A 56,179-nucleotide genomic window follows, 5' to 3' on the forward strand; every position below is an offset into this window, starting at 1 on the left:
CGTCAGGAACAGAAGCCTGAGCCGAAACCGGAACCGCGTCAGGAACAGAAGCCTGAGCCGAAACCGGAACCGCGTCAGGGGCAGGCCTCGGCCGAACTTTCCAATGCGCGTGCTTCACGGCTTGAGGAAACCCGCCAGCATTACGAGCGGACCATGGGGGGGCAGAAAGACGATGCCAACACCCCATCCGGGAAGGAAAGCGAAAAGCGCGAACGGGCTGACACAAGGTCCGGGGACGAGCGAAACGAGTCCTGATTCATCGAAGCGATCAGTGAAAGCCGGGCTCTCGCAACGAGGGCCCGGTTTACTGAACACGGCTGGATGCGTAACCCATGGATGCAGAATCCAGGGGCCAGGGAAGCCCAGGCGCGATGACGGCCAATCCAGTGATGGCTGCTTCCGGCTACTGACCTTCCCGAGACTGCGAAAGGGACCGTATCAGCCCCTCACAGGCAGCCTCCACGAGATCAAGCACCTGCTCGAACCCCTTGTCCCCACCGTAATAAGGATCGGGTACTTCGCGGATATCGCCTTCTGCATAGTCCAGAAGCAGGCGGAGTCGGGCGCGGCTGGCCCGGGGACGAAGGCGTTCAAGATCGGCCAGATTGGATTCATCGGCTGCCAGAATCAGATCAAAACGCTCGAAATCCTCGATCTCAACCTGTCTGGCCCGAATTCCCGCCAGGGAAATACCGCGTCGGGCTGCAGCCGCCACAGCGCGTTCATCAGCTGGCCGACCGATGTGGTAACCGTGCGTTCCCGCCGAATCGAATTCCACCACAGGCCCGGCCGATTTCTGCTCAATCAGGTAACGAAACACGCCTTCTGCCGTTGGCGAGCGGCAGATATTGCCCATGCAGACGAACAGAATTCGAGTCGTCATCAGAACCTCATGTCTTGGCCACTGGCGAGTCCATTACCTTAAACCATCCCCCATGGAGTGCAAGCAAGGCGTCTTGCGCTGACAACCGGGACAGGAGACACTGACTAGAGGATCACCTTCAGGAGTGAAGTGATGGCAAGCACGTCTCTGCCGACGGTTGCCGAACTGGAGCAGTTCATTGGTCGCCGCGTACGCTACCTGGGCCATCGCTGGCAGATCATCGAGGTACTGGATGAGGAGCTGTCACTCGTGCTTCAGGCCGATGACGACAGTGAGCGCATCATGAGCAATTCACATGGCGAGCCTGTCCGCTCTCTGCCGGAAATCATGACCCTCAAAGTGAAGGATCCCGAGGGCGAGGGCCTCAACCCGGAACTCGGCCAGCTGGACGTATTGAGCGCCCCGTCTGAACCTGACTGATCTTCCGGATCATCCGGACGACAGAAGGGATTCAACCTTCTCGAGATCCTCCGGCGTGTCCACACCGGGGCCGGGCATTTCCCCGGCCTGACGAACCTGGATGCGCAAGCCGATCCACAGGGCACGCAACTGCTCCAGGCACTCGATTTCTTCCAGTTCGCAGGGTGGTTCCTTGGCCAGGCGCCCCAGTACGCCGGCACGATAGGCATACAGACCAATATGCCGATACACGGCCCTGGGTGTGTGGCCGGAAGCAGAATCGCGACTGCCGGCATTGTCCCGGTCCCAGGGAATCGGCGCCCGGCTGAAGTAGAGCGCCGAACCACTGCGGGCAATCACCACCTTGACCACGTTGGGATCCATCAATTCCGCGGTCGTTTCCACCGGCCAGCAAAGGGTTCCAATGTCGGCGGACGCTTCATTGATGAGCTGATCGGCGACATCACGAATCGCCGAGACCGGCATCAGGGGTTCGTCCCCCTGCAGGTTCACCACCACATCCTCATCCGCCCATCCGAGTTGTGCCACCGCTTCCGCCACCCTGTCAGTGCCGGATCGGGCATCCGGCGAGGTCATGCAGACGCGGGCGCCGAACTGTTCGCAATGGGTCCGGATACTGTGGTCATCGGTCGCAATGATGACGGCTTCCGCACCGGCATCACAGGCCCGTTGCCAGACATGCCGGATCATGGGCTCTCCCGCGATCCGGGCAAGTGGCTTGCCCGGAAATCGAGTGGAGTCATACCGGGCGGGGATCACAACCTTGAAGCTCATGAGAGGCGATCCTTTTCCTCCAGGGAAATCCGGCGGGCCTCCTCCTCCAGCATGACGGGAATACCGTCACGCACGGGAAAGGCGAGACGATCCGCCTTGCAGATCAACTCCCCGGCATTGCGATCATGGATCAACTCACCCTTGCAGATCGGGCAGACGAGAAGACCCAGTGTGTTTCGATCAATACTCATTGAAGGGTTTCCCCTGCGAATTGACTGTTACCCATTCCGAACCACGGGCCTCACCCCGCGGTCATGGCCAGGGCCCTCAACTGATCCAGCAGCTCATCGGCATGACTGACCTGGGCCTGAACCGGAACACGCCACCATGGACGCCCCTCGCACACCGGCAACTTCACGGCATCCTTGTCCGTCATCAGAACGGGTATTCCCTCGTCCCGAGCGGACGGTTGCCAGGGCTGATGATCCCCCGGTTCAATCGGGATCACCTCGATTCCACGGGCCCTCAGCGTATCAAAAAAACGCTGCGGCGAACCGATACCGGCCACCGCCTGGACGGGGCCGGGCGCAAACAGCTCCAGGGGGCGTCTCTCGCCGCTAGCCAGAGCGACCGCCTCCTCCACCAGCAATTGCATCCCGATGCCCGACTCTTCCGGGGGCGTACCACCATTCCATACCCGGAAAGTCACGTCCTCAAGCCGTGACAGGGGCTCACGAAGCGGCCCTGCGGGGAACAGCCAGCCGTTGCCGAACCGCCGACCGCCATCAATGACCGCAACCTCCACATCACGCCCCAGCCGGTAGTGCTGGAGCCCATCATCACAGAGAATGATATCCGGCCTGTGCCGATCGATGAGCATCCGGCTGGCGGCCACCCGATCCCGTCCCACCACAACCGGGCAAGCGGTCATCCGGTGTATCAGCAAGGGTTCGTCCCCCACCTCACGCCAATCACTGCCCTCTTCCACCGGCCGGACATCATGGCGTCGCCGACCATAACCCCGGCTGACGATACCGACCCGCAGCCCCATCTCCCGGAGGCGGGTCGCGAGCCAGATCACGAAGGGAGTCTTGCCCGTGCCACCCAGAGTCAGGTTGCCGATCACCACCACGGGAACCGGGGCGTGCCAGGCGCCTTGGCGGCGGCGCTGATTGAGGCGAACCAGGCCGGCCTGTACCCGGGAAAGCTGGCGGAGCAGCCAGGGGGGGCGGTTCCGCCCATACCAGCGGGATTGCAGCCAGGCCTCCAGGTGCGCCCGCATCAGTCGTCCTGCTCGGAGAACTGCATTCGGTAGAGCATGGCGTAATGGCCATCCTGAGCCAGCAGATCCGCATGGGTACCTGACTCGATGATACGCCCCTTGTCCAGCACCAGGATACGGTCGGCCTTTTCCACCGTTGACAGGCGGTGGGCAATCACGAAGGTGGTGCGATTCTCCATCAGGCGGGCAAGCGCCCGCTGGATATGGCGTTCAGACTCGGTATCCAGAGCCGATGTAGCCTCATCAAGGATCAATATGGGCGCATCCTTGAGCAGTGCACGGGCGATGGCGATACGCTGACGCTGGCCACCGGAAAGCAATACCCCCCGGTCCCCGACCATGGTATCCAGCCCCTCGCCGAGATGCTCGATGAAATCCCAGGCGTAAGCCTGTCGTGCCGCCTCGATCACCGCTTCGCGATCGGTATCCACCATGCTGCCGTAGGCAATGTTGTGCTCGATGGTGTCATTGAAGAGCACCACATCCTGGCTGACCATGGCTATCTGTCGACGAAGATCTTCCCGCCGATAGGCATCCAGCGGTTCACCATCCAGCAGGATTCGGCCGGAAACGGGATCATGGAAACGGGGCAGCAGACTGACGAGGGTACTCTTGCCACTGCCGGAACGCCCCACCAGGGCGATGACTTCGCCCGGCCGCACTTTCAGATCAATATCACGGAGCACCGGCTCACCACGGCCATAGCGAAAACTGACCTTGTCGAAATGAATCTCGCCCCGCGCCCGCTTCAATCGCTGGCTGCCGCCCGGATCCTCGGATGGGGTGTCCAGCAGTTCGAACACACTCTGGGCGGCAACAATACCCTTCTGCAGGACGGCATTGATGTTGGCAAGGTTGCGAAGAGGTGCCATCAGGAGCATGACAGCCCCCAGAAAGGAAACGAAGGCTCCCACGGTGATGCGATCCATGACACCGGGCAAAGTGACGAAATAGATGATCCCCGCGATCCCCACACCGGCGATCAGCTGCACTAACGGCACACTGCCCGCTTCTGTTGCCACCAGGCGCATATGCATGCGGCGATTGCGCTCATTGACCTCTTCGAACCGCCCGGCTTCGTAATGCTGTCCGCCGAACACCTTCACGACACGCTGTCCGCCGATCACTTCCTCCGCGACCCGGGTGACATCGCCCATGGAGTGCTGGATACGAGCGCTGTATTTGCGAAAACGCTTGCTGACATATCGCACAAGGCCCATCAACAGAGGCACGGTTACCAGCAGAAAGGCAGTGAGCGGCAGACTGATCCAGAGCATCCAGGCAAACAGAGCAAGAACCGAGAGACTGTCCCGCACAAGGACAGTGATGGCCTTGGTTACGGACTCGGCAATCTGCTCGATATTGTACGTCAGCTTGGACACGAGCATGCCGGAAGATGACTGGTCGAAGTAACTCACCGGCAAGGACAGCAACTGCCGGAACGTCTCGGTTCGCAACTGCTTGATCACGCGACGCCCCACCCAGCTCATGGAAAAGGTGGACAAAAAACCGGTGATGCCTCGAATGATGAAAAGACCCAGCAGCAAGATCGGCATGATGCGCATGGATTCGGGATCGCGGGCAACCAGGGTATCGTCCATGAGTGGTTTGAGCAGCGCCGGAAAGCCAGCCTGTGAGACCGCAAAGATCCCCATGGTGACCACAGCCAGCAGAAAGATTCGCCAATGGGGCACGACATAGCCGAGCAGACGTCGGTAGACCTGCAAGGGCTCGGCATCCTGGTAATGGCTGGGCATGGGATTTGCTGACTGAGCCTTGTTCATTGCTGTCGCTTCATTCCTGGTCGCCTTCTTCCCGCAGTTCCGCGGTGACGATCTGAATCCTTGAAAAACCGAGGCGGCCGGCCACATCCATGACCGTCACCACCGACTGATGGGAGGCATTGGCGTCCGCACGAATGGTGACCGGCAGTCTGCGCTCATCCCCCACGAGGCGACGTATGGCACTATCCAGGGTGGACGGACGACTGTTCACCAGTTCGCGCCCATTGACATAGTAATGCCCGTCGGCCGAGACGATGATCTCGAGCTGACGCTCGTCCTGCTCGGGCGCCCCCTCCAGCGAGGCCTGTGGAAGAATGATTTCCAGATCGGCTTCACGCACGAAAGTGGTAGAGACCATAAAGAACACGAGCAGCAGAAACACCACGTCAATCAATGGCGTGAGATTGACCTCCGGCTCCTCGGAACGACGGGGCCTCAGATTCATGCCCTTCTCCCGGGCTGCCCGCTGAGCGCATCCACGAGCTTCATGGCTTCCTGTTCCATGTCCACCACCAGTTCATCCACCTTGCCACGCAGATAGCGGTAGGCAATCAGCGAGGGAATGGCCACGGTGAGCCCGGCGGCCGTAGTGAGGAGCGCTTCCGAGATCCCGCCCGCCAAGGCACCCGGATCACCGACACCATGGGCCGTAATGGCGGTGAATACCCGCACCATGCCGATCACCGTGCCCAGCAGACCGAGCAGCGGGGTGATGGCGGCAATCGTGCCCAGGGTATTCAGATAACGTTCCAGTTCGTGCACCACATGACGGCCGACGTCTTCCACCGTGTCCTTGATGAGATTGCGGTCGCCGTGGCGGTTGGCCAGACCGGCGGCCAGAATCCGGCCCAGGGGGGAATTGTTGCGCAGTGCCTTGACGTGGTCGTCGCTCAGCTCGCCCTTCTGCAGCCAGCGCCAGGCCTCGGCGGCCAGATGCGGTGGTGTCACGCGATTGCGGCGTAACGTCCAGAGGCGTTCAGCGATGATCCCCACGGCAATCACGGAACAGAGAATGATGGGCAGCATCAACCAGCCGCCGGCCTGGATCAGTTCAAGCATGAGTGTCTCTTGTGCTCCCGGTTACTGGCCAGGCAGGAATCGCCTTGAGGCCTGCGGATCATTCCTTTACGGCGGCCCGAATACGGGCAACACCTTCGATGCCGCTGCATGATACTGTATTTGCCTCGTGCCCCGAAATCGCCGCTCCCGACCAGCGCCACCAGTAGCGACGCGCCGACCTGGCCTTGAGACGCCCTTCCCGTCCCACTTCCATCCGCAGCCGCATCGGCCAGTCCAGGATGGCCTGACAGTCAATTCCATTGCCCGGCGACCAATACAGCCCCGTGCTGTCCAGCCACCACCGCTGACCCTGCTGCTCCCAGGACACCCGGCATCGGGATGCCGTGGCATGGCGATCCCTGTGCAGCCGAAATGGACCCACCTCGCCGGCGCTGCAAAAACGGGCATTGCCGGGGCTGACCCGACCGGCATCCGCGAGAAACACTCGCCCTTCACCCCAGGCCTCCATCAGGCCGTCCAGCCGGCCGGGCCCAAGCCCTTCCCCCGCTTCCAGTACCAGAATACTGTCGCCTGCACCCCCCTGCTGCCAGAGCCAGCGCCGTACGGAGTAATCGATGCTGCGAGCATCACCGCTAACGTGGATGAGTGTTCCCTGTGGCAGGGTGACGCGCCGAATCGCCCCCGGGTGCTGGTTCGCCGATGTCAGTGACCAATGTTCGATGGTGGTTCGCGGTGGGCCCTGAACACCGACCAGGACCGGCAGTAGCGCCAGAGTGAGCGCCAGACGGGACCAGAGCGGACCGGGCAGAACCAGGCCCAGGGCTGCCAACAGCCCCAGCGACAGGATACCGGGGTGTGTCTGATTCGCTGCCAGCGTGGGCCCTTCCGCCAGAACCTCAAGCAGGGGCCACAGCCAGTCCAGAACGGCCTCTGCCGCCGCCAGCGGCCATTGCGCCAGGTCCGCCCAGCCGACACTGAGCATCAAAGCCGCAATCAGCGATACCGGAACCACCAGGAAGCTGAATACCGGTACGGCCAGTGCATTGGCCAGGGGGCTCGAGAGAGGGCCCTGGGCGAAGAAGATCAGCAACAGGGGCAGAACGGCCAGACCGGTTACCCACTGGACCCGGACGAAAGTATTCACGGGGGCGGGCCGGTCTCCCGCCGATACCACCATCAAAACCAGACCCACCAGCGCGAAGGACAGATAGAAGCCGGCATCCATGACAGCCAGCGGATCCAGCAGCAGCACAAGGGCCCCGGCCGTGGCCAGTCCGGCGGTCACCGATGTCCGTCGCCTCAGCGCAAGCAGAAAGACCAGACAGGCGAACATGATCAGGGCACGGCGCGTGGGCAGGGCAAACCCGGCGAGTGCGGCATACAGGGCCGCCCCGGCCAGCGCTGCTCCGCCCGCCAGCAGCACCGCCGGCCAGTGACCCGGAAGATAACGTGCCGGGGTGCGCAACAATGCGAAGATGAGGCCGCCCACCAGCCCGATATGCAGCCCTGAGATGGCGACCAGGTGCGTCGTCCCGGTGGCGTTGAGGACGGCCCACTGTCCGGGCGAAAACCCGCTACGATCGCCCACGGTCACGCCACGTATCAGGGCGGCCGCTTCGCTGCCATCGAGTGACTCATCCAGGGCGAGGGACAAGCGTTCCCTGAACCGATGTAGCCCTCCCCCGCTCCCTTCCAGGCGAATGGCCGTTGCACGCGGATCGACACGAGCGGTGTTGGCAATGCCGTGGCGAAAACGCCATCGGGCGTGATCGAACTCGCCGTCAAGACGCGGCCGCTGCGTCTGTTCAAAGCGCAAAGGCAGCATCCATCGTTCACCACTGGACGGTGGCATCGGCGGATGGGACCAGCGAACCCGAATGCTTCGGGGCGGCGTATCATCACCCTCCAGGAGAAAATCGAAACGCACCCCGCCCCGATCATGCGCGACCAGACCCTCGATACTTCCGACCGCAAGACTCTCTTCCGGAAAGTCGCCTCCCTGCAAGGGCAGAAAGTAGGCGATATGCAGCACGGTGACGACGCTTCCGAGAAACAGGCCACCAAGAAACAATCCACGCTGACGAACGTCTGACAGGAGTAGCAACAGGAGGAGCAGGACGAAGAGGCTCGCCAGCCACCACATTGCACTGAGTCCGGATATCCAGACCAGTGCCAGGCAGGCAAGAAACAGCCCGAGACTGAAAGCCGGCATGACGAGTCCCCAATGCGTCCATGCGCCCATCAGGGCCGATCACAGCGCCTTCACGTTTTCCCCGACATGAAGTGCTGAGTTCCGGCCCGCTTTCGTTACAATAGCCACGGCGGCAGTCCGTCGCGGCCCTTTCCGGCCTTCTGGCCAACTCGCTCAAGGATGCGGTATGCCCAGGTCCTTTTTCAAGCGCCATATGCCCACCAGGGAAATCCTGGCGGAGTATCGCCTGTTCAGACCGTTTGCCGCCCTCCTCAGTGACCCGGGTCTGTGGGCCCTGAGCCGCCGCAGTACGGCAAAGGCCTTCGGCGTGGGCCTGTTTACGGCCTGGCTGCCGATCCCCTTTCAGACCATCGTCATCATCGCCCTGGTCGCCTTTCTGCGGGTCAACCTGCCGGTCGCCATCCTGGCCAGCTTCATCTCCAACCCCATCAGCATGGGCCCGATGATGGTGCTGGCCTATGGGCTTGGCAACCTCATGCTGCAACAGCCGACACGCACCGAAGATCTGGATTTTGGCCTGGCCATGATCTGGGAAGAGGTCGGTCGGGTCGGGCTGCCACTGATTACCGGCTGCCTGACGCTGGGGGTGATCACCGGGGTACTGGCCGCGGTGACGATCAATGTCCTGTGGCGGATTTCCCTGGTTCGGCGATTCCGTACCCGGCGGGCCCGGCGACGGCTAATGGGCATCCGTTTCCGAAGACGGAAACGGAGAAAACCGGACGGTGATTCAGCCTGACTGACCGGAAATTCTTCCGGCCCGGCTGCTCAGGCCTTGAGCCAGCCATCCTCCAGCTCGTGAATAGTGGACATTCGGGCAGCCAGCGCCCGATCATGGGTTACCATAACCAGTGCCGTACCCAACTCTGCGTTCAGTGACAGCATGAGATCCGCCACCTGCTCGCCGGTCCGCGAATCCAGGTTGCCCGTGGGCTCATCCGCCAGCAGCACGGCGGGACGTGTCACCAGGGCGCGGGCAATGGCTGCCCGCTGACGTTCCCCACCCGACAGCTCCCCCGGCTTGTGCCCGAGGCGATGCCCGAGACCGACGGCTTCCAGTAATTCTCCAGCCGCCCCACGGGCCAGCGCCGTGCCTTCCCGCCGAACCAGCAAGGGCATGGCCACATTTTCAAGGGCCGTGAACTCGGGGAGCAGATGATGGAACTGGTAGACGAAGCCGATGGAACGATTTCGCAAGCGTCCGCGCTCCGCATCACTGAGTTCATGCATGGGCTGGCCGTTGACCCAGACCTCACCTTCCGTTGGCTGATCGAGACCGCCGAGCAGGTGCAGCAGCGTACTCTTGCCGGATCCGGAGGCCCCGAGAATGGCAGCCGTTTCACCCGGTTGTATGGCAAGGGTTACCGCGTGCAGAACCTCGACCCGGTCACCGGCATCGCTGAAGGCCCGGCTGAGATTGTGGCAGCCGATGGCCGCCCTGCTCAGGGCACTGTCCACGGTCTTCGCATCCCGCGCCTTGTCTGGCTCATTCATAACGCAAAGCCTCCGCCGGCTGGGTGCGTGAAGCGCGCCACGCCGGATACAGCGTCGACAGCACGGAAAGCGTGAAGGCGATGCCGGCGATGCGCCCCACATCGGGCCAACGCAGCTCCGAGGGCAGATCACTGATGTAGTAGACATCCGCCGGCAGGAATTCGGTCTGGAACAGCTCTTCCAGCCAGGGCACGATCTGATCCACGTTCAGGGCCAATGTGACGCCGAAGGCCAGCCCCAGTAGTGTACCCACGAAACCGATGACCGTCCCCTGCACGATGAATACGGCCATGATGGAACGGGGTGTACTGCCGATGGTTCGCAGAACGGCAATGTCCGAGCGCTTGTCATTGACCACCATGACCAGCGTGGAAATGATGTTGAACGCCGCGACGGCAACGATCAGGAAGAGGATGATGAACATGACCGTCTTCTCGATCTGCAGGGCCGCAAAGAAATTGGCATGCTGCCGTGTCCAATCCCGCACGAAATGCCCGCGGCCAAGACTGGCGGCAATGTCCCGCGCCACCGCCGGTGCCCGGAACATATCGTCCAGCTTCAGGCGAAGCCCGCTGATCTCGTCACCAAAACGGTAGAGATTGCGTGCGTCATCCAGATGGATGAAGGCATGGCTGCGGTCGTATTCATACATGCCGACTTCGAACAGGCCCACCACCTCGAAGCGTCGCATGCGTGGGCGAAATCCGGCCACGGTGATATTGCCCTCGGGCACCAGAAGAAAAACCCGGTCACCCAGCCCCACCCGCAGGGCACGTGCCAGCTCGCTGCCGAGAATGACACGATACTCGCCGGCGACAAGCTGACTCATGTCACCCTGAATCATCTTCTCGCCCACATCGGAAACGGAGGGCTCATGCTCGGGCAGAATACCGCGCACCATGCCGCCGCTAAGCTGACCGTCACGGGCGAGCATGCCTTCCTTTTCAATGAAGGGGGCCGCACCCAGTACCCGCTGATCCACGATGATGCGGTCCCGGATGTTTTCCCATTCCTCGATCCGTCCACCATAACTGGTGATGCTTGCATGGGAGACCATGCCGAGAATGCGTTCACGCAGTTCCTTCTCAAAACCGTTCATTACCGACATCACGGTAATCAGCGCCATCACGCCAACAGTGATCCCGAGCACGGAAGTGAGCGAGATGAAGGAGATGAAGTGATTGCGGCGCTTGGCGCGAAGATAGCGAAGGCCGACAAAAATTTCGTAGGGTCTGAACATGGGGCGGGATTAAACCATAGCTGGGTGATTGTGGATAGCGTGGACCTGGTCACGGGTCCGCGCCGTGAGCCGCCGGTCCAGGCGAATGCCGCGTGGTGACAGGCTCGCGCCGTAAGCCAGCACTTCCACACCGGCATCGGCGGCGGCAGCCAGGGCATCGGCATACGCCGGATCAATGGCCCGCGCCGGTTCGACCACGGCCACGTCCTCACGTTGCACACAGAAGAGCAGAACGGCCCGCTCACCAGCCGCCGCCGAAGCACGAAGGTGTGCCAGATGCCGCACGGCACGGGTACTCACGGCGTCCGGAAACAATGCCCGCCCGGCTCCGGCCCCGGCGGTCACATTCTTCACCTCGACCCAACAACGCCTGCCCGGCTTCTCCAGCACAATATCAGTGCGCCCGCCGGACGGATGCCGGACTTCACGCCGCAGCTGCTGATAATCGGCCAGCTCCGGAATGCGCCCGCTCTTGATGGCCTCCACCACCAGGGCATTGCTGCGCCCGGTGTGGATGCCGGCGAGCGCCCCCGTACCGGTCTCCACCAGCTCCCAGGTCCACCGCAGCTTGCGTCCGGGGCGATCGGCCGGGCTGAGCCAGACTCGCAGCCCCGGCGCCCGGCAACCGAGCATGGAGCCGGTATTCGGGCAGTGCGCCGTGACACGGCGACCATCATCCAGAACGACGTCGGCCAGAAAACGCTTGTATCGGCGGATGAGTCGCCCGGACTGCAGTGGGGGATCGAATTCCATGTATCTCCGGCCATGGCGGGCAGGGCAATTCCGGCGACCCACTATATCAGAGGGTGGACGCCCTTTCCCTGCCCGGCAGCGACTGCTATATTTCCCGTAACGTCAGTGACTTTCGGGGACTTCCTCATCATGACTTCCAGACTTGCCCTGCTCATGGTTGCGTCCATCGCGGCCATCACCGTGACCACGCTCGCCGTGGCCGAACCCCGCCCGGGTGGTGACCGCCTCCGGGTGGAAGACCCGGAGCAGCGCTCGGTCGCTGTGCCGACCCGAGGCATGACCATGGACAATGTCCGGGACGTCTACGGTGAGCCCCGTGATGTTCGCGGCCCGGTGGGTGATCCGCCCATTACCCGCTGGGACTATCGCGACTTCAGCGTCTACTTCGAACACCATCTTGTGCTTCACAGCGTCATCCGTGACGACGACCGCTGACCATGAATCATGCCTACAGGCTCCCGGCCGAATGGGAGCCTCAAAGTGCCGTACAGCTCACCTGGCCACACGACCAGGGTGACTGGGAACAGAACCTGGGTCCTGCCCGTGACTGTTTCACACGCATTGCCACCGTGCTTTCCCTGCATCAGACCGTCTTGATCATCGCCCGTGACGACGAGGAACGTAAGCGGATCAGTGCCGAGCTCGCCCGGGCCGGGGCCGATTCACGCCACTGCCGCTTTGCTCTGGCGGCGAGCGATGATAGCTGGGCGAGGGACCACTCCCCCATCACAGTCATGGAGAACGGCCGCCCCCATCTGCTCAAGTTCGAGTTCAATGGCTGGGGCGGACGCTATCGTGCGGAAATGGACAATGCCCTCGCCTGGCTGCTGCATGAACAGGGCCTGTTTGGCCATTGCCCCATGACGGCAACCGGAATCGTACTGGAAGGTGGCGCCATCGAGACCGATGGTCACGGTCACTTTCTGCTTCGCTCAAGCTGCATCGTGGATGACAAGCGCAACCCGGGCCTCGATCAGGCTGGCATGAGCGATGCATTCGAGGAATGGCTGGGAGCCCGGCACATTCACTGGCTGGATGTGGGCGATCTGGACGGTGATGATACGGATGGTCATATTGATACCCTGGCGCGCTTCGCCCCCGATGGGGCCATCCTGCACCAGTATTGCGATGACCCGCAGGACAGCCATTTTGCCTGCCTCAGCGCCATGGCGGACAGCCTGCGCGGCCTGCGGGATCATCAGGGCCGGGAACGGGAGCTGATTCCACTGCCTCTGCCGCGGCCGATCCGGGACAGCAGCGGTCGCCGGATGCCCGGAGGCTACGCCAATTTCCTGGTCGCCAATGAGCAGGTGCTGGTGCCCACCTACAATGATCCCGCCGACGAGGTGGCCATCAACCGCATTGCCCGTGCCTATCCGGATCATCAGGTTCGCGGCATTGATTGCCGGGCGCTGGTTCGCCAGGGCGGCAGCCTGCACTGCGTGACAATGCAATACCCGGCCGGTGTGGTTGACGCGGAGGCGGGCCTGCCGGTCATGGAGGTAAGACCCGAATGAGACATTTGCCGGTGGCATTGATTCAGGAACGCAATCAGGGTGGCCGAGACGGCAACCTGCGTCGCATTGAAGAGCGTCTTCGGGAGGCAGCCGCCAATGGTGCCCGACTGGCATTGCTTCAGGAACTGCACAATGGTCCCTACTTCTGCCAGACCCAGGACACGGCCCGCTTTGATCTGGCGGAAGCCATTCCCGGCCATAGCACTGAACTCCTGGGCCGCCTTGCCGCGGAGCTGGAGCTGGTCATCGTCGCTTCCCTGTTCGAGAAGCGCGCCGCGGGGCTCTACCACAATACGGCCGTGGCTCTGGACAGTGACGGGCGCATTGCCGGCCGGTACCGAAAAATGCATATCCCGGATGACCCGGGTTTCAATGAGAAGTTCTATTTTACGCCCGGCGACAGCGGATTTGAGCCCATCGACACGTCGGTGGGTCGGCTCGGCGTTCTGGTGTGCTGGGATCAGTGGTACCCCGAGGCGGCCCGCCTGATGGCCCTGGCGGGTGCGGAAATGCTGATCTACCCCACCGCCATCGGCTGGTCCGCCGAGGACGATGCGGCCGAACAGGGCCGACAACTGGATGCCTGGCGTACCGTGCAACGCGGCCACGCCGTGGCCAATGCCCTGCCCGTGCTGGTCACTAACCGGGTGGGGCATGAACCCCACCCGGAACGCCCCGGGGAAGGCATCGATTTCTGGGGCCACAGTTTCGTGGCGGGTCCCCAGGGGGAGATTCTGGCCGAAGCCGGTACTGAGCCGGAACTGCTCCAACTCACCCTGGATCTTGGCCGCTGCGAACAGGTACGGCGCATCTGGCCCTTCCTTCGCGACCGTCGAATCGATGCCTACGGTGACCTGCTCAGGCGCTACCGCTCCTGAACGCCGACGGACGGCCGCCATCATGGGACCCGAGCGTCCGGTCCAGGGCTTCCGATATGCGATAATGGCGGTTTCCTTCGGCTGAGCATGCAATTGTTTCCATGACAGGCAACTCCGGAACCTCCCCCGATTCCCGACCCGCGGTGCAGCTGCCGGACGGGCCACACGATCGACGCCGCTGGGGCCGTCTTTACGGGGCGGCACGCAGCCTGCTGCTGGCACGGGCAGCCGCCTCCGCTCGCGGGCCCGTCCTGCTGGTCTGCGAAAGTGTCCAGGAAGCCGAAGCGGTCAGCGCCGAACTGCGCTTCTTCGCCGGCGAAGACGCGCTACCGGTGATCTTCTTCCCGGACTGGGAGACCCTGCCCTACGACGTCTTCTCCCCCCACCAGGACATCATCTCCGATCGCCTCGCTACCCTGGCACGGTTGCCGGGCCTGGAGCGCGGCGTGGTGGTGACAGCGGCACAGACACTGATGCAGCGTCTGCCGCCCCAGGCCTATGTCAGCGGGGGATCCCTGCTGCTGAGCATGGGTGAACGCCTGGACATCGACGGCCTTCGTGGGCAGCTCGAAAGGGCCGGCTACCGGGCCGTTTCCCAGGTCATGGAACATGGAGAGTTCGCAGTACGCGGCTCACTGGTGGATGTCTTTCCCATGGGCAGCCAACAGCCGTTCCGCATTGACCTGTTCGACGACGAGATCGAATCCCTGCGCGCCTTCGATCCCGAGACCCAGCTGACCACGGAGAAACTGGAACGTATCCGCATGCTACCGGCGCGGGAGTTCCCCATGAGCGAGGACGCCATCCGCGACTTCCGGCAGCGGTATCGACAGCAGTTCGAGGGCGACCCGCAGCAGAGCGAGATCTATCGGGCCATCAGCGGCGGCAACCAGCCCGGTGGCATCGAGTATTACCTTCCCCTCTTTTTTGAACAGACCGCCAGCCTGTTCGACTATCTGCCTGATGTGGCCACCGTGGCGCTGACCGAGGGTGCCGGTGGTGCCGTGGACAGCCACTGGCAGGAGATCCACGACCGCTTCGAGCAGCGTGGCCATGATCACACACGGCCTCTGCTGTCGCCGGCAACCATTGCCCTGACCCCTGAGGAACTGACGTCTGCCCTGGAACGACACGGCCAGGTGGTGCTCGAACGTCGCGAGGGCGCCGATGATCCCCAGGCCCTGCCGGTAGACAACTTCGACACCCTCGCACCACCCCGGCTGCCGCTGGATCACCGCGCCGATGACCCGGCCCGGGCATTGATTGAATTCATCGACAACTTCGAGGGGATCGTGCTGCTGGCCGCGGAGTCACCCGGTCGCCGGGAAGCCCTCGTGGACATCCTGGCCGAACGTGATCACAAGCCGGTTTCTGTCCACGGCTGGGATGCCTTCATGCAGCGCCAGCCAGCCCTGGGGGTCTGCGTCGCCGATCTGACCGAGGGCCTGATCCTGCCGAACGAAGGTCTGGCGGTGATTGCCGAACCACAACTGTTCGGCGAGCGGGCCAGCCAGCAGCGTCGCCGCCGGCGGGCGGCAAAAGACCCGGAAGCGGTCATCCGCGACCTGACCGATCTTTCCGAGGGCGCGCCCGTCATCCATGAGGAACATGGCGTTGGACGCTACATCGGGTTGCAGACCCTGACCGTGGGCAAGGATCCAACCGAATTCCTGACCCTGGAGTATGCAGGGGGCGACAAACTGTATGTCCCGGTGGCGTCGCTCAACCTCATCAGCCGTTATACCGGCACCAGCCCTGAGAATGCCCCACTCCACCGTCTTGGCTCCGACCAGTGGGACAAGGCCCGCAAGCGTGCAGCCCGGAAGGCCCGGGACGTGGCGGCGGAACTGCTGGATCTGTATGCGCGCCGCCAGGCGCGCCAGGGCACGGCTTTCCGGGTGGACGAACGTGAACGGCGAGCGTTCGAGGAGGCCTTTCCTTTCGAGGAGACACCGGACCAGGCCACCGCGATTGATGCCGTGGTGGGGGACTTGCGCTCCACGCAGCCCATGGATCGCGTCGTCTGCGGTGACGTGGGCTTCGGCAAGACGGAAGTGGCCTTGCGGGCCGCTTTCGTAGCGGTGCAGGCGGGCAAGCAGGTGGCCGTCCTGGTGCCCACAACCCTGCTCGGGCGCCAGCATTACGACACCTTTGCGGATCGCTTTGCCGACTGGCCCGTCAGGATTCGCTCCCTTTCGCGCATGGGCAGCGGCAAGGACAGGAGCACCACCCTCAAAGGACTGGAGGACGGCACTGTCGACATCGTCATCGGCACCCACAAACTGCTGTCCAGGGATGTGCGATTCAGGGATCTGGGTCTGGTCATCATCGACGAAGAACACCGCTTCGGTGTCCGTCACAAGGAACGGCTGAAACAGCTGCGTGCCGAAGTGGATGTGCTGACGCTCACAGCGACGCCCATCCCCCGCACCCTGAACATGTCACTGGCCGGAATTCGCGATCTGTCCATCATCGCCACTCCGCCGGCGGAACGCCTGTCGGTCAAGACCTTCGTCAATGAATGGTCGGACGGGCTGATCCAGGAAGCCTGTCTGCGCGAAATTCGGCGAGGTGGCCAGGTCTATTTCCTGCACAACGAAGTGCGCAGCATCGAACGCACCGCCAATCGCCTGCGTGAACTCATGCCTGAAGCCACGATCGAAGTGGCACACGGCCAGATGCGGGAAAGCGAGATGGAGCGGGTGATGCTGGACTTCTATCACCGTCGGGTGCATATCCTGGTCTGCTCCACCATCGTTGAGAGTGGCATCGACGTGCCGACGGCCAATACCATCATCATCAATCGGGCCGACAAGTTCGGCCTTGCACAGCTTCACCAGTTGCGTGGCCGGGTGGGCCGCTCCCATCACCGTGCCTATGCCTATCTGCTGACGCCGCCCCGTAATGCCATGACCAAGGACGCCCTCAAGCGCCTGGAGGCCATCGAGTCACTGGAGGACCTTGGCGCGGGCTTCACGCTGGCCACTCACGATCTGGAGATTCGCGGCGCCGGCGAATTGCTGGGCGACGAGCAGAGCGGGCAGATTCACGAAGTGGGCTTCAGCCTCTATACCGAATTGCTGGAGCGGGCGGTTAAGGCGCTCAAATCCGGGGAAGAACCGGATCTCGAGAAACCCCTGAATCACGGCCCGGAAGTGGAACTGGGAGTACCTGCTCTGCTGCCGGAAGACTATGTGCCCGACGTGCACACCCGCCTGACCCTCTACAAGCGGATTGCCAGTGCCGAGGGTGAGGAGAGCCTGAAGGAGCTTCAGGTGGAGATGATCGACCGTTTCGGATTGCTGCCCGATTACGCGAAGAACCTCTTTCTCACGGCACAGATCCGCCAGTTGGCCCGTCCACTTGGCATCCGGATGGTGGAAGCGGGGCCGGACGGCGGTCGACTCGAATTCGACGAAAATCCGGCCATTGATGCCATTGCATTGATCGAGATGGTTCAGAAGCAGCCGCGTCAGTTCCGCCTGGACGGTCAGACCCGGCTGCGCTTCACCCTGCCCCTGCCCGACCGGGATGAGCGAATTCAGTTCCTCCGCGGTATCATTGGGCAACTGAAACCCGCCGAATCACAGAGAAAGGCTGGCTGATCATGCATTCATGCGCTCGCAACGCCCCCGACACCGTTTCCGGCAACCGCCCCGGATGGTTTCTGCTCGCCCTGCTGATCTGCAGTGGCATGACCACGCCACTCGCCCTGGCCGCCGATGATGCGGCCGACGAGCAGAACGGTCCGCGCCTGTCCGTGGAGTTCATTGTCTTCGAACGAAGCAATAACGCCGGACACGAGGAGGAGCGCTGGCCTGCCCGACCGGGCCTGCCGGCCATCCACGAAGCGGTGGAACTGGACAGCGATCCGGCCCGTGAGCTGCGCCTGGAACGTCGCAGCAGCGACCTGCAGCTCAATCGGGCAGCCGAGCGGCTGGGAGATTCCCGTGATTACCGAGTGCTGCGGCATGAGCGCTGGGTGTTTCCGGAACGGGAACGCCAGGAAAGCCCCTTGATTCGTCTGCAACTGGATGAACGCCCTGCCGGTGAGGCGACCACGGCCGATGACGGTGAACCGAGGCGACGGGTCTTTGCGGACGAGCACCTGCTGGATCAGCCGGACCAGGACAGGGACGAAGCGGCTGAGCGGATCCGCGTCAGTCAGCCGCTGGACGGCACCCTGCGCGTCTTTCGCAACCGTTATTTCCATGTGTCAGCGGATCTGATCTTCAATCCGGTTGAAGATGCCACCCCCAGCCCGGCAGAACAGGCCCGGCAGCGTCTGCATCGCCTTGAAGCCCTGCTCGCCGGACAGATCAGCTTCGAGGAATATCAGCAGGAAGAAGAAAGCGAACCGTTTCCCGGTTATCGACTGAACGAGAGCCGGCGAGTTCGCCTGGGGCAGCTTCATTATCTCGATCACCCGCGCTTCGGGGTGCTGCTGCGCATCGACCGGGAACAGGACTGACCGACATGGCTTCGGGGCCGTCAGGCCCCGTTCTTCAACAGCTCTGCCATCAATGCCCGAGCCCGCTCCAGCGCGGCGCTGAGATGGGCTTCAATATCCGCATGAATGTCCTGGTCACCGCGACCGGCCGCAAAGTTGGCGATTACGGCACAACAGGCATAGGACAGCCCCAGCTCACGGGCCAGTGCCGCTTCGGGCATGCCGGTCATCCCCACCATGTCACAGCCCTCCCGCTCCAGGCGGTTGATCTCTGCCGCCGTCTCAAGCCGTGGCCCCTGGGTGGCGGCATAGACACCTCCCCGGGCCACCTCAACCCCGGCGGCATCCGCCGCAGCCAGGAGGCGGGCTCTAAGCGTCGGGCAATAGGGCTCGGTGAAATCGATATGGGTCACCGCATCCAGCTCACCCTCGAAGAAGGTATGCTCCCGGCCCCAGGTGTAATCGACAATCTGGTCGGGAATGGCCACTCCACCGGGCTGCATGTCGGCTCGAATGCCCCCGACCGCCGCCACGGCAAGCACCTGCTCCACACCCACCTTGCGCAGGGCCCACAGATTGGCCCGATAGTTCACTTCATGGGGCGGAATGGTATGGCCGTGACCGTGTCGTGCCATGAAAATCACATCAGTACCGAACAGGCGGCCGTGAATGACCGGCCCCGAGGGCTCACCATAGGGGCTGGACACCACTTCGCGGTGAGTGATCTCCAGACCATCCAGTTCGGTGAGGCCGGTACCACCGATGATTGCCAATCGCGTCATAGGGAATCCCGTTTATCTGCTTCGCATTGTTCGAGCCAAAAGTGCCCCGCGGAAAGCCAGCCCCCTGCCATCAGATGGCATAGATGGCCGGCAATTGCCGATGGTATTCATACAGGTCCATGCCACAACCGAATACATAGCGATCAGGAACTTCCAGCCCATAATAATCCGCCTCGATGGCCGGCGCCTTGTCCCGCTTCTTTCGAACCAGCACGGCGGTACCGACCCGAGCAGCCCCTTCCTCATGACAATATTTTACCAGGGCCTTGAGAGTCAGCCCCTCATCGAGAATGTCGTCGATCAGCAGCACGCTGCGCCCCTTCAGACTGGAACGGGGCCGGGCCACCCAGTTGAGCTCGCCACCCCGGGTGCCACCGCCATAGCGGGTGGCATGAATGCTTTCCAGTTGCAGGGAAAAAAGCAGTCTGGGCAACAACTGGCCGGCCGGAACCAGTCCACCCAGCATGACTGGCAGAACCAGCGGTTCGGTACCCGCCCAATCCCGGTTGATGGCCGCGGCCATTTCGTCATAGGCCGTGGCCACGGCATGCTGGTCATGAATCAGTTCGGCCGTTTCCGGAAGATCCATCCAGTCTTCACTGGGACCATGACTGGTTTCCGAGGTCATTGCCGCGCTCCTTCTTGCCGGGACTGTGGTGAATCTTCACCGGCCGGATCCATCACAATCTGTTCAGGGACATGCAGGGTTCGCGTGGGGAAGGCAATCTCGGCACCATGCTTCTCGATGATTTGTCCCACCCTGATGAGTACATCTTCCTTCACTGCATGGAACTCCGTCCAGACTCTGGTCTCGGTGAAGCAATAGATAAAGAAATCCAGCGAAGAGTCACCGTAAGTATTGAAGTTGACCATCAACGTTCGTTCCTTGGTGATCTCGTCATGCTCGTCCAGCATCTGTCGGATATCCTTCAGAATGCCTTCGATGCGAGAGAAATCGTCGTACCGCACCCCAATGGTCTCGAAAATGCGACGGTGGAACATGCGGGAAGGGTTCTCCAGGGAGATCTGGTTGAACACTGCGTTGGGAACGTACAGGGGCCTCAGGTCAAAAGTACGAATGACCGTTCTCCGCCAGCCAATCTCCTCTACCGTGCCCTCGATCTCCCGATCCGGCGAACGCACCCAGTCGCCGACCGAGAAGGGACGCTCCAGATAGATGGTCAGACCACCGAAGAAATTCGACAGCAGATCCTGGGCCGCAAAGCCGATGGCCAGGCCGCCGATGCCCCCGAAGGCCAGCAGGCCGGTCAGACTGACGCCCAGTGTCTGTAGCGCGATGAGGCCGGCAGACACCAGAATGGTGATGCGCAGCAGCTTGCTGACCGCGTCCACCGTGGTCTGATCCACGCTCTCGCCTTCCGCATACCAGCGTGACACCAGCTTGGCCTCGATGCGCCGAACGATTCGTATCAACGTCCAGGCCACAATACCGATCAGAATGACATTGCGGATGTCCGGCACCGGATCGAGGATGCCGGCGCGAATGTCCTCACCGATCAGGCCAACGGCAAAGCTGATGCCAACCACCCAGATGGCGATGCGCGCCGGCCGCCGGGCCATGGAAGCAAAGGCGTCGTCCCAGACGCGATCGCTTTCATTCGCCTTTCGCTCAAGGCGAAGGAAAGCACTTCGCACCACCAGATCGAGCACCGCCGTGACGAAGATGACCACCCCGATCTGGATAATGGTGCTCCAGTCCAGGGGAATGACCTCGCCAATGGTTTCAACCAGATCCGTCACTTCATTCATTATCGGTATTTCCTTGCAGCTGCATTGTCGGCACAGACGCGCGTTTCCCAAAAGAGGGAGTGGAAAGCGTCATGCATACCCGTTCGACAGCTCGGCAACCCGTTTGCAGGCCTCCTGCCACCCCAGGGAAAGCCCGGGGCTGGACGGCTGTCCGTCATGTCCGAGGAGGCGGGTCAACCGCAGGCGTGTCGCCGGTAGATCAGGCTCCCCCACGGCGTCGATGACGGCTATGGCAGCCGCCCGGTCATTGCATACCGGCAGCAGATCGCAACCTGCCTCCAGCGCCGCTCGGGCACGATCAGGGGCACTACCGATGACCGCGGCACCGGCCATGCACAGATCATCGGCGATCACCGCCCCGCCGAAATTCAACTCATGGCGAAGAATGTCCTGAATCCAGCGTCCGGAAAAACTGGCGGGCAGGCCATCCACATCCGGGTAGACCACATGGGCCATCATGACGGAGGGCAGATCCATTTTCGCAAGGCGGAAGAAGGGAATCATGTCCCATTGGCGCAGATCACTCAGGCTCCGTTCTTCCACCGGCGAATCCACATGGGAATCAGCGACGACACCGCCATGGCCGGGAAAGTGCTTGGCGGTGGCCGCCATGCCACCGGCATGCATGCCCGCCATGAGGGCCCGGGCAAGGCGGAAGACCACATCCGGATCGTCATGAAAGGCCCGGTCACCGATGACGGCGCTGGCACCAAAATCCAGATCGACCACGGGGGCGAAACTGAGATCCACACCATGCCCGCGCAACTCACGCGCCATGACCCAGCCGCAGGCTTCCGCCATCTGCAGCCCCTGAGCGGACTGTTCTTCATACAGGGCACCGAGAGCCGCCATGGGCGGCAGACGCGTGAATCCCTCACGGAAACGCTGCACCCGCCCGCCTTCCTGATCCACGGCGATCAGCAATGGCGTCTCACGCGCGGCCCGGATGGAGGCGATCAGCCCCGAGAGCTGGCCGGGGGACTCGAAATTTCGCGTGAAGAGAATGACTGCCCCGACAGCGGGATGACGCAGCAACTCTGTCTCTTCAGACGTCAGTTCGCTGCCCTTCAGGTCAATCATGACCGGCCCTGCGACCATGCCCTACCCCCTGATGGTGACCAGAGTGCCCGGTGACACCCGATCAAAGAGTTCTACCACGGCTTCATTGCGCATGCGAATGCAGCCCTTGGAAAGCGGCACGCCCATGGGAAAGGCATCGGGTGTGCCATGGATGTAGATGAAGCGCCGCATGCTGTCTACAGTCCCGAAGCGGTTGCGACCCGGCTCCAGACCCGACAGCCAGAGTATACGGGTGAGAATCCAATCGCGCTCCGGCTGACGGGCAAAGCATGCCTCGTCACAGATCTCACCGGTGGGACGCCGGCCCACGAAAACGGCCCCGATGGGTTGTCCCGCCCCGATCATGGCACGAATGACGTGCCGGCCGCGGGGGGTACAACCGCTGTCCCGCTGCTCCCCCGGGCCATTCCTGGCAGTGGAAACCGGCCATTCCCTGAGGCAGCGTTCGCCTTCCAGCAGCCACAGGCGCTGCTCCGGAATGCTGATGCGGATGTGCCGCTCACCCGGCATCCACGGCCTCCCTTTCGGCGACTGTCCACTGACGGTAGGGGTGGGTAATCAGCGCCACGTTGTAATAGCGCTCCAGATGGGTAACCTCAGGACCCAGCCAGTGCGGGCGATTGACGGTCTGATCTTCCCGCTCCAGTTCCACTTCGGCCACCACCAGCCCGCTGTTGTCCCCGAGAAACTCGTCGACCTCCCAGATATGGCCCGAGTCATGCACCCAGTGCCGAAACTTCTCGACCTGTGGTCCAGGGCAGAGGTGGTCCAGCATCTCGCGCGCCTCTGTTGCCGGAATGGGATACTCGTATTCCTGACGGCTGACACCCAGCTCCAGGCTCTTGATGTTCAGCTCCGCCTGCTCACCTCGCAGCCGCAGTCGTACCGAGGCCTTGCCATGACGATGATCGGTCAGATACCCCTGGCGGAAATGCTGTCGATCCTGGACAACGGCCCGCCAGTCATCATTTCGTACCAGAAACTTGCGTTCGATCTCACGGGCCATGTCAGCGCTCGAATACGGCCATGGCCTCGGCATGGCCGGTATGGGGAAACATGTCCATGATGCCGGCGGCGATCAGGCGGTACCCCTGATCGTTCACCAGCTGGCCGGCATCACGGGCCAGGGTCGCCGGATGGCAGGAAACATAGACAATTCGTTCCACACCCATCTTCGGCAGCTGCGGGATGATTTCGCGGGCACCACTGCGAGGCGGGTCCAGCACGGCAAGGCGGTATTCCCGCCGGGCCCAGCTTTCCCGGGTGACATCCTCGAACAGATTGGCTACATGGAAATCCACCCGATCCCCCAGGCCATTGCGTTCGGCGTTTTCCCGGCCGCGCCCCACCAGGCCGGCTTCTCCTTCGACGGCGGTGACGGTCGAGCCGGCCCTGGCAATGGGCAGGGAAAAGTTCCCCAGCCCGGAAAACAGATCCAGCACGGTGTCATCCTTGCCGGCGCCCAGCCACTCCAGGGCTTGATCAATCATCTTGCGATTGATCTCGCGATTGATCTGGATGAAATCGGTGGGCAGAAAGCGAATCTCCACCTGATGGCTGTCCAGGCGATAACTCAGGGGAGGCGCGGCATCACTCAGGGCCGTCACAGTGTCCGGCCCCTTCGGCTGAAGGTAGATCCAGAAGCCGCTTTCATGCTCGAACTCCGCGAGAAGGCACAGATCCTCATCACTCAATGGGTCCAGATGGCGCAAAACCAGAGCAATGTCGTCATCTCCCGCCGCCACTTCGATCTGCGGAAGCCGGGCCCGGACAGAAAGACGCCCCACCAGATCCGAAAGGGCCTCGAGACGACCACCCACCTCCGGTATGAGCACTTCGCACCGATTCATGTCGGTCACGTAGGGAGTCCGCCGCTCACGGAAGCCCACCAGCACCCGTCCCTTCCGCGGTACGTCCTTCACGCCCAGACGGGCGCGTCGCCGGTATCCCCATTCCGGGCCAGTCAGGGTCGGCAGCACGGTTTCCGGGGCCACTCCCCCCAGGCGGCGCATCTGGGCCAGCAGCGCCTGTTGCTTGCTAGTGCGCTGGGATTCGATGGACAGGTGTTGCAGTGCACAACCTCCGCACTGGCCGAAATATTGGCAGCGGGGTTCAATGCGATCCGCCGAGGGCGTGAGCACTTCCAGCGTGACACCCTCGTCCCGGTCGCGACGTTTCTTCTCCCGTCGTACGCGCACACGCTCACCGGGCAATGCGCCGTGGGCAAAGAAGGTCTTGCCGTTCTCGCCGCTGCCCACACCACGTCCGTCGTGAGCCAGATCGCGGATGTCGATTTCAAGTTCCAGCTCGGTCTTTCTGCGTCCCACGCCTACTGCCCCTGCCAGACCGGCTGGCTGTGCCACTGCTTGAGAAACTGACGAAAATGCTCGCCCTCACTGTCCTTCAGGAACTGGCGAACCCGTTCCTGTTCTTCCTCATACGCTCCGGCACCCAGGCGACCACGCATGAACTCGAAACGGAGGAACACCAGATAGGTGTTCAGGGCATCCGTCTCGCAGTAGTCACGCACCGCCCCGATGTCACCTTCCAGGATTCGATCCCAGACCAGACTCCCGTGCATGCCCAGCTTGCCCGGGAGCCCCAGCATCACGGCCACTTCGTCCAGTTTGGCGGTGGCACGTGCCTGATAGCCCGCCAGCACGTCCATCAGGTCCAGGTGTCGCCAGTGAAAGCGGTTCAGGTAGTTATTGAATCGAAACGGCTGGGCATTGTCGCCAGTCTCCCAGTAGGTGGGCGCGGCAATGCCGTGATACAGGGCCCGGTAATGCAGCACGGGAAGGTCAAAGCCGGAACCATTCCAGGAGACCAGGTCCGGCTGAAATCGCTCCAGGCCTTCAAAGAAGCGCGCCACGATCTCTCCCTCACTGGCATCCGCTTCACCCAGTGTCCAGACCTTGAAGCGGTCTTTCTGGCGCAAAGCCACGGAAATGGCCACGATCCGGTGCAGATGCAGTGGCAGGAAATCACGCCCGCCGGTTTCCTGACGGCGCCGATGCAACATGGCCCGGCCTGTGTCGGCATCGTCCAGGTCACCCAGATCCAGAATCCGGCGCCCGGATTCTGTGTCCGGCACCGTCTCGATATCAAATGCGAGTATGTTCAAGGCGTCCTCCCGATGATCAGGCGGCAGTGTAGCAAATGACCACCGCCGGTGGATGATTCGCATGCTGACGACCGATCGCCGGGAGACCCGCGCCTGCCGTTGAATTCCCGCCGCTGCCCGGGCCCACAGGCCCACACCCGGGCAGCGCCCGGAATAGACCCGTCACGATGCAAGCGGTATCTTAGGCAGAGAACAATCCGGCCACTGCGTTTCCCTCGCCTGCATGGCTCGACTGAACCATGAAATGGGCAGGCACCCGCGTGGACGTGGCGGAATCTGATTATCCGGGGACCAGAAGGCCTCATTTCACAGGGGATTCAGACCAATGTCATTTTCGCGCCGCCATTTCCGGCCAGGCCAATGCCTTGTCGCTCTGACAGTCACCCTGGCGGGGATGGCCGCCACACCGGGCCTGCAGGCCGACATCCAGCTCCTCACGGAGGATGCCTATCTGGAGGACATGCCACGCATTCTCACCGGCTCCCGACTGAGACAGGCCACGGGGGACTCCCCGGTCTCGGTCACCGTCATCGACCGGGAGATGATCGAACACTCCGGAGCGCGGGAAATCCAGGAACTGCTCAGGTTGGTGCCCGGCATGGTGGTGAGTTACACCTTTGGCCACTGGGCATCGGTGACCCCTGGTTTCGGCGCCGAGGGCTATTCCCGTCGTCTGGAAGTCCTGATAGACGGCCGCAGTGTCTACACACCCAGTTTCGGTGGTGTCCCCTGGGCCGCACTGCCCTACTCCGTCAGCGATATCGAGCGAATCGAAGTGACCCGTGGCCCCAACAGCCACGCTTTCGGCACCAATGCCCTGCTGGGCACGATCAACATCATCACACGGGACCCGGCAGACCGGAGCGGTGGTGAATTCGAGGTACTGGCGGGCGATGATTTCGTACACCGCCTGCAAGTACGCCAGTTTGGCTCGTCGGAGCGTACGGACTGGAGTCTTTCCGCCGCCCAGTGGGGTGACCACGGCTTTGATTCCCGCGTTACGGAGTTCGATGGAAAGAGTCACCGTTTCATCAACGGTCAACTGCGGGTGCTGACCGGCCCCTCCAGCCACGTCATGCTGCGCGGCGGATACAACCGGGGGCGCCATGAGTGGGGTCGCAGCCATCCTGCCTTCGAACCCCCCCGGGAACAGTACTGGCAGATGCACTTCGGGCAGATGAACTGGGAGTATCAGACCCAATCCGGCAATCTTCTGGAATTCCGCTTCGATCATAGCGTGGAACGCATCGAAGAGGATTACTACACCCGCCCCCTGCCAGCGCTCGGATTCACCCAGGTTTACATTGATGAATACCGTAAAAGCCTACGCACGGAGGCGGAACTCCAGCATACCATCGAGGCCGGGGGACGAAGCCGTTTTCTCTGGGGACTCGGCTGGCGGGAAGATGAAGTTCGCTCACCTCCCGCCTACTTTCCCGATGGCCCGGCCAGCAACACCTTCCTGCGCACTTTTGCGCAAATGGAATGGCAAGCCACAGAGCGAATGACATTCAATGCCGGTGCCATGCTGGAAAATGATCAGATCACGGGCACCGATCTGTCACCGCGGCTTGGGCTGAACTTTCACGCCACGCCGCAGCATACCGTGCGCCTGGCCGCGGCTCGCGCCACTCGGACACCGGTCCTGATCGAGGAAATGGGCGATTGGTCCATTGACATGCCGGTGGATCGCCGTCAGATCGTCTTCGCCTCGGGTGGGCTGCAACGGGAAACCGTGGACAGCATCGAACTGGGTCATGTCTTCGAGTCCGCCGACGGCCGAATGACCGTGGATACTCGTATTCACTATGACGAAATTCGGGACATGATCATGTACCTGGCTGCCCCCTTTCCGGAGGATCCCTACGACGGTTTCGCCATTGATTTTGACAATACCGATGAGGCCACTGTCCGCGGCCTCGAAACCGAGGTGGAATTCCGACCTACTGTCCATAACCGTTTTCGACTGGCCTATTCCCTGAAAGACATCAGCAGCACTGACACGCTCACGGAAATTTCCGAAAGCGGCCCCAGGCACAACATCAGCCTCTTCGGGCTGCACCGCCTGAGCGGACAGACAGAGATCAGTGGTCAGTATTTCTATTACAGCGCCTACAACATCATGAATCTGAACGATGGTGTGGAACGCACTCGACGCCTCGACCTGCGTTTGTCACACAGGCTTGATCCACAACCGGACAGCACAAGGGTCGCTCTGGTCATTCAAAGTGTCCAGGGCACATACGATGACAGTAGGCCACGAAATCGTTTTGACCGTCGCATATTCGGAGAGATCCGAATCCCATTCTAGACACATCGAGTTTAGCGATTTGCGGGACCCAGGAACGGGATCATTGCCCGGAACAAGCAGGAATCATGGAAGAATGAGCAAAGGCCAAAAGAATCGGCATCAGTTAAAAGACAGAGCCAGGAAGCCTGGCTCTGTCATGGCCCGTTTTACCGCCTTGTGCTGCCTGATGCTGTTCGTCACACCGATCTTTGCCGATGACGGTACGGCTCCACACGGCGGACAATCGTTAGCCGTTCTTTTCAGTGACCAGACGCCACCGTATGAGCAGTTCCGGCAAGGCTTTGAGGAGGAAATGAACGAGAGCCGGCCTTTCAGCCTGTACCAGACTCGCGAGCTGGATCGATCAGCCGCCGATACGCTGCGAGACGAGCCCTTGATCATTGCAGTCGGGGCCAGTGCAACCCGATGGGCCCTTGAGAACAGCACGGCTGATGTGTTCGCTACCATGGTTCCCGCGGACAGCATCGAGCAGCTGGGCAAGCGCTTTCCGGAGCGAAAGCTGCATGCCCTGTACATTGACCAGGCCCCATACCGGCATATGGCGCTGATGCGATCGTCCCTGCCCGATGCCGAGAGAATCACCCTTCTGTGCAGGGATCCGCAACCTGCCCGCCTGGAAGCGCTGATGGCAGCAGCCGACAGACTGGATCTGAAACTGGAGTTCCGTCAGGTACGAAACCGTTCCGAGATCATACGCGCGGTCCAGGCAGTGCATCGCGAAACCGATGCCTTCATCGTACTCCCGGCCAGCGAAGCCATGGGGCCAGCGGACCTGCGCGCCTTGTTGCTACACAGTTTCAGAACGGGGGTGCCCGTATTCGGATACTCCCCGGGCCTGGTGTCGGCCGGCACCATCGCCGCCATTCACTCCAATCCGCAGTCACTCGGGCGGGAAACCGCCCGTAAATTCAAGGGACTACAGAACAGTCAAGCGCCGAGATGGGCCAGTTCCACTTTCCCCGTACACTATGATCTGACTATCAACCGCGAGGTCGCACGGTCGCTCGGCATCCCTCTACCGTCCGAATCTGCACTCCGGCAGGCAATTGACAGCATGGAGACCCGGTAATGCGCCTTCGGCTCCGAACCCAGATTCTCCTGATCGCGCTACTGCCAACGGCGCTGGTTGCGTTTGTCATTGGTGGCTATCTGCTGATGACGAGAGTCGCTGACCTGCATGAATCACAGATTCGACTTGGAGAAACCATTGCGGAACACCTGGCCCCGGCGAGTGAATTTGCCGTGCTCTCCGGCGATCGGCGTGTTCTTGAACGCCTCACGAACCAGCTCGTGCAAAAGGACAATGTCTGGCAGGTCAGTATCTATGATGCTGAAGATCGTCTGCTGGCCGAGGCCACAAGCTCGCTGGAGAAGTCCGATGTCCCGGGATGGATAGGCTGGTTTTATCCGGGCTCATCCGAACGACTGCTCTTTGAGGCCCCCATTGAGATTGCCGACGACCCAATCGGGGATTTTGAAGGTCTGTTCAGCGATCCGGAGACCGCTGCGACGAATGATGCCGTGATCGGCAGGGTCGTTGTGGAGCTCTCATCCCAGCCCCTGCAGAGCCGGCAGGCCGAAGTGCTCCGATTCGGCAGCCTGCTGATTCTTGTCGGCCTGATAATCGCCTTCGCCCTCGCTACCCGGGCCGGCTTGAATATCGTTCGCCCCATCAACAATGTGGTTCAGGCATTTCGCCAGTTCGGAAACGGCGACCTGAATACGCGCGTCTCCGTGCAATCTCGTGGTGAAACCGCGCTCCTTGAACAGGGCTTCAATGACCTTGCCGCGGAAATCCAGACATCTCGCGAACGGATGGAGGCCGAAATCGAGCAGGCCACATCCGAACTGCAGGAAACCCTGGAAGCGGTGGAGATCCAGAATGTGGAACTGGATCTGGCCAGAAAACGGGCTGAAGAATCGAATCGCATCAAGTCCGAGTTCCTGGCCAACATCAGCCACGAAATCAGAACCCCAATGAACGCCATATTCGGCTATACCCAGCTTCTGGCGCGGACAACGGCCAATGACAGCCAGAAGGACTACATACAGACAATCCAGCGGTCCGCCGAATCCCTGCTGGCCCTGCTTGAGGATGTACTCAATCTCTCACGCATCGAAGCCGGACGCGTTGAAGTGGACAACAACCCCTTCAGCCCGGAAGCCTTGTTCGAGGAACTCATCACCATCATGGCCCCAGCGGCGCATGAGAAGGGCCTCGATCTCCTCTGGTGCCCGGAAAGCCCCTTGCCGAGTCAGGTTCATGGGGATGCAGTCAAACTCCGCCAGATTGTCAGCAACCTGCTCTCCAATGCCTGCAAGTTCACGGACCAGGGCAGCGTGTCACTGAAGGCTCGCGTCGAATCGAAGGCCGAGGGCCGTGGCTGGCTGGTGGTGAAGGTTGAGGATACCGGCATAGGCATCAGAGACTCAGACCTTCCACGCCTCTTCCAGGCTTTCACTCAACTGGACAGCTCAAGCTCAAGACGCCATCAGGGCGCCGGTCTTGGCCTTGTCATCTGCGACCAGCTCAGCCGGCTAATGGGCGGGAATATCCATGTTGATAGCCAGGCCGGTGTGGGCAGTACATTCAGTGTGCACATTCCGCTCGATGCGATCGAGCATGCCGATGGCAACGCTCAGATCATCCCGCCAATACTCGTTCAGGCTCAGGATAAGAGCATCGCATCCAGCCTTGCCGGACGTCTGACCCAAATCGGTGGCCGGATTCTGGAGCCCTCGGTGGCCGATGACAAACCCGGGCCAAAAGATGCCGGGAAGGGAGACGACGCCCCTCTGCTGCTGATCGGTCTGAGTCGCCGGGAAGTCGTGGCAATGATTCGGGGAGATGCATCATTGCCTGGCCTGCAGAAGCTTCCAGAGGGTTTCCGTACAAGCGTGGTGCTTGCCAGCACCCAGGACAGCATCGAACTGGAATCATTGAGAACACGGCTGGGTGCGCCCTGCCTGCCGATGACCTGTTCCCGCTCCCTGCTTGAGAAGACGCTCGCGGCCGCGAAGGATGAACAGGCGGACACCCTGCCGGTAGCATTGCTTGGCGAAGAAATCAGCGAACAGAGTCACCTTTCGGGCCTTCGCCTGATGGTGGTCGAGGACAACCGGATCAATCGTCACCTTACCACGGAGTTTCTCGAATCCGCCGGCGCCAGCGTCCGCGCTGCAGTGGACGGGCATGATGCGCTCGACATTGCCGCGCAATGGAAGCCGGATGCAGTGCTCATGGATATCCAGCTTCCCGACATGGATGGCCTCGAGACCAGTCAACGGCTGCGCAAGGGCTTCGGCTATGACAGGATTCCCATTCTTGCATTGACCGCCAGCGCCAGCGAGGAAGAACATCGCCGATGCCTGAGGGGTGGACTGGATGCTGTCCTGGTCAAGCCGGTTCGCGCCGAAACCCTGATCAGTCGCGTTCGACGGGCCATCGAGGACTACGCGGAAGAAACACCCACCAGTGAAACACCCGAGACCACACTCCCCCGGAAAACAAGCAGGCAACCCATGGGGCGAGATGCTTCCGGAAAACTGAGAGCGGATATTGCCGACATGGTGGCCAGTGACTTGCCGTCGCAGTTGTCCACGGCCAGGACTTTCCTGGAGAAAGGCGACCTCAAGGGGCTGGATTCTGAAGTTCACACCATCAAGGGTACAGCCGCATTCTGTGGTTTCCCGGATCTTCAGGCCGCATGCGAAGCCATTCGACTGGCCATCGCCGAGACGCGGGCCAACCCGGACGGGCATCTGGAAACGCTCATGGAAACGCTTGAGCGGGAGGCTCAACAAGTTCTTGATGAGCTCAAGGGTTGAATGTCATCCGGCGGGCCGCCGCAACATCACCGCAAATGCCACGATCAGGCCCGCCTCATCGGTCAGGCTGATCTCGGCCTGACCTGCGCCGCGCTCGCGGCGCAAGGCATCGGCCTTGTCCGAGAAGATGGCGAATGGCTTTCCGGAGACTTCCTGGCAGCAACCCACGTCACGCAACCACATCCCCTGCCGGAACCCGGTACCGAGCGCCTTCACCAGTGCTTCCTTGGCTGCAAATCGCATTGCCAGATAGCGGACCGGGCGTTTGCTGCGGGCAAACTCTTCCAGCTCCCCAGGCATGAGAAGGTGATCGACCAGCCGATCCCCCCAACGCTCGTAAGCGCGCTCAATACGCCGGATCTCCACCAGATCCGTTCCAACGCCGAAGAGACCGGGAATCTGCTCAGCGGCCTTCATCAGGCGGCGACCCGGCTGGCTTCCATGAGCGTTTTCATTTCCCGTACCGCCTCTGGCAAGCCGGTCAGAACGGCTCGAGCAATGATGGCATGACCGATATTGAGTTCACTGACTTCCGGAATGGCCGCCACGGCCTGGGTATTGTGATAGTGCAGGCCGTGTCCGGCGTGAACGATCAGGCCCTTGTCGGCCGCCAGACGTGCGGCCTGCTGCAGGCGCTCCAGCTCTTTTGACTGCACGTCCCCACTGCTTTCCGCGTACTGACCGGTATGCAGTTCGACGACCGGCGCTCCCACGGCAACAGCGGCCTTGACCTGACGGGGCTCCGGATCAATGAAAAGGGACACGCGAATTCCCGCCTCGCTCAGACGCGAGACAGCCTCCTTGAGCAGGGGTTTCTGAGAGAGCACATCGAGTCCCCCTTCGGTGGTCAGCTCTTCGCGCTTCTCCGGCACCAGACAGCAGGCAAAGGGGCGGATCTCCCCGGCGATACCGATCATCTCCTCGGTGACCGCCATCTCAAGATTCATGCGGGTCTGAAGCAGCTCACTCATGAGCCGCACGTCACGATCAAGTATATGGCGCCGATCCTCCCGCAGATGAATGGTAATGCTGTCCGCTCCATTCATCTCCGCCAGCAGGGCGGCCTGCACCGGATCCGGATAAACGGTACCCCGTGCCTGACGCAGCGTTGCCACATGATCGACATTGACGCCCAGTTCGATTGGGTGCATCCCACCTCTCCCTAGTTCGACCCCGAATCCAGAGGGTTCTTTTCTGACATCTGATGGCGACCCCGACGCCGAATATCCCTGAGAACCTGCGCTGACTTCAATGGCTTGCCACCAAGATAGGGCTCCATTGCCTGGGCCAGTAGCCTGCGCGATTCGCGCAGGACGACAGCATCGTCCCATTCGGGCGAATCCCAGCACTCGCTCTGCAATGCGAGCAGGGTTCGACCTGAAACGGCCTTCGTCCCTGCTTCTCCACCAATGCGCCTGGGTCCAGCCGAGGGATCAAAGCGATAGAGGCGATCCGCTTCAATGGGAAAACCATCAAGGCAATCCTCACCCAGCGGAAGACCGTAACCTATGCATGTCAACGCCTCGGCTTCGAATCGGCGCAACACCCGGGCCATTGATTCTTCCGTGCCCAGACGATGAAGACAGGCCTCATACACAGCATACAGCTCTGGATGCGGATCCTGCCGTCCTGCAAGGCGAAGAATCAGTTCATTGACGTAGAAACCGGCCAGCAAACGCTCCCCTGCCAGCGCAAGGGGGGAGCCCGCTGATTCCACAGCCGTCAGGGTACCCATTTCACCCCCCAGGCGCCAGGAAAGCAGAAGCGGCCGAAAGGCCTGCAGGAGTGCTCGCTGTGATGACCGAGGGCGTCGGGCACCACGCGCCACCAGGACCAGACGCCCCTGCTCGCGACTGAACACATGCAGAATCAGGCTGCTATCCCGATAAGGCAGATGATGGAGCACGTAAGCGGCCTGTAACTGAGGCCGGCGATCGCTCATTCGCTGCTGATCCCCATGCTGCCCAGCAGGCGCGGATCATCAGGCCAGCCGGGTCGCACCTTGACCCAGAGATCCAGATGAACCCGGCAACCGAACTGCTCGACCAGTTCCTTGCGTGCGGCGGTACCGATATCCTTGAGCACCTTGCCCCCCTTGCCGATCACGATGCCCTTTTGCCCTTCGCGTTCAATCCATATGATGGCGCCCAGCTTGAGCTGGCCATCAACACGCTCCATGGATTCGATCTGGACAGCCAGGGCGTAGGGCACTTCCTGGTGCACTCGAAGCATCAGCTTTTCACGAATGATCTCCGCAGCGAGAATCCGCTCATTCTGGTCACTGTATTGTTCCTGGGGGAAAAAGGCGGGTGATTCCGGCAGATGATGGCGAATTTCATCCAGTAGCGGCGCAAGATTGTCCTGCTTGCTGGCTGACAAAGGCACGACGAAGGCGAAAGCCGCCCGTTGCTGCATCTCGGCAATGAATGGCAGCAACTGTTCCCGATCCTTGAGCAGATCCACCTTGTTGATCACCAGGCCCAGTGGAAGCTCCAGCCGTTTCAGGGCGTCGAGAATGCGCTGATCCTGCTCGGTCCATTTTCCAGCCTGAACCACGAAAAGGACCACATCCGCATCTCGCGCCGCTGATTCCGCCAGACGGTTCATCGCCTGATTCATGCGACGGGGCGCATCGGAATGAATCCCGGGTGTATCAACGAAAACATATTGAACGGCATCATGGGTCAACACGCCCATGATGCGATGCCGGGTCGTCTGCGGCTTCGCCGTCACGATGCTGACCTTGTGCCCGACCAGGGCGTTGACCAGAGTGGATTTACCCACATTGGGGCGGCCCACCACACCGACAAGGCCGGCCTGTTTTACTTCCTCAGTCATTGCGTCAACCTCTTGAGCACGGCAGCGGCAGCGGCCTGTTCCGCCTTGCGACGGCTGCTACCCTCTCCCTGTGCCCGGAATGTGCTACCGGGAACCGAGCAGATCACCTGGAATCGTTGCTCATGATCCTTACCAAGAATGGCTTCCACATGGTATTCGGGCAACTGCAGGCCCTGACCCTGCAGGCATTCCTGAAGCCGCGTCTTGGGGTCCTTCAGTTCCGCCGGTGGCGGCAGGCGCTTCAGGCGATCGGCGTAGAGCGACTGGATCAGGCGCTGTGCCGGCTCGAACCCACCGTCCAGATAGACGGCCCCGATCACGGCTTCGAGCGCATCGGCCAGAATCGAGCTGCGCCGAAAACCACCGCTCTTGAGCTCTCCGCCTCCCAGAAGCAGCTCATCCCCCAGGGCAAGCTCACCGGCAATGGCGGCAAGCGTCTCGCGATTGACCAGACTGGCCCTGAGGCGGCTGAGGTCACCCTCTTCCACCTGGGGAAATAGCTCATAGAGTGATTCGGAGACGCACAGCCCCAGAACGGCATCACCCAGAAACTCGAGCCGCTCATTATTTTTCCGACCCATGCTGCGATGCGTCAGTGCCGTTTCCAGCAATTCCGGCCTGGAGAAGGAATAATTCAGTCTTTCAGCAAGAACCTTGCCTGGCAAGCCTATTGCCCCCGGAACTCGTACTGTTTTTCGAAGGAGACAATGAAATCCACATTGCCGACGAATGGGACGCGGTGGTCGTACTCAACAACCAGGTGACGCCGACCATCGATATTCGTGATCTGAAATCGGTCAAGCTCGACGGCGGTAATGTTACTCACCCGCATATTGCGAATCAGTGCGCGCCTGATCTGCTGAGGTTCGGTCATCTCCGCATCACTGGTAATGGTCTGCATCATCGTGTTGACTGCGTATGACTGCATGTAGACCGGCAGAAGACGAATGCCAGCCAATACCACAAGCCCCACGAGCATGAACATGAAAACCCAGCCGATGGTCGTCATGCCTTGCTGAGATTGCCTGAGTTTCATAGCGACTACCCTCTATCGGATTGACTGGCCCATCCGGCCCCACTGCGGTGCGGCATTGAATGCCTCCCAACTCAGCCAGATGAACATGGCCCGGCCACGCAGGTGATCTTCGGGCACCAGACCCCAGTGACGGCCGTCAAGACTGTTGTCACGGTTATCACCGAGCATCAGGTAATGCCCTTCCGGGATAATAATGCCCTGTTCCAGCTCACGATTGCCATATTCGGCCCCGTGGGGGCTGACCAGCACTTCATGGGAAGCCTCACCCAGCGACTCCTCGATCAGCACGCTGCCAGGCAACACACGATCCCGGCGTCGATCCACTTCCCGGGGATAGTATTCACCCAGCACGGTCTGGCGAACCCGTTCCCCATTCAGGAACAGGGTCTTGTCACGATACACGACATGGTCGCCGGGGATCCCTATGACCCGCTTGATGTAATCCTTCGAGGGATTGGGCGGATACCGGAAGACAGCCACGTCCCCGCGTTCCGGGTTTCCCAGGTCGAGAAAACGGGTTTCCAGCACCGGCAATCGAAGGCCATAGGCGAACTTGTTGACCAGGATGAAATCCCCCACCAGCAGGGTCGGCATCATGGACGCCGAAGGGATTCGGAAAGGCTCGGCAATGAAGGAACGCAGAACCAGGACGATCAGCAGCACCGGGAAAAAGGCGCGGCTCCATTCCACCAGAGTGGGTTCCGGTTCCGCACTGGCCCGCAGTTTCCGCCACCACAGCCGGTCAATGGCCCAGATCAGACCAGTAATGAAGGTGCCCAGCACCAGAATCAGAGCAAGATTCATAGATCAGACGGCACCAACTGGCCATGTCCAATGCCCGTTGCCATAACCCAACTCGGCCAGGAGCCGAATCGCAGACATTCCACGTGGCCAATCAGAACCATGCCTCCCGTTATTTTTTATCAACCTGTAATACGGCAAGAAAGGCTTCCTGGGGAATCTCCACCTTGCCGAGCTGCTTCATTCGCTTTTTACCTTCCTTCTGCTTCTCCAGCAACTTCCGTTTTCGCGATACGTCACCACCATAACACTTGGCCGTCACATTCTTGCGCAAGGCCTTCACTGTGGTACGCGCAATGATCTGATTGCCGATGGCCGCCTGAATTGCCACATCAAACATCTGCCGTGGAATGATTTCCTTCATTCGCTCGCAGAGATCCCGCCCCCGATGATAGCTCTGATCCTTGTGGACGATCGTGGAAAGCGCATCCACACGGTCGCCGTTGATGAGTACATCCAGCTTGACCAGCTTGGAGGCCTCGAATCGATCAAAATCGTACTCAAAGGACGCGAAACCGCGACTCACCGATTTCAGTCGGTCAAAGAAGTCCAGCACCACTTCACTCATGGGAAGTTCATAGGTGAGCTGCACCTGCTTGCCGTGGTAGATCATCTTGCGCTGATTGCCGCGCTTTTCCTCACACAGGGTGATCACGGGTCCCACGAAATCCTGGGGAACCAGAATGTTGGCAACGATGATCGGCTCCCGAATCTCCTCAACGACGCCCTGGGGTGGCAGACGGGAAGGGTTATCCACCTGAACCACCTCGCCGTCCGTGGTCAGCACTTCGTAGATCACAGTCGGCGCCGTGGTAATCAGATCCAGCTGGTATTCCCGCTCCAGCCGTTCCTGAATAATTTCCATGTGCAGCATCCCCAGGAAGCCACAACGGAAACCGAAGCCGAGCGCATCAGACACCTCGGGTTCGTAATAGAGCGCCGCATCATTCAGCCGCAGCTTGGCCAGGGCATCGCGAAAATCTTCGTAATCACTGCTATCCACCGGGAACAGACCGGCGAACACCCGGGGTTTTACTTCCTGGAAGCCGGGCAGGCGCTCACTGCAGGGACGGTTATCCAGAGTCAGCGTATCGCCCACCGGCGCACCGTCGATTTCCTTGATCCCGGAAATGACGTAACCCACCTCACCGGTATCCAGAAACTCTCGCCTGGTTTTCTTGGGCGTGAAACTGCCAACCTCGGTAACCTGGTGAGCACGGCCGGTCGAAAGTACCCGAATGCGATCATTCCCGGTCAGCTTCCCATCCACAATGCGAACCAGTGATACCACACCCACATAATTGTCGAACCAGCTGTCGATGATCAGGGCCTTGAGCGGCCCGTCCGGGTCACCCTGCGGTGCCGGAACCTTACGCACGAGCTGTTCAAGCACTTCTTCCACATTGAGACCGGTCTTGGCGCTGACCGAAACGGCCTCGTCCGCCTCCAGCCCGATGATATCTTCAATCTCTTCCTTGACCCGATCCGGTTCGGCGGCGGGCAGATCAATCTTGTTCAGTACGGGAATGACTTCCAGACCCTGCTCAATGGCGGTGTAACAGTTGGCCACGCTCTGGGCTTCCACCCCCTGGGCAGCATCCACCACCAGCAAGGCACCTTCACAGGCAAACAGGGAGCGTGACACCTCGTAGGAAAAATCCACATGCCCGGGGGTATCGATGAAGTTCAATTCATAGGTCTGCCCATCTCGCGCCGTGTAATTCAGGGTCACACTCTGGGCCTTGATGGTGATCCCCCGCTCGCGCTCAAGATCCATGGAATCCAGCACCTGTTCGGCCATTTCCCGATCAGTCAGCCCACCGCATACCTGAATGAAACGGTCGGCGAGTGTCGATTTACCATGATCAATATGGGCGATGATGGAGAAATTGCGGATGTGCTTCATGTAGGACCTGAAGACGGATGAACCGCCGTATCTTATGATTGAGTGCGGCCATTTCACCGCCGCTGGTAAGTTTGGGACTCTCTGACCAAAGCGAACTCATCCGCCGTCGGGTGAATGAATGGTTCAGAGATCCCTTGATTATACGGGTCTGGGGCGGCTTCCGAAATGCAGGCGGGCACTTTCCGGGGAGCCGGTTTGGCGACGAGGCCTACTGCGCCTGCCGGCTCAGGGTCTGCGCGAGGCGCTCCGAATCCAAATGCCCGTAGCAGATGACCTCTTCCCCCAGGGCGAGAACGGGAATCTTGAGCCCATAGCGCCGTTCCAGCTGCGGATCGCCGCTGATGTCGATCTTCTCAATGATCAGCGCCTGGCCGTAACGGGCGTGGATGGCCTCGAGCATGGTGTCGCAGAGCCCGCAATTCGGACGCCCGTAAAGCGTCAGGGTCGGTGCTGTTCCGGAATCCCCCGTACTCATGCACGCACCTCGCCACTTTCCGGGCAGCCGGGCGGTGGACCGGGCAAGGCCCGAATGACGGTGGGAGTGGCCAGTGCGGTCGGGGTGCCACGACGAGCCAGATAGGCCAGGGGCGCCAGACCCAGCAGGAACCCACCGATGCCAAAGAGAATGACCCAGCCCTCGCCGAGGCCTAGCAGGGGGCCAGCCACGGCCGACACAGCGACCAGGCCGATCAGGGGCGGCAGATACATGAGAATCGACGCCAGCAAAAGATGACGTTCATCCAGCCCCAGTTCAACCCAGGTACCGGCCGGGAGATCATTGGGGTTGTAGGCCCGGACACGGTGCAGTCGTCGACCCAGCCAGCGCCCGATCAAGCCACCCCCACAACCCCGGCCTTCCGCGCAACGTGGACAGTCGCTGCGGCTGCGGGCCTCCACCCAGGCATGCCCGCCGACCGCCTCGACGATTCTGCCCTGTTCGAGAATCAATCCTGCTCCACCTCGGTCTGGATCACCGCTGGCAGGGCTTCAAAGGCCTCGGAAATCGCCAGGATCGTGGCACTGGGGGCCTCACCCACCACCGTGAGCTGATGACCGTCCACCACACGCCCGGAGGCATTCACCGTGCCCATGCGGGATTCGCCCTCGAAGGCCCGCCGATGTTCACGTTGCGGCTCGACAAATACCGAAACCTGGGCCAGCCCGTCAGAGATGACCACGTGGTGAAGCCGCCCTCCCCGCCGGAGTGCCTGCTCCCGCACGGAAACGGCCTGGAATCCCTCGGGGAGCCCTGCGGGCACCCACTCAGGCAAGGCCGTCTGCTTGTGTTCCTCACCACGGCCGGAGAAGGTGGCATGACGCACGGCATAGCCTTCACTGTCCCCGTCCAGCGTAGGCTTGAATGCATCTTCCGGCAGTTCTTCCAGGAAATGAATCTCGGTGAAAAGCACCTTCTGGATCACGCCACCGTCCGGCTCCAGCATGTCGCTTCTCAGCGGGATGCCGGTCTCCGTATCCAGCCAGAAAAGGAATCCGTAGCGATAGTCATCCCGCGGCCGTATGCCCACGACACGACTTTCACGGCCGGCGATGCGGTCACTTCCGAGACTGACGAATTCGTAATGACTGTCGTCCATGTCCCGCAGGCGCTGGCCAAGATGGGCGTGAAAACGGGTTGCGGATTGACGCAGATCCACCTCGCCAGAGGCGTCCCGAGGATGCACGCAGCGCACGGATTCGCCTTCACGTGTCAGCTCTCGCAAGGAACCACTGAGACTTAGCAATCGCTCGCGGGAACTGCCGTCACCACCACGATGAGTCACTTTCAGGGTTTCAACCTCGTCACCCTGAATCTGCACGAAAGTGCCCTGAAAATGGTGTGAGGCCAGTGCCTCTTCCATCCCGATCAGGGCATCACGGACAGACGCGCCCTCTGATGCCAGGGCGGAGGTGGCAACCGCCCACAGCAGGCCGGCCGCACAGGCGCCCACAAGTCGGCGATCACCCATCATTGGGGATTGGCTCCCGATTCCTCGCTCTCGTCCCGTGAATCCGGCTCGTCCTGCTCAATACGGCGCAGACCCGCGGCCTGATCGGTATGATTGACCCGATAGGTGTGCAAGCGCTGCCAGGGGTCGGAGTCCTCGATACTGAGACGGGTCCCGGCCGATGCCGGCGAGAAACGGGCGGAGGCCGGCCAGGGTGAAGCTTCACTGGCGGCCCCGGGAACCACTTCGACACGTTCCGGCACATCGTTGAAGTGTTCGCCCTGGAGACCGATGAGCGCCACGGTGGCCACACCGGCTGCCACGGCCAGCCCGGCGACGGGACGGAGCCATTCCCGCCAGCGCGGCGGCGGTGCCGTGCTCGCATGTTCACGCTCAATGCCGGCCATGACTGAACGGCTGAATTCCGGCCCGACCAGGGTCATGCCGCTATCGGCGCCTGCTTCCACGAGGCGTGCACAGCGCTGATACCGGTCCCAGACATCCCGAAGTTCGGGATCCTTCTCAAAGCGCCGAACCAGGAGCCGAGCCTCCCCGTCATCCAGCTCCCCATCCATCAGCGCCGAAATCTGCTCGCGCAGTCTCTCACTCATTCCCGATCTCCTTACAACAACGGGCGCAGGCGTTCCGAAATGGCCTCACGGGCCCTGAAAATGCGGGATCGCACGGTACCAACCGGGCAATCCATCGCTTCAGCAATTTCTTCGTAGGTCAGGCCTTCCAGTTCACGCAAAACGATGGCCGTGCGCAGGTCTTCGGGCAGCGCAGCAATGGCATCCTCGACGGTGCTCCGAATTTCATCGGTCAACACCATTCCCTCAGGCGTATCCACGTGTTTTAGACGGGCCTGAATCTCGAATTGTTCCGGGTCCTGAAGATCCACGTCCTGATCCACCGGGCGACGGCGCTCGGCCACCAGGTAGTTCTTGGCGGTATTGATGGCAATCCGGTAAAGCCAGGTGTAGAAGGCACTGTCCCCGCGAAAGTTTGGCAGGGCACGGTAGGCCTTGATGAATGCTTCCTGGGCAACATCGAGCGCGTCCGCCTGATCACGCACATAGCGTGAAATCAACTTCACGATCTTGTGCTGGTACTTGCGCACCAGCACATCGTAGGCTCCACGGTCGCCCTGCTGCACCCGTTCGACCAGCAACTGATCCGTTTTCCTGTTGCCCATCCGGGGCCGTTCCTCTGAGTGAGGGGGCGACTCCTCGTCCTGCCCCTGTGACCCTGGCAGGCGCCGGGAGTTCGCCGGTGACACGAAAAACCGCTCGATTTCCCCTTTTCGTGCTTGACGGGCGCTGGAGCCAGAGCCCGCTGCACATTAAACTGGCGCCACATTGTAACAGAGCCGGCCTCCACCACACGGACAAACCATGCATCAAGGCAATCCGAGGGATTCAGCTACTTTCGACGCCATCGTCATTGGCAGTGGAGCCGCCGGCCTGGCGGCCGCACTGAACCTGCCAGAGGACTGGCGAGTTGCCCTGGTGTCCAAGGGCCCCGCCGATGCCGGCAGCACGGCCTGGGCGCAGGGTGGCATGTCCGCGGCACTGGACACCGGAGACAGCGTCGATGCTCACGTTCGCGATACGCTGGATGCGGGGGCCGGCCTGGGCCGCCCTGACGTTATTCGTGCCATTGCCGGCGAGGCGCCGGAGATCGCCCGCTGGCTGTCGGAACTGGGGGTACCCTTCACCCGGGACGCGGACAACCACTACCATCTTACCCAGGAGGGCGGGCACCGGCATCGGCGCGTGCTGCACGTCGCCGACTCTACCGGCCGAGCCATTCATGACGCCCTGCGGCAGGCGGCCGATGCCCGTTCAGGCATTCACTGGCTGACGGATCGTATCGCGGTGGATCTGATCACCGCCCGCCGCCAGCGAATTGCCGGCCCTAACCGCTGCCTTGGTGCCTATGTCCTCAACCGCGCCACCGGCCATGTGGAGACACTGGCCAGCCCACGGGTTCTGCTCGCCACCGGAGGGGCCAACAAGGTCTATCTCTATTCCAGCAACCCGGACGGCAATACGGGTGATGGTATTGCCATGGCCTGGCGGGTGGGCTGCCGGGTTGCCAACCTTGAATTCATGCAATTTCACCCCACCTGTCTATTCCATCCGGAGGCCCGCTCCTTCCTGATCAGCGAAGCCGTACGTGGCGAGGGCGGGCATCTGCTGCTGCCGGACGGTGAACGTTTCATGCCCCGCTTCCATCCGCAGGCGGAACTGGCGCCGCGCGATATCGTGGCGCGGGCAATCGACCACGAGATGAAACGCCTCGGTCTGGAGCATGTCTGGCTGGACATCAGCCATGAATCGGCGGAGCGGGTGCGATCCCTTTTCCCCACCATTCACGCAAAACTGGATTCCCTGGGCATCGACATGACCCGGGATCCCATTCCGGTGGTACCCGCTGCCCATTACACCTGCGGTGGAATTCTGACGGACCTCCATGGCTGCACCGACCTGCCCGGCCTCTACGCCGCCGGCGAAACAGCCCACACCGGTCTGCATGGGGCCAATCGCATGGCCAGCAACTCACTGCTGGAATGCCTCGTAATGGGCCGCGCTGCCGCCCGCCATATGTGCGAGACGCCCCTGCCCGCCGTGGATGCCGACCTTCGCCCCTGGGACGAAAGCCGTGTCACCGACTCGGACGAGGAAATCGTGGTCCGCCACAACTGGCTCGAGCTGAGGCGTTTCATGTGGGATTACGTTGGCATTGTTCGCAGCCGCAAACGTCTGGACCGGGCGCTGGCCCGTGCCCGGCTGCTACGCTCGGAGATCCAGTCCTATTATGCGGATTTCCGGGTCACCGACGACCTGCTGGAGTTGCGCAACCTGGCGGAAGTGGCGGAGCTGGTCATCCGTTGCGCCCAGGCCCGCCGGGAAAGCCGGGGACTCCACTACAACCTGGACTTTCCGAACCCCGAGCCCGAGGCACTGGCTCGGGATACCGTGCTGCTACCGCCCAACTGGCCGGGAAGATCCCAGGCGCCGGAATGGGCCTCGTTCCCGCGAGATGCCAGCCCAGCGAAGCCGTGCGCGTAGACGCCGCAGGCCCCGCGGGCAGACGGCGTCCGGGGACAAGACCAGCCAGCGACCACGGCGACCGCCCGCCGCCACCAGTCTGATAACCATCAGGCTGGCGAAACCCCAGACCACTCGCTGCAGATACCACTCGCCCACCTCCTTGTTGTCACCATCCAGCAGGCGGAAACGTCCCTGCGGGCCCAGTTCAATGGTGACTGCATCCAGGTACAGGAAGGGAAAGGCCCAGCACAGCAAGTGCTGGCGAAATGCCAGCGCATTGATCAGCAGCAGGGAAAGCTGAAGCCAGAGGGGCAGATCCGCCAGCAGAATGGCCAGCGCGACCAGGGTATGGATCAGGAGAAAAACGGCAAGAAGACGGGGTGAAGCCCCCAGTTCAAGCCGGGTCTGATTGCCGAATCCGTGATACCACATGGGCCAGTTCGCGGTCCCCGGGCTGTGCTCTTCCACTCAGCCAATCCCACAACTCGGGATCCTGGCAGGACAGAAGGCGGTCAAAGGCCGCCCGCTCCGACTCGGAAGCGGACGACCAGGACTCGGCCAGATAACGCTCGAGCATGACGTCGAGTTCTTTCATGCCGCGCCGACACAACCAGCGCAGGCGGGACAGCTCGCGCGCCCGGTCGCCACTCATCAGTGCTTGCGCTCTGCCAGCAGCTTCTTGGTTTCTGCAATGGCCTTGGCCGGGTTGAGCCCCTTCGGGCAGGCCATGGTGCAGTTCATGATGGTGTGACAGCGATAGATCTTGAACGGATCTTCCAGGTCATCAAGACGCTCTCCGGTGGCCTCATCGCGGCTATCCACGATCCAGCGATAGGCCTGCAGCAATACGGCCGGGCCCAGATAGCGATCACCATTCCACCAGTAACTCGGGCAGGACGTCTGGCAGCACGCACACAGGATGCACTCGTAGAGCCCGTCCAGCTTGGCCCGATCTTCCTTGGACTGCAGGCGCTCCTGATTGGGTGGCGGCGGTGTGTTGGTCTTGAGCCAGGGCTCCACGGAGGCCAATTGGGCATAGAAATGGGTCATGTCGGTGACCAGATCCTTGACCACATCCATGTGCGGCAGGGGGTAGATCTTCACGTCACCCTTGATCTCATCACAGGCCTTGGTACAGGCCAGCGTGTTCACGCCGTCAATGTTCATGGCGCAGGAGCCGCAAATGCCCTCGCGACAGGAACGACGAAAAGTCAGGGACGGATCCATCTCGTTCTTGATCTTGATGATGGCATCCAGAACCATGGGCCCACAGTCATCCATATTGACTTCATAGGTGTCCATGGCCGGGTTGGAGCCACTGTCCGGATCATAACGATAGACATGAAAACGCTTGATATTGCCATCCGCGTTTTCGGCCTTGTGGACCTGGCCCTTCTTGATGCGGGAGTTTTTCGGCAGCCGGAAATCAGCCATGTCAGTCACTCTCCATTGCAGGCCCCGGCCCGTGGCCGGGGCAGCCATGATCAGTAGGTACGTGCCTTGGGCGCAATCACTTCCACTTCGTCAGTGAGCGTATTCATGTGCACCGGACGGTAGTCCAGATCCACACCCCCCTTGCCGTCGTACCAGGCCAGGGTGTGCTTCATCCATTGCTCATCATTGCGATCACTGTAGTCCTCACGGGCATGGGCACCACGGCTTTCCTCGCGATTGACGGCAGACTGGATCGTCACCATGGCCTGACCCAGCAGGTTGTCCAGTTCCAGGGTTTCCACCAGGTCGGAGTTCCAGACCAGGGAGCGATCCGCGACAGACACGTCCTTGAAGGAAGCGACCGTCTCCTTGAGCTTGTCGATACCTTCCTGCATCACGTCACCGGTACGGAAGACGGCAGCATGATTCTGCATGGTCTTCTGCATCTCGAGGCGAATGTCCGCGGTGTTACGCGACCCCTTGGCGTTGCGCAGACGATCGAAACGCTCAAGACAGGCATCACCAGCATTTTCCGGCAGGGGCTTGTGAGCCTGCCCGGGCTTGATCAGCTCACCACAGCGTTCCGCCACGGCGCGGCCGAACACCACCAGATCCAGCAGGGAGTTGGAACCCAGCCGGTTGGCGCCATGAACGGAGACACAGGCAGCCTCGCCCGCGGCCATCAGGCCCGGCACCACATGATCCGGGTCGCCGTCCTTCAGGGTCAGAACCTCGCCATGATAATTGGCCGGAATGCCGCCCATGTTGTAGTGCACCGTGGGCAGAACCGGGATTGGCTCCTTGGTGACATCCACCCCGGCGAAGATGCGTGCGGTTTCCGCGATACCCGGGAGTCGCTCATTGATCACATCGGCACCCAGGTGTTCAAGATGCAGATGAATATGATCCTTGTCCTTGCCAACACCCCTGCCTTCGCGAATCTCGATGGTCATGGAGCGGGAAACCACGTCACGGGACGCCAGATCCTTGGCATTGGGAGCGTAGCGCTCCATGAAGCGCTCACCCTCGGAGTTGGTGAGATACCCTCCCTCACCTCGCACACCTTCGGTGATCAGGCAGCCGGCGCCATAGACCCCGGTGGGGTGGAACTGCACGAACTCCATGTCCTGCAGGGGCAGACCGGCACGCAATACCATGCCGTTGCCATCACCGGTGCAGGTATGCGCCGACGTGCAGGAGAAATAGGCGCGACCATAGCCACCGGTGGCCAGAATCACGGTATGGGCCTGGAAGCGATGGATGGTGCCGTCCTGCAGGTTCCAGGCCATCACCCCGCGACAGGCGCCCTCCTCGTCCATGATCAGATCAAGGGCGAAGTACTCGATGAAGAACTCGGCATTGTTACGCAATGCCTGCTGATACAGGGTATGCAGCATGGCGTGGCCGGTGCGATCGGCCGCGGCGCAGGTGCGCTGGGCGGTGCCTTCCCCGAAATGGGTGGTCATGCCACCAAAGGGGCGCTGATAGATCTTGCCTTCCTCGGTCCGGGAAAAGGGCACACCGTAATGTTCAAGTTCGATCACTGCCTTGGGCGCTTCCTTGCACATGTATTCGATGGCGTCCTGGTCACCGAGCCAGTCGGAGCCCTTGACGGTGTCGTACATGTGCCAGCGCCAGTCATCCTCACCCATGTTGCCCAGGGAGGCACTGATCCCCCCCTGCGCCGCCACGGTGTGGCTTCGGGTCGGAAAAACCTTGGTGATACAGGCAGTGGACAGGTTCTTTTCAGCCAGACCCAGGGTGGCACGCAGGCCGGCACCACCGGCACCCACCACCACGACGTCGTACTGATGATCGATAATCTCGTAGGCCTTCGACATTGACTCAGGCTCCGAATGCAACGCGCAGCACGGCAATGATGCCGGCAGCGGCCAGGAAGAAATGGGCGAAACGGGACAGGGTCAGCGCGGCAAGGCGCGAGCCCTTGCTGGATACATAGTCCTCGATGACCACCTGTACCCCGAGTTCCGAGTGATAGAACAGCACGGCAACGAACAGCACCAGCAGCACGGTCACCAGTGGCATGGACATCCATTGCTGCACGGTGTGGTAGTCGGCACCGGCCAGACTTACCAGGGAAACGATGAACCAGATGGTGAGGGGAATCAGGGCAACGGCTGTCAGACGCTGGATCATCCAGTGATGGACACCCTCCCTGGCCGAACCGAGACCCCGTGCACGTTTGAGCGGAGTTCTGAGACTCATGCCGCACCTCCGGAAACCGAATGGGCCGCCAGCCAGGTGACAGCCGTGGCGACAATGGCAGCAAGCACGACCAGATAGCCGGACAGGCGTGCAGTACCCAGATCCAGGCCCTTGCCGGCATCCCAGAACAGGTGCCGCAGTCCGTTGAAGAAGTGGTAGTAGAAGGCCAGTGTCCATGCCAGCATCAGTGCGCACCCCGCCCATGACGCCATCAGGCCCTGAGCCGTCGCAAAGGCGCTGGGGCCGGACGCGACCGAAACCAGCCAGTAAACGAGGAAAATGGCCCCAACCGCCAGAAATACGCCACTGATGCGATGACTGATGGACAATGCCATCGTCCACGCAAAGCGATAGATCTGAAGATGGGGTGAAACGGGCCGGTTGTCTGCCGCCATGCGAGTCACCTCTTTGAGATTCGAACATTACCGCCTCGCGATGAGGCGATCGATACGATCAGAAGTCGGAGCAGCGCCCCTTGACCTCCCAATCCCCGTAACGGGTGGGCTCAGGGCCCCTGGGGCCGCCGATCTCGCGGGGAAGGCCATGATTCTCCTCCGAAGCCGACTCAACGGCATCAGCCGTTTCTTCCGCCGGCTGCCGCCCCTTCTTTCCGTCCACCACGTTCTTGATCATTATCAGGGCTCCGGTGCCGGAAAATTCGAGAGATCCGCGACAGGCACGGCCAGCGATCGCAAACCGCCGAATGTGAAACCGCCCTGCTCCGGGACCCCGGTATTCTATACGCTGATGCGTCCCGGGCAAAGTCGGTGGCCACCCACCCCTTGCACACGGTTGTACAATGAAGGGACATTCCCGAATGCGAAGGACAGTTGAGCCCCATGCCACTGACTCAGGAGTCGACATCATCTTCGGCCCACTGGAATGGTTTTTTCGGTCTGGCCATGCAGGGCCCTTACAGCGGCAAGGCGACGCAATCACCACACAGGGCGTCATTTCCCGCCGCGGGTGAACCGGGCCCACCGCTGCTATGTGCACTGACGCATCTGCTGCCCCTGGCGGTGACCGGTGCCGATGCCGAAGCGTTTCTTGACGGCCAGGTCAGTGCGGCCGTCAGCCAGCTGCCCGACGATCGCGCCGTACTCACGGCCTGGCATGACCCCAAGGGTCGCGCCCGAACCCTGCTTCATCTCTGGAGGACGCCATCCGGCTTCTGCCTGCTGATGCCCGCGGATCGGCTTGAGCAACTGCTGCCCAAGCTGCGGATGTACATTCTGCGCTCCAGGGTCGAAATCACGCCACAAAACGATGAGCGTGCAGCCATGGGCCTTTTTGGCGCGCCCACCGAAAGCCAGTCGGCCTGGCGGTTGCTGGAGGGGACAGAGCACTGCTTTCTGCGTACGGCTTCCGCGGATGCGGCCCGCCAACTCTGGGACGATGCGGGCGAAGAAAACACCGGTGGCAGCCTGGAATGGCGTCAGCGGGAAATGCTGGCCGGCATCCCGGCCATGCCGGCGGCCGCATCGGAACTGTTCCTGCCGCAATTTCTCGACCTGGACCGGTTCGGCGGCCTGAGCTTCCGAAAGGGCTGCTATATCGGCCAGGAAGTCATCGCCAGAACCCACTATCTGGGCAAGGTCAAGCAGCAGCTGGGGCTGGCCCAAAGCAACCTCCCCGTCACGGCCGGGGTCGCGGTGCGCGATGGACAGGGGCGCAGGCTCGGGCATGTGCTGGATGCAGTACCGACCGGCTCCGAGAAAAAGAAGTGGCTGCTGCAGCTGGTTCTCAGAGACGACCCGACCAGCGGCGTGCTGAAAGCGGATCAGGAGCCGCCGGTGACACTGAAACGGATAAGCGATTGAGACCATTCAGGGAGAAATTCACCGCCAGCACTAAAGTTCCTCCGCTCACGGCCGATTCAGTTCCTGGAAGGCAGGCAAAACCACGGACTCGGGAACGAGGGGCTGAAGGCATGAAGGAACCCAAACCGGCAAAGGTGCACTGGCCACGTCTGGATGGGGTCTACCCCCACTTTCTCAAGGGTGTCTCGCGACGGGGGCGATGCTTTCACCACATCCCGAACGATGATGTCCCGGGTCTTATCGGGGAAATCCTGCGCGACGATTACGGCAGCGTGATTTCCGTGACCCTGCGAATGGACGCGGCGAATCCGGGCTGTGTGACAGTCGCCACCGGTGAGATTCCGGATGCCTGGATGCCCTATGACCATGGCTATGCACAGCAGCTGCCGGCCTATCTCCACGCCCTCTCGGAGCTGCTCAGGCAGGGAGAGGAGTCCGAGAACCCGCAGCAGTTGCTGGCCCACGTGGAAGGCTGGTTCGCGCTGACTTCCCGCCGCACCATGCGCCTGCCCCTGGATCGCCGCCGCTTTCCCGCCCTGGCCTATTAGGAAAGCTCTGGAAGAGGTTCCCTGGGCCGCCCCTGGGCCAACCATTCTCCCATCCCTGCCCCACGGCACCTTGCCCCTTGGATGCCACCCCTTGCCTGGACATCCGATAGCCCCGCCCGTGACTCAGATCAAGCACACCTTGAAATTCAATGGTAATGTCTCCATGTCATAATGGGTCGAACAATCACAGGCCAAGGCAGTCCAACTCAGGCCGGCGCGTACCAGAATCAAGGAGAAACCTATGTACGAAAGCGCCCTGATCGCGGTCGATTTTTCCCGCTCCAGCCTCCCCATGCTCAAGCGGCTGGGCTACATGGAGAGAATGGGCGTCAAGAATGTCATTCTCGTTCATACCAAGCCCACGGCCAGCGGAAGCGGCGGTGATGGACCGAAACTGAGCACCCAGGAACTGAAGGACAAGCTGGCCGAGCACGCTGAAGTGCTCAGCGATCAGTTCCAGGTGGAAACGCGTCTGCTGTCCGGGGACCCGGCGGAGCAGCTGCTGACCCTGGCCAAGGATGAGGACGTGGACCTGATCGTGACCGGATCCCGGGCCCACCATCCGGCCAAGCGACTGTTGATCGGCAGCACCGCCTCTGCTCTGGTTCGCAAGGCCGATCGCCCCCTGCTGCTGGAAGATGTGCGGGATGCGGATGAGGGGGAAGACAACATTCCACGCCGGGACGGGCCGACACTGCTGGCCACTGACGGTTCCGGTGCCGCCGAGGCGGCGGAGGATCATGCCCTGCGCATGCTGGGCAAGGACAATCACCTGCGCGTCATTACCGTGAGCTCCAGCAACGACATCGCTCGCGCCTGGCGTCGCCTGGAGCGAATCACCAACAAGGCGGCGGACGTGGGCGTCCGCCTGATCCGCAGCGTGGACCTGGGGCGGGCCGAGCACGTCATCCCGCAGATCGCGGCCGCCGAACGCGCCTCGCTGATCATTACCGGTCGACGTGGCCGTGATGGCGTACGTGGTGTGCGCATTGGCTCAACGGCGGAGGATATCTGTCGCAATGCCAACCGCCCGGTCCTGCTGGTGCCTGGCACCGAACAAGGCAATTAAGCTCAATTAAGCAAGGCATCAGGCCAGCCGGGGTCTTATTGACCCCGGCTGGCGGCGCCGCCTGAATCCTCACGGCCCGACTTCCCTTCTCCGCACCGCGACATCCTCTGCGGGGCCGAATGGCTTCGCGACTTACTCCGCACCGCTGTCACCCGCTTCCGGGCGCATGAGCGGGAACAGCAACACATCGCGTATGGACGGCGAATCGGTGAACAGCATGACCAGCCGGTCAATACCGATACCTTCTCCGGCCGTCGGCGGCAGTCCGTATTCCAGGGCACGAATGAAGTCGGCATCGTAGACCATGGCTTCTTCGTCGCCGGCTTCCTTCGAGCGCGCCTGCTCGAGAAACCGCTCGGCCTGATCCTCGGCGTCGTTGAGCTCCGAGAAGCCATTGGCCAGCTCACGCCCGCCGATGATCAGCTCGAATCGCTCCGTCAGGAAGGCATCGTCATCCTTGCGTCGAGAGAGCGGCGAAACCTCGGTGGGGTAGTCAATCACGAAGGTCGGCTGTATCAGGCGATGCTCCGCGGTCTTCTCGAATATCTCAAGCTGCAGCTTGCCGGCACCCCAGGCGCTCTCCGCGGCGATACCCAGTTTCTCGGCCACGCCGGCGAGGTAATCCCGATCCCGAAGGCGCTTGCGATCCAGGTCATCATTGAACCGCAGAATGGCCTCTTCCACGGTCAGGCGCTCGAAATCCTTCGAAAAATCGTAGGCCTCACCCTGATAATTCACCACGTCACCACCGGACACCGCTTCGGCAATGCTGCGAAACAGGCGCTCGGTGAGCGCCATCAGGTCATGATAGTCCGCGTAGGCCTGGTAGAACTCCAGCATGGTGAATTCCGGATTATGCCGGGTGGACACGCCCTCATTGCGGAAATTCCGGTTGATCTCGTAGACCTTGTCCATGCCGCCCACCACCAGCCGCTTGAGAAACAGTTCCGGCGCCACCCGCATGTAAAGCGGCATATCGAGCGCATTGTGATGGGTAATGAAGGGTCGTGCCGTGGCTCCCCCGGGGATGGACTGCATCATCGGGGTTTCCACTTCCATGAAACCGGAAGCATTCATGAAGTCGCGCACGATCTGAACGATGCGTGTGCGGACCTTGAACGTCTCCATGACCTCACGGTTCATGATCAGATCCAGGTAACGCTGACGATAGCGGATCTCCTGATCCTGAAGACCATGAAATTTCTCCGGCAGCGGCCGCAGTGACTTGGTCAAAAGGCGGATGGACTCAACCTTGACCGACAACTCGCCCGTCTTTGTCTTGAACAGGGTCCCGACGGCACCAACGATGTCACCCACATCCCAGGTCTTGAACGTCTTGTACACGCCTTCCGGCAGGGCATCACGCTGCACGAAGAGCTGGATACGGCCACTGCTGTCCTGGAGTTTCGCGAAACTGGCCTTGCCCATCACCCGCTTTTCCATCATGCGCCCGGCCACATTGACGCGAATCTCGCCTTCCTCAAGGGAGTCGCCGCTTCGCTGGCCGTAGGTGCCATGCAGATCCTCCGCCAGGGAATCCCGATGGAAGTCATTGGGGAAGGGTTTGCCGCTCTCCCGCCAGGCGGCGAGCTTCTCACGACGATGAGTGATGAGCTTGTTTTCCTGTTCCTGACTCATGGGCCTGCTACCCTCCGGGCCGCGGTTGAAAAAATCTGGAAGCGGCCGGCGCATTCACACCGGCCGGATGACGGAGTCTGGCTCAAAGGCCTTTCTTGAGACTGGCCTCGAGGAAGGGATCAAGGTTCCCGTCCAGCACACCCTGGGTGTTACCGATTTCCACTCCGGTGCGCAGATCCTTGATGCGCGACTGATCGAGCACATAGGAACGGATCTGGCTACCCCAGCCGATGTCGGCCTTGCCTTCTTCCACCGTAGCCTGCTTCTCGCGCCGCAGCTGCATCTCGTGCTCATACAGCTTGGCCCTCAGCTGCTTCATGGCCGTGGCCTTGTTCTTGTGCTGGGAGCGCTCGGTCTGACACTGCACCACGATCCCCGTGGGTTCGTGCACGATTCGAACCGCCGACTCAGTGGTATTGACGTGCTGCCCGCCGGCGCCACTGGCGCGATAGACATCGATGCGAAGATCGGAAGGATCAATCTCGATTTCCACATCGTCATCGATTTCGGGGGAAACGAACACGGCGGCAAAGGAGGTATGTCGACGATTGCCGGAATCGAACGGGGATTTGCGCACCAGGCGATGCACACCGGTCTCGGTGCGAAGCCAGCCGAAGGCGTAATCTCCCTCGAATTTGATGGTCGCGCTCTTGATGCCCGCCACTTCACCGGCGGAACATTCCATCAGGGTGGTGCGGAAGCCCTTCTGCTCACCCCAGCGCAGATACATGCGCAGCAGCATTTCCGCCCAGTCCTGGGCCTCCGTGCCGCCGGAACCGGCCTGGATGTCCATGTAGGCATTATTGGCATCCATCTCGCCGGAGAACATGCGGCGGAACTCCAGACCTTCAATGATGGACTGCACACCATCCAGTTCGGCGGGCAATTCCTGCAGGGTCGCCTCGTCGCCCTCTTCCATGGCCATGTCGAAGAGTTCGGCGGCATCATCGGCCCGCTGACCGACCTCATCCAGACGATCGACAATCTCCACCAGGCGCGCACGCTCCTGGCCAAGTTTCTGGGCATAATCGGGATTATCCCAGACGCCGGGATCTTCCAGTTCGCGGGTGACTTCCGTCAGCCGTTCCTTGCGTTCAGCGTAGTCAAAGATACCCCCTCAGCGCGTCGATGCGCTCCCTGAGGTCCGCGATCTGGCGCTGAATGACGTTGCTTTCGACGGCGTCCGACACGATCTTTACTCCAGCTTGCATGAGCATTACGACAGGCGCCCCGGCTGGGGCGAAAACCCGCGTATGCTACACCATCCGCGCGATCCGATGAACCACAGGCGCCCGCCTACACCGCTTCGATCACCTCAATGACCAGTTGCGGGCGGCGCAGCCCCCGGTATTCATTCACGTCAAGACGATAGGCGAGCCGCACCTGCTCCGGCAGGCCATCCAGCCACTGCGCCGGGGGGTTGAAGGCAATGCCTTCAATGGGCGTGGCCACCTGCGGCAGCTGAAGACGGCACTTCAGGTGGCGCTCCCCCACAATCCGGCTGTCAAGCACATGAAACACCCCGTCAAACAGCGGCTCCGGGAACCCTTGTCCCCAGGGACCGGCCCGACGCAGGGTTTCGGCGAATTCCAGCGTGAAGTCACGTGCCGGCAGCTCCCCGTCGCTGAACACGATACCCGCCAGGGCATCACTGTCGGCGACCCTATCGACGGCCTGTTCCAATTGCTGACGGAAACGCGAGAGCTGGCTCTCCGGCAGACTCAGGCCCGCCGCCATGGCATGACCGCCAAAACGCTCGATCAGCCCGGGATTACGCGTGTCCACATCGGCGAGTACATCCCGAATGTGGATGCCGGCGACCGATCGCAGGGATCCCTTGAGCCGGCCATTCTCACCCCGTGCCAGCGCGGCCACAGGCCGATGGATCCGCTCCCGGATGCGCGATGCCACCAGACCGACAATGCCGGGATGCCAGTCCTTCCTGTACAGGGTGACGACCGAAGGCAAACCTTCACCTTCGGCCACCTGCAACCGATCGATGGCGCGTTCGGCCTGTTGCTGCATTTCGAATTCGATGTCCCGGCGCCGCTGGTTCATGGCATCAAGCACCTGAGCTCTTTCCCAGGCCCGATCCCCATCGGTGGCCAGCAGGGTCTCGATACCGTGTGACATGTCATCCAGGCGACCGGCTGCATTCAGGCGGGGTGCCACAGCGAAGCCGAGATCGGCGCAATTGATGTCGGTTCGCTGGCGCCCGGCCACGCGTATCAGCGCGTCGATGCCCGGGCGCAGGCGCCCCGAGCGCATGCGCTCAAGACCCTGGTGCACCAGAATCCGATTGTTGTGATCCAGCGGCACCAGATCCGCTACCGTGCCCAGCGCCACCAGATCCAGCCAGTCCGCCAGGCGGGGCTCCTTGCGCTGCCCTTCCGCGAACCAGTGGCGCTTGCGCAGGTGAGCGCGCAGGCCCAGCAAGAGATAGAACACCACGCCGACCCCGGCAAGATGGCGGCTGGGGAAGTCATCACCGGGAAGATTCGGGTTGAGGATGGCATTGGCATTTGGCAACTCTGGCCCCGGCAGATGATGGTCCGTCACCAGCACGTCCACCCCGCGCTCCCGGGCAAGTGCCACGCCCTCCAGGCTCGAGATCCCGTTATCCACCGTAATGATCAGGGTCGGCGGCTGAGGCCGGCCAAGCGCCAGGGCGACGATCTCCGGCGTCAGGCCGTAGCCGTACTCAAAGCGATTGGGCACCAGATAATCCACGGAGGCCGCGCCCATGGCACGCAGTGCGTCCAGCAACAGGGCCGTACTGGTGGCTCCGTCCGCATCGAAATCGCCGACCACCAGGATACGACCGCCAGCCAGGTGGGACTCCAGCAGAGCCACCGCATCGGGCATGCCACCAAGGGCCTCCGGGGTGAGCAGCTTTCCGCTGCCGTAATCCAGCTCCCGCTTGTCGCGGACACCGCGAGCCGCGTAAAGACGCCGAAGTACCGGGTGAAGGTGGGCCGGGAGGCGCGCGGCATCCGCCACCTGGCGACGCCGGATTCGTGAAGACACACTCATTGGGAACGATTCTCCCGATGCCCTTCAATCCAGTCCGGCAACAGCACCCGGCGGCGCCAGAATCGACGGCGACCCCACGGGGAGAGCACCACGACGCCGAGGGCACCCAATTGCAGACGCAATTGTTTCAGCTGGCCACGCAGCAACAGACGTGAAAGGGGCTGGAACCAATCTCGCTCGAGCGCTTCCAGTGCCGCCAGCCAGGCCGGCTCATCGCCCATCCGTGCGGCCAGTCCTCCTTGTTCGAGGTGCAGGAAATCCTGCCCCTGGATCGGTTCCTTCGCCCACTCATCGGCATCGGCCGGAAGCGGCGCCTGCTTCAGACCATGATGGATGGCCAGCCCCCGGAAAATGGGATCATCCGCCATCACCCGGCTCCACGGCGGCGGGGTCACCGCCTGCGACAGGCGACCACCGCCCCAGGGCCAGATTCCACTGACGGGCATCTGCCCGGCCTCGCGTCGTGCGTGATTCACGGGATGGTCGTGAAACAGCATCTGGGTCTCATTGATCAGCTGCTCCAGGCGGGATCGATCGGGGCCAGAAGGCATGAAATGAAACAGGTTCCTCCCGCTCACCTCCAGGGGCGAACGGGTCTCGACCTCCAGGGCATCCGGCAGGCGCAGATACCAGCGATCCGGGGACATGCGCTCGAGACTCAGGCCGTCATCGCCGAAGTGGGCATTGAAGGCTGCCACCAGATCCCGGGATTCACTCTCGGTGAGATCAATGGTGGCCGAATCCCAGAGCAGCAGGTGATCCTGATCCGCCTGAAGATGGACCGGGTCAACGCGCAGCAGATAGGCGTCTCCCGGCTGCCCACCCTCACCGAGCAGTGCCAGGGCGGCCTGGGGCCAGGCTCCGCCATCGTTCGTGACCGCGGCTTCCCACTGCCCGCGACTCAATAACGCTTCCAGCGCAGGCAATGCCACACCCCGGTGCCGCAGCCCGTCCAGAAGCACGGGGCTGACAGCCAGCAACTGCGGCAGGTTGAGTGTCAGGCCACTGTCAGGCGTCGGGATCGGGCTGTTAGACTTGTGCATCAATCAGGCACTCGGGAGCGAGCGGAAAACATGAAGGTTGAGAAAGACTTCCTCGGTGACGACGCGCGTCTCCTGATCCGGGCTTACGGACCGGGTGAGGTGCGCGTGAACAATGATCTTATCACGCAGAGCTTCATTCTGACCCCGTTCCGCCTGGACACGGGCTGGCGCCCGGAGCAATTTAATGAGCTTCAGCCCGGGGATTTTGATGCCATGGTGGCTGAGCGGCCCGAGGTGATTCTC

58 protein-coding genes and 1 pseudogene (1 of these 59 cut by a window edge) are annotated in these 56,179 nt (G+C 61.6%); 16 read left to right on the plus strand and 43 right to left on the minus strand.

What is annotated here, in order from left to right:
* Positions 1–255 (plus strand): annotated as a pseudogene (locus RBH19_RS00005) (hypothetical protein); the annotation flags it as partial.
* 148 nt (positions 256–403) lie between these two features.
* On the opposite strand, the gene RBH19_RS00010 reads toward RBH19_RS00005, so the two are convergent.
* Entirely contained in the window at positions 404–883 is a 480-nt protein-coding gene (locus RBH19_RS00010; RefSeq protein ID WP_306726738.1) for a low molecular weight protein-tyrosine-phosphatase, read from the minus strand.
* A gap of 132 nt (positions 884–1,015) precedes the next feature.
* Between RBH19_RS00010 and RBH19_RS00015 the strand changes: the two genes are divergently transcribed.
* Positions 1,016–1,303 carry a hypothetical protein gene (locus RBH19_RS00015; protein ID WP_306726739.1) on the plus strand — a complete coding sequence of 96 codons (288 nt, stop codon included), beginning with the start codon at positions 1,016–1,018 and terminating at the stop codon, positions 1,301–1,303.
* 9 nt (positions 1,304–1,312) lie between these two features.
* On the opposite strand, the gene kdsB is transcribed toward RBH19_RS00015, so the two are convergent.
* From kdsB to RBH19_RS00050, 7 genes are read right to left on the minus strand one after another with little or no spacing between them, the layout of a single operon-like run.
* Positions 1,313–2,077 carry a 3-deoxy-manno-octulosonate cytidylyltransferase gene (gene kdsB / locus RBH19_RS00020; RefSeq protein ID WP_306726740.1) on the minus strand — a complete coding sequence of 255 codons (765 nt, stop codon included), beginning with the start codon at positions 2,075–2,077 and terminating at the stop codon, positions 1,313–1,315.
* A complete protein-coding gene (locus RBH19_RS00025) occupies positions 2,074–2,268 on the minus strand; it encodes a Trm112 family protein (RefSeq protein ID WP_445353952.1) in 195 nt (64 codons plus the stop codon). Before RBH19_RS00025 ends, kdsB begins: the two co-directional genes overlap by 4 nt.
* A 50-nt stretch (positions 2,269–2,318) precedes the next feature.
* Positions 2,319–3,299 carry a tetraacyldisaccharide 4'-kinase gene (lpxK, locus tag RBH19_RS00030; protein ID WP_306726741.1) on the minus strand — a complete coding sequence of 327 codons (981 nt, stop codon included), beginning with the start codon at positions 3,297–3,299 and terminating at the stop codon, positions 2,319–2,321.
* Positions 3,299–5,056, minus strand: a complete 1,758-nt coding sequence (msbA, locus tag RBH19_RS00035) for a lipid A export permease/ATP-binding protein MsbA (protein WP_306727277.1) — start codon at positions 5,054–5,056, stop codon at positions 3,299–3,301. The genes lpxK and msbA overlap by 1 nt, the downstream gene beginning before the upstream one ends.
* Positions 5,057–5,093: 37 nt before the next feature.
* Complete coding sequence (locus RBH19_RS00040) at positions 5,094–5,528, minus strand: ExbD/TolR family protein (protein ID WP_306726742.1); 435 nt, start codon at positions 5,526–5,528, stop codon at positions 5,094–5,096.
* Entirely contained in the window at positions 5,525–6,142 is a 618-nt protein-coding gene (locus RBH19_RS00045) for a MotA/TolQ/ExbB proton channel family protein (protein ID WP_306726743.1), read from the minus strand. The genes RBH19_RS00040 and RBH19_RS00045 overlap by 4 nt, the downstream gene beginning before the upstream one ends.
* A gap of 58 nt (positions 6,143–6,200) precedes the next feature.
* Positions 6,201–8,315 carry a ComEC/Rec2 family competence protein gene (locus RBH19_RS00050; RefSeq protein WP_306726744.1) on the minus strand — a complete coding sequence of 705 codons (2,115 nt, stop codon included), beginning with the start codon at positions 8,313–8,315 and terminating at the stop codon, positions 6,201–6,203.
* Positions 8,316–8,481: 166 nt separating this feature from the next.
* Between RBH19_RS00050 and RBH19_RS00055 the strand changes: the two genes are divergently transcribed.
* Positions 8,482–9,054 (plus strand): DUF2062 domain-containing protein, encoded by a 573-nt coding sequence (locus RBH19_RS00055; protein ID WP_306726745.1) that lies wholly within the window; start codon positions 8,482–8,484, stop codon positions 9,052–9,054.
* Positions 9,055–9,083: 29 nt separating this feature from the next.
* Here the strand turns inward: RBH19_RS00055 and RBH19_RS00060 are convergent, their stop codons facing one another.
* From RBH19_RS00060 to sfsA, 3 genes are read right to left on the minus strand one after another with little or no spacing between them, the layout of a single operon-like run.
* On the minus strand, positions 9,084–9,809 hold the full coding sequence (locus RBH19_RS00060) for an ABC transporter ATP-binding protein (RefSeq protein WP_306726746.1): 726 nt from the start codon (positions 9,807–9,809) through the stop codon (positions 9,084–9,086).
* Positions 9,802–11,049, minus strand: coding sequence for a lipoprotein-releasing ABC transporter permease subunit (locus RBH19_RS00065; protein ID WP_306726747.1), 1,248 nt, complete (start codon positions 11,047–11,049; stop codon positions 9,802–9,804). The genes RBH19_RS00060 and RBH19_RS00065 overlap by 8 nt, the downstream gene beginning before the upstream one ends.
* A 9-nt stretch (positions 11,050–11,058) precedes the next feature.
* Positions 11,059–11,802 (minus strand): DNA/RNA nuclease SfsA, encoded by a 744-nt coding sequence (gene sfsA / locus RBH19_RS00070; protein ID WP_306726748.1) that lies wholly within the window; start codon positions 11,800–11,802, stop codon positions 11,059–11,061.
* Between the two features lie 129 nt (positions 11,803–11,931).
* On the opposite strand from sfsA, the gene RBH19_RS00075 reads away from it, so the two are divergent.
* From RBH19_RS00075 to RBH19_RS00095, 5 genes are all read left to right on the plus strand, one after another.
* On the plus strand, positions 11,932–12,237 hold the full coding sequence (locus RBH19_RS00075) for a hypothetical protein (protein WP_306726749.1): 306 nt from the start codon (positions 11,932–11,934) through the stop codon (positions 12,235–12,237).
* A 2-nt stretch (positions 12,238–12,239) separates the two neighbouring features.
* The gene (locus RBH19_RS00080) at positions 12,240–13,319 is read left to right on the plus strand and encodes an agmatine deiminase family protein (RefSeq protein WP_306726751.1); all 1,080 of its coding nucleotides are present in this window, start codon (positions 12,240–12,242) and stop codon (positions 13,317–13,319) included.
* A complete protein-coding gene (locus RBH19_RS00085) occupies positions 13,316–14,197 on the plus strand; it encodes a carbon-nitrogen hydrolase (RefSeq protein ID WP_306726752.1) in 882 nt (293 codons plus the stop codon). Before RBH19_RS00080 ends, RBH19_RS00085 begins: the two co-directional genes overlap by 4 nt.
* Positions 14,198–14,298: 101 nt before the next feature.
* Positions 14,299–17,802, plus strand: a complete 3,504-nt coding sequence (gene mfd, locus RBH19_RS00090; RefSeq protein WP_306726753.1) for a transcription-repair coupling factor — start codon at positions 14,299–14,301, stop codon at positions 17,800–17,802.
* Between the two features lie 2 nt (positions 17,803–17,804).
* Positions 17,805–18,668, plus strand: a complete 864-nt coding sequence (locus RBH19_RS00095) for a CsiV family protein (protein ID WP_306726754.1) — start codon at positions 17,805–17,807, stop codon at positions 18,666–18,668.
* Between the two features lie 20 nt (positions 18,669–18,688).
* Here the strand turns inward: RBH19_RS00095 and RBH19_RS00100 are convergent, their stop codons facing one another.
* From RBH19_RS00100 to RBH19_RS00135, 8 genes are all read right to left on the minus strand, one after another.
* Positions 18,689–19,429 carry an S-methyl-5'-thioinosine phosphorylase gene (locus RBH19_RS00100; protein ID WP_306726756.1) on the minus strand — a complete coding sequence of 247 codons (741 nt, stop codon included), beginning with the start codon at positions 19,427–19,429 and terminating at the stop codon, positions 18,689–18,691.
* 70 nt (positions 19,430–19,499) lie between these two features.
* Positions 19,500–20,057, minus strand: a complete 558-nt coding sequence (locus tag RBH19_RS00105) for a hypoxanthine-guanine phosphoribosyltransferase (RefSeq protein WP_306726758.1) — start codon at positions 20,055–20,057, stop codon at positions 19,500–19,502.
* Positions 20,054–21,199, minus strand: coding sequence for a mechanosensitive ion channel family protein (locus RBH19_RS00110; RefSeq protein WP_306726760.1), 1,146 nt, complete (start codon positions 21,197–21,199; stop codon positions 20,054–20,056). The genes RBH19_RS00105 and RBH19_RS00110 overlap by 4 nt, the downstream gene beginning before the upstream one ends.
* 69 nt (positions 21,200–21,268) lie before the next feature.
* Positions 21,269–22,279: a beta-N-acetylhexosaminidase gene (nagZ, locus tag RBH19_RS00115; RefSeq protein ID WP_306726761.1), complete on the minus strand. Its 1,011-nt coding sequence runs from the start codon at positions 22,277–22,279 to the stop codon at positions 21,269–21,271.
* Positions 22,280–22,300: 21 nt separating this feature from the next.
* Entirely contained in the window at positions 22,301–22,789 is a 489-nt protein-coding gene (locus tag RBH19_RS00120; RefSeq protein ID WP_306726762.1) for a L,D-transpeptidase, read from the minus strand.
* Positions 22,779–23,285 (minus strand): CYTH domain-containing protein, encoded by a 507-nt coding sequence (locus RBH19_RS00125; protein ID WP_306726763.1) that lies wholly within the window; start codon positions 23,283–23,285, stop codon positions 22,779–22,781. The genes RBH19_RS00120 and RBH19_RS00125 overlap by 11 nt, the downstream gene beginning before the upstream one ends.
* 1 nt (position 23,286) lies before the next feature.
* Positions 23,287–24,606: a 23S rRNA (uracil(1939)-C(5))-methyltransferase RlmD gene (gene rlmD, locus RBH19_RS00130; protein WP_306726764.1), complete on the minus strand. Its 1,320-nt coding sequence runs from the start codon at positions 24,604–24,606 to the stop codon at positions 23,287–23,289.
* 2 nt (positions 24,607–24,608) lie between these two features.
* Positions 24,609–25,403 (minus strand): 3'-5' exonuclease, encoded by a 795-nt coding sequence (locus tag RBH19_RS00135; RefSeq protein WP_306726765.1) that lies wholly within the window; start codon positions 25,401–25,403, stop codon positions 24,609–24,611.
* Positions 25,404–25,728: 325 nt separating this feature from the next.
* Here RBH19_RS00135 and RBH19_RS00140 point away from each other — a divergent pair, with 325 nt between their 5' ends.
* The 3 genes from RBH19_RS00140 (at position 25,729) to RBH19_RS00150 (ending at position 31,542) form a co-directional block, all read left to right on the plus strand.
* A complete protein-coding gene (locus RBH19_RS00140) occupies positions 25,729–27,714 on the plus strand; it encodes a TonB-dependent receptor plug domain-containing protein (RefSeq protein ID WP_306726766.1) in 1,986 nt (661 codons plus the stop codon).
* A gap of 136 nt (positions 27,715–27,850) precedes the next feature.
* Positions 27,851–28,783 carry an ABC transporter substrate-binding protein gene (locus RBH19_RS00145; protein WP_306726767.1) on the plus strand — a complete coding sequence of 311 codons (933 nt, stop codon included), beginning with the start codon at positions 27,851–27,853 and terminating at the stop codon, positions 28,781–28,783.
* A complete protein-coding gene (locus tag RBH19_RS00150; RefSeq protein WP_306726768.1) occupies positions 28,783–31,542 on the plus strand; it encodes an ATP-binding protein in 2,760 nt (919 codons plus the stop codon). Before RBH19_RS00145 ends, RBH19_RS00150 begins: the two co-directional genes overlap by 1 nt.
* 3 nt (positions 31,543–31,545) lie before the next feature.
* Here RBH19_RS00150 and acpS read toward each other — a convergent pair whose 3' ends face one another.
* The 13 genes from acpS to rpoE form a co-directional block, all read right to left on the minus strand.
* Positions 31,546–31,959: a holo-ACP synthase gene (acpS, locus tag RBH19_RS00155; RefSeq protein WP_306726769.1), complete on the minus strand. Its 414-nt coding sequence runs from the start codon at positions 31,957–31,959 to the stop codon at positions 31,546–31,548.
* Positions 31,959–32,693, minus strand: a complete 735-nt coding sequence (pdxJ, locus tag RBH19_RS00160) for a pyridoxine 5'-phosphate synthase (protein ID WP_306726770.1) — start codon at positions 32,691–32,693, stop codon at positions 31,959–31,961. Before pdxJ ends, acpS begins: the two co-directional genes overlap by 1 nt.
* Before the next feature lie 11 nt (positions 32,694–32,704).
* Positions 32,705–33,484 (minus strand): DNA repair protein RecO, encoded by a 780-nt coding sequence (recO, locus tag RBH19_RS00165; RefSeq protein WP_306726771.1) that lies wholly within the window; start codon positions 33,482–33,484, stop codon positions 32,705–32,707.
* Positions 33,481–34,380: a GTPase Era gene (gene era, locus RBH19_RS00170; protein ID WP_306726772.1), complete on the minus strand. Its 900-nt coding sequence runs from the start codon at positions 34,378–34,380 to the stop codon at positions 33,481–33,483. The genes recO and era overlap by 4 nt, the downstream gene beginning before the upstream one ends.
* Entirely contained in the window at positions 34,377–35,051 is a 675-nt protein-coding gene (gene rnc, locus RBH19_RS00175; protein WP_306727278.1) for a ribonuclease III, read from the minus strand. Before rnc ends, era begins: the two co-directional genes overlap by 4 nt.
* On the minus strand, positions 35,048–35,416 hold the full coding sequence (locus RBH19_RS00180; RefSeq protein ID WP_306726774.1) for a DUF4845 domain-containing protein: 369 nt from the start codon (positions 35,414–35,416) through the stop codon (positions 35,048–35,050). Before RBH19_RS00180 ends, rnc begins: the two co-directional genes overlap by 4 nt.
* Before the next feature lie 12 nt (positions 35,417–35,428).
* The gene (gene lepB, locus RBH19_RS00185; protein ID WP_306726776.1) at positions 35,429–36,220 is read right to left on the minus strand and encodes a signal peptidase I; all 792 of its coding nucleotides are present in this window, start codon (positions 36,218–36,220) and stop codon (positions 35,429–35,431) included.
* A 109-nt stretch (positions 36,221–36,329) separates the two neighbouring features.
* Entirely contained in the window at positions 36,330–38,123 is a 1,794-nt protein-coding gene (gene lepA / locus RBH19_RS00190) for a translation elongation factor 4 (RefSeq protein ID WP_306726777.1), read from the minus strand.
* Between the two features lie 208 nt (positions 38,124–38,331).
* Positions 38,332–38,598 (minus strand): glutaredoxin family protein, encoded by a 267-nt coding sequence (locus RBH19_RS00195; protein ID WP_306726779.1) that lies wholly within the window; start codon positions 38,596–38,598, stop codon positions 38,332–38,334.
* Complete coding sequence (locus tag RBH19_RS00200; RefSeq protein ID WP_306726780.1) at positions 38,595–39,071, minus strand: SoxR reducing system RseC family protein; 477 nt, start codon at positions 39,069–39,071, stop codon at positions 38,595–38,597. Before RBH19_RS00200 ends, RBH19_RS00195 begins: the two co-directional genes overlap by 4 nt.
* Entirely contained in the window at positions 39,068–40,093 is a 1,026-nt protein-coding gene (locus tag RBH19_RS00205) for a MucB/RseB family sigma factor regulatory protein (protein ID WP_306726781.1), read from the minus strand. The genes RBH19_RS00200 and RBH19_RS00205 overlap by 4 nt, the downstream gene beginning before the upstream one ends.
* Positions 40,090–40,680: a sigma-E factor negative regulatory protein gene (locus tag RBH19_RS00210; RefSeq protein WP_306726782.1), complete on the minus strand. Its 591-nt coding sequence runs from the start codon at positions 40,678–40,680 to the stop codon at positions 40,090–40,092. The genes RBH19_RS00205 and RBH19_RS00210 overlap by 4 nt, the downstream gene beginning before the upstream one ends.
* Before the next feature lie 11 nt (positions 40,681–40,691).
* Positions 40,692–41,264: an RNA polymerase sigma factor RpoE gene (rpoE, locus tag RBH19_RS00215; RefSeq protein WP_306726783.1), complete on the minus strand. Its 573-nt coding sequence runs from the start codon at positions 41,262–41,264 to the stop codon at positions 40,692–40,694.
* Between the two features lie 199 nt (positions 41,265–41,463).
* Between rpoE and nadB the strand changes: the two genes are divergently transcribed.
* Positions 41,464–43,143, plus strand: a complete 1,680-nt coding sequence (gene nadB / locus RBH19_RS00220; RefSeq protein WP_306726784.1) for an L-aspartate oxidase — start codon at positions 41,464–41,466, stop codon at positions 43,141–43,143.
* Here the strand turns inward: nadB and RBH19_RS00225 are convergent.
* From RBH19_RS00225 to RBH19_RS00255, 7 genes are read right to left on the minus strand one after another with little or no spacing between them, the layout of a single operon-like run.
* On the minus strand, positions 43,057–43,557 hold the full coding sequence (locus tag RBH19_RS00225; protein ID WP_306726786.1) for a protein YgfX: 501 nt from the start codon (positions 43,555–43,557) through the stop codon (positions 43,057–43,059). The two genes, nadB and RBH19_RS00225, sit on opposite strands and share 87 nt — an antisense overlap.
* Positions 43,520–43,777 carry an FAD assembly factor SdhE gene (locus RBH19_RS00230; RefSeq protein WP_306726787.1) on the minus strand — a complete coding sequence of 86 codons (258 nt, stop codon included), beginning with the start codon at positions 43,775–43,777 and terminating at the stop codon, positions 43,520–43,522. The genes RBH19_RS00225 and RBH19_RS00230 overlap by 38 nt, the downstream gene beginning before the upstream one ends.
* Positions 43,777–44,559: a succinate dehydrogenase iron-sulfur subunit gene (locus RBH19_RS00235; RefSeq protein WP_306726788.1), complete on the minus strand. Its 783-nt coding sequence runs from the start codon at positions 44,557–44,559 to the stop codon at positions 43,777–43,779. The genes RBH19_RS00230 and RBH19_RS00235 overlap by 1 nt, the downstream gene beginning before the upstream one ends.
* A gap of 50 nt (positions 44,560–44,609) precedes the next feature.
* On the minus strand, positions 44,610–46,400 hold the full coding sequence (sdhA, locus tag RBH19_RS00240) for a succinate dehydrogenase flavoprotein subunit (protein WP_306726789.1): 1,791 nt from the start codon (positions 46,398–46,400) through the stop codon (positions 44,610–44,612).
* Positions 46,401–46,404: 4 nt separating this feature from the next.
* Positions 46,405–46,785: a succinate dehydrogenase, hydrophobic membrane anchor protein gene (gene sdhD, locus RBH19_RS00245; protein WP_306726790.1), complete on the minus strand. Its 381-nt coding sequence runs from the start codon at positions 46,783–46,785 to the stop codon at positions 46,405–46,407.
* On the minus strand, positions 46,782–47,180 hold the full coding sequence (sdhC, locus tag RBH19_RS00250) for a succinate dehydrogenase, cytochrome b556 subunit (RefSeq protein WP_306726791.1): 399 nt from the start codon (positions 47,178–47,180) through the stop codon (positions 46,782–46,784). The genes sdhD and sdhC overlap by 4 nt, the downstream gene beginning before the upstream one ends.
* A 58-nt stretch (positions 47,181–47,238) precedes the next feature.
* Positions 47,239–47,418: a DUF1674 domain-containing protein gene (locus tag RBH19_RS00255; RefSeq protein WP_306726792.1), complete on the minus strand. Its 180-nt coding sequence runs from the start codon at positions 47,416–47,418 to the stop codon at positions 47,239–47,241.
* A gap of 206 nt (positions 47,419–47,624) precedes the next feature.
* Between RBH19_RS00255 and ygfZ the strand changes: the two genes are divergently transcribed.
* The 3 genes from ygfZ (at position 47,625) to RBH19_RS00270 (ending at position 50,222) form a co-directional block, all read left to right on the plus strand.
* Positions 47,625–48,605 (plus strand): CAF17-like 4Fe-4S cluster assembly/insertion protein YgfZ, encoded by a 981-nt coding sequence (ygfZ, locus tag RBH19_RS00260; protein WP_306726793.1) that lies wholly within the window; start codon positions 47,625–47,627, stop codon positions 48,603–48,605.
* A 110-nt stretch (positions 48,606–48,715) separates the two neighbouring features.
* Positions 48,716–49,153: a hypothetical protein gene (locus RBH19_RS00265; protein WP_306726795.1), complete on the plus strand. Its 438-nt coding sequence runs from the start codon at positions 48,716–48,718 to the stop codon at positions 49,151–49,153.
* A gap of 241 nt (positions 49,154–49,394) precedes the next feature.
* Entirely contained in the window at positions 49,395–50,222 is an 828-nt protein-coding gene (locus tag RBH19_RS00270) for a universal stress protein (RefSeq protein WP_306726796.1), read from the plus strand.
* Between the two features lie 132 nt (positions 50,223–50,354).
* Here the strand turns inward: RBH19_RS00270 and lysS are convergent, their stop codons facing one another.
* The 4 genes from lysS to RBH19_RS00290 form a co-directional block, all read right to left on the minus strand.
* On the minus strand, positions 50,355–51,860 hold the full coding sequence (gene lysS, locus RBH19_RS00275) for a lysine--tRNA ligase (RefSeq protein ID WP_306726797.1): 1,506 nt from the start codon (positions 51,858–51,860) through the stop codon (positions 50,355–50,357).
* An 82-nt stretch (positions 51,861–51,942) separates the two neighbouring features.
* Positions 51,943–53,071 (minus strand): peptide chain release factor 2 gene (gene prfB / locus RBH19_RS00280; RefSeq protein ID WP_306726798.1). Its coding sequence is split into 2 segments (ribosomal slippage): positions 51,943–52,965 and positions 52,967–53,071, totalling 1,128 coding nucleotides; the frame shifts between segments, so codons are not numbered across the junction.
* 85 nt (positions 53,072–53,156) lie between these two features.
* Positions 53,157–54,893, minus strand: coding sequence for a single-stranded-DNA-specific exonuclease RecJ (recJ, locus tag RBH19_RS00285; RefSeq protein ID WP_306726799.1), 1,737 nt, complete (start codon positions 54,891–54,893; stop codon positions 53,157–53,159).
* Positions 54,890–55,936, minus strand: a complete 1,047-nt coding sequence (locus RBH19_RS00290; protein WP_306726800.1) for a hypothetical protein — start codon at positions 55,934–55,936, stop codon at positions 54,890–54,892. Before RBH19_RS00290 ends, recJ begins: the two co-directional genes overlap by 4 nt.
* Positions 55,937–55,966: 30 nt before the next feature.
* Here RBH19_RS00290 and RBH19_RS00295 point away from each other — a divergent pair, with 30 nt between their 5' ends.
* On the plus strand, positions 55,967–56,179 hold the 5' portion of the coding sequence (locus tag RBH19_RS00295) for an Mth938-like domain-containing protein (protein WP_306726801.1). It continues 186 nt past the right edge of the window; only the first 213 of its 399 coding nucleotides appear in the window; it begins with the start codon at positions 55,967–55,969; the stop codon falls past the right edge of the window.

The sequence above is a fragment of the Natronospira bacteriovora genome (genome assembly GCF_030848495.1).
GTDB lineage: Bacteria > Pseudomonadota > Gammaproteobacteria > Natronospirales > Natronospiraceae > Natronospira > Natronospira bacteriovora.

Bases quoted from the DNA above. Each gene is read 5' to 3' on its own strand.
- RBH19_RS00010 (WP_306726738.1), bottom strand. From the start codon at position 883: ATGACGACTCGAATTCTGTTCGTCTGCATGGGCAATATCTGCCGCTCG.
- RBH19_RS00015 (WP_306726739.1), top strand. From the start codon at position 1,016: ATGGCAAGCACGTCTCTGCCGACGGTTGCCGAACTGGAGCAGTTCATT.
- kdsB (WP_306726740.1), bottom strand. From the start codon at position 2,077: ATGAGCTTCAAGGTTGTGATCCCCGCCCGGTATGACTCCACTCGATTT.
- RBH19_RS00025 (WP_445353952.1), bottom strand. From the start codon at position 2,268: ATGAGTATTGATCGAAACACACTGGGTCTTCTCGTCTGCCCGATCTGC.
- lpxK (WP_306726741.1), bottom strand. From the start codon at position 3,299: ATGCGGGCGCACCTGGAGGCCTGGCTGCAATCCCGCTGGTATGGGCGG.
- msbA (WP_306727277.1), bottom strand. From the start codon at position 5,056: ATGCCCAGCCATTACCAGGATGCCGAGCCCTTGCAGGTCTACCGACGT.
- RBH19_RS00040 (WP_306726742.1), bottom strand. From the start codon at position 5,528: ATGAATCTGAGGCCCCGTCGTTCCGAGGAGCCGGAGGTCAATCTCACG.
- RBH19_RS00045 (WP_306726743.1), bottom strand. From the start codon at position 6,142: ATGCTTGAACTGATCCAGGCCGGCGGCTGGTTGATGCTGCCCATCATT.
- RBH19_RS00050 (WP_306726744.1), bottom strand. From the start codon at position 8,315: ATGCCGGCTTTCAGTCTCGGGCTGTTTCTTGCCTGCCTGGCACTGGTC.
- RBH19_RS00055 (WP_306726745.1), top strand. From the start codon at position 8,482: ATGCCCAGGTCCTTTTTCAAGCGCCATATGCCCACCAGGGAAATCCTG.
- RBH19_RS00060 (WP_306726746.1), bottom strand. From the start codon at position 9,809: ATGAATGAGCCAGACAAGGCGCGGGATGCGAAGACCGTGGACAGTGCC.
- RBH19_RS00065 (WP_306726747.1), bottom strand. From the start codon at position 11,049: ATGTTCAGACCCTACGAAATTTTTGTCGGCCTTCGCTATCTTCGCGCC.
- sfsA (WP_306726748.1), bottom strand. From the start codon at position 11,802: ATGGAATTCGATCCCCCACTGCAGTCCGGGCGACTCATCCGCCGATAC.
- RBH19_RS00075 (WP_306726749.1), top strand. From the start codon at position 11,932: ATGACTTCCAGACTTGCCCTGCTCATGGTTGCGTCCATCGCGGCCATC.
- RBH19_RS00080 (WP_306726751.1), top strand. From the start codon at position 12,240: ATGAATCATGCCTACAGGCTCCCGGCCGAATGGGAGCCTCAAAGTGCC.
- RBH19_RS00085 (WP_306726752.1), top strand. From the start codon at position 13,316: ATGAGACATTTGCCGGTGGCATTGATTCAGGAACGCAATCAGGGTGGC.
- mfd (WP_306726753.1), top strand. From the start codon at position 14,299: ATGACAGGCAACTCCGGAACCTCCCCCGATTCCCGACCCGCGGTGCAG.
- RBH19_RS00095 (WP_306726754.1), top strand. From the start codon at position 17,805: ATGCATTCATGCGCTCGCAACGCCCCCGACACCGTTTCCGGCAACCGC.
- RBH19_RS00100 (WP_306726756.1), bottom strand. From the start codon at position 19,429: ATGACGCGATTGGCAATCATCGGTGGTACCGGCCTCACCGAACTGGAT.
- RBH19_RS00105 (WP_306726758.1), bottom strand. From the start codon at position 20,057: ATGACCTCGGAAACCAGTCATGGTCCCAGTGAAGACTGGATGGATCTT.
- RBH19_RS00110 (WP_306726760.1), bottom strand. From the start codon at position 21,199: ATGAATGAAGTGACGGATCTGGTTGAAACCATTGGCGAGGTCATTCCC.
- nagZ (WP_306726761.1), bottom strand. From the start codon at position 22,279: ATGATTGACCTGAAGGGCAGCGAACTGACGTCTGAAGAGACAGAGTTG.
- RBH19_RS00120 (WP_306726762.1), bottom strand. From the start codon at position 22,789: ATGCCGGGTGAGCGGCACATCCGCATCAGCATTCCGGAGCAGCGCCTG.
- RBH19_RS00125 (WP_306726763.1), bottom strand. From the start codon at position 23,285: ATGGCCCGTGAGATCGAACGCAAGTTTCTGGTACGAAATGATGACTGG.
- RBH19_RS00140 (WP_306726766.1), top strand. From the start codon at position 25,729: ATGTCATTTTCGCGCCGCCATTTCCGGCCAGGCCAATGCCTTGTCGCT.
- RBH19_RS00145 (WP_306726767.1), top strand. From the start codon at position 27,851: ATGGCCCGTTTTACCGCCTTGTGCTGCCTGATGCTGTTCGTCACACCG.
- RBH19_RS00150 (WP_306726768.1), top strand. From the start codon at position 28,783: ATGCGCCTTCGGCTCCGAACCCAGATTCTCCTGATCGCGCTACTGCCA.
- acpS (WP_306726769.1), bottom strand. From the start codon at position 31,959: ATGAAGGCCGCTGAGCAGATTCCCGGTCTCTTCGGCGTTGGAACGGAT.
- pdxJ (WP_306726770.1), bottom strand. From the start codon at position 32,693: ATGCACCCAATCGAACTGGGCGTCAATGTCGATCATGTGGCAACGCTG.
- recO (WP_306726771.1), bottom strand. From the start codon at position 33,484: ATGAGCGATCGCCGGCCTCAGTTACAGGCCGCTTACGTGCTCCATCAT.
- era (WP_306726772.1), bottom strand. From the start codon at position 34,380: ATGACTGAGGAAGTAAAACAGGCCGGCCTTGTCGGTGTGGTGGGCCGC.
- RBH19_RS00180 (WP_306726774.1), bottom strand. From the start codon at position 35,416: ATGAAACTCAGGCAATCTCAGCAAGGCATGACGACCATCGGCTGGGTT.
- lepB (WP_306726776.1), bottom strand. From the start codon at position 36,220: ATGAATCTTGCTCTGATTCTGGTGCTGGGCACCTTCATTACTGGTCTG.
- lepA (WP_306726777.1), bottom strand. From the start codon at position 38,123: ATGAAGCACATCCGCAATTTCTCCATCATCGCCCATATTGATCATGGT.
- RBH19_RS00195 (WP_306726779.1), bottom strand. From the start codon at position 38,598: ATGAGTACGGGGGATTCCGGAACAGCACCGACCCTGACGCTTTACGGG.
- RBH19_RS00205 (WP_306726781.1), bottom strand. From the start codon at position 40,093: ATGATGGGTGATCGCCGACTTGTGGGCGCCTGTGCGGCCGGCCTGCTG.
- RBH19_RS00210 (WP_306726782.1), bottom strand. From the start codon at position 40,680: ATGAGTGAGAGACTGCGCGAGCAGATTTCGGCGCTGATGGATGGGGAG.
- rpoE (WP_306726783.1), bottom strand. From the start codon at position 41,264: ATGGGCAACAGGAAAACGGATCAGTTGCTGGTCGAACGGGTGCAGCAG.
- nadB (WP_306726784.1), top strand. From the start codon at position 41,464: ATGCATCAAGGCAATCCGAGGGATTCAGCTACTTTCGACGCCATCGTC.
- RBH19_RS00225 (WP_306726786.1), bottom strand. From the start codon at position 43,557: ATGTGGTATCACGGATTCGGCAATCAGACCCGGCTTGAACTGGGGGCT.
- RBH19_RS00230 (WP_306726787.1), bottom strand. From the start codon at position 43,777: ATGAGTGGCGACCGGGCGCGCGAGCTGTCCCGCCTGCGCTGGTTGTGT.
- RBH19_RS00235 (WP_306726788.1), bottom strand. From the start codon at position 44,559: ATGGCTGATTTCCGGCTGCCGAAAAACTCCCGCATCAAGAAGGGCCAG.
- sdhA (WP_306726789.1), bottom strand. From the start codon at position 46,400: ATGTCGAAGGCCTACGAGATTATCGATCATCAGTACGACGTCGTGGTG.
- sdhD (WP_306726790.1), bottom strand. From the start codon at position 46,785: ATGAGTCTCAGAACTCCGCTCAAACGTGCACGGGGTCTCGGTTCGGCC.
- sdhC (WP_306726791.1), bottom strand. From the start codon at position 47,180: ATGGCGGCAGACAACCGGCCCGTTTCACCCCATCTTCAGATCTATCGC.
- RBH19_RS00255 (WP_306726792.1), bottom strand. From the start codon at position 47,418: ATGATCAAGAACGTGGTGGACGGAAAGAAGGGGCGGCAGCCGGCGGAA.
- ygfZ (WP_306726793.1), top strand. From the start codon at position 47,625: ATGCCACTGACTCAGGAGTCGACATCATCTTCGGCCCACTGGAATGGT.
- RBH19_RS00265 (WP_306726795.1), top strand. From the start codon at position 48,716: ATGAAGGAACCCAAACCGGCAAAGGTGCACTGGCCACGTCTGGATGGG.
- RBH19_RS00270 (WP_306726796.1), top strand. From the start codon at position 49,395: ATGTACGAAAGCGCCCTGATCGCGGTCGATTTTTCCCGCTCCAGCCTC.
- lysS (WP_306726797.1), bottom strand. From the start codon at position 51,860: ATGAGTCAGGAACAGGAAAACAAGCTCATCACTCATCGTCGTGAGAAG.
- recJ (WP_306726799.1), bottom strand. From the start codon at position 54,893: ATGAGTGTGTCTTCACGAATCCGGCGTCGCCAGGTGGCGGATGCCGCG.
- RBH19_RS00290 (WP_306726800.1), bottom strand. From the start codon at position 55,936: ATGCACAAGTCTAACAGCCCGATCCCGACGCCTGACAGTGGCCTGACA.